The sequence below is a fragment of the Acinetobacter sp. 1566109 genome (assembly GCF_000582255.1).
Lineage (GTDB): Bacteria > Pseudomonadota > Gammaproteobacteria > Pseudomonadales > Moraxellaceae > Acinetobacter > Acinetobacter nosocomialis.
This window is the reverse complement of record NZ_JEYB01000002.1, coordinates 1-57,671: the sequence shown is the minus strand read 5'-3', so window position 1 is coordinate 57,671 and position 57,671 is coordinate 1. Positions and strand designations below refer to the sequence as shown.

The 57,671-nt window shown below is 37.9% G+C and carries 55 protein-coding genes and 1 pseudogene (1 of these 56 running past the window's edge); 40 read left to right on the top strand and 16 right to left on the bottom strand.

Annotation, left to right across the window (positions count from 1 at the left end; all coding sequences use genetic code 11):
* From J582_RS06550 to J582_RS06520, 7 genes are all read left to right on the top strand, one after another.
* Positions 1-1,178 carry the 3' portion of an O-succinylhomoserine sulfhydrylase gene (locus J582_RS06550; RefSeq protein ID WP_032047531.1) on the top strand. It extends 10 nt beyond the left edge of the window, so only the last 1,178 of its 1,188 coding nucleotides appear in the window; its start codon lies beyond the left edge, outside the window; the stop codon is at positions 1,176-1,178.
* A gap of 178 nt (positions 1,179-1,356) precedes the next feature.
* The gene (locus J582_RS06545; protein WP_032047530.1) at positions 1,357-1,593 is read left to right on the top strand and encodes a hypothetical protein; all 237 of its coding nucleotides are present in this window, start codon (positions 1,357-1,359) and stop codon (positions 1,591-1,593) included.
* A gap of 256 nt (positions 1,594-1,849) precedes the next feature.
* Positions 1,850-2,179 carry a YbaB/EbfC family nucleoid-associated protein gene (locus tag J582_RS06540; RefSeq protein WP_001024697.1) on the top strand — a complete coding sequence of 110 codons (330 nt, stop codon included), beginning with the start codon at positions 1,850-1,852 and terminating at the stop codon, positions 2,177-2,179.
* Between the two features lie 9 nt (positions 2,180-2,188).
* The gene (recR, locus tag J582_RS06535; protein WP_000490551.1) at positions 2,189-2,785 is read left to right on the top strand and encodes a recombination mediator RecR; all 597 of its coding nucleotides are present in this window, start codon (positions 2,189-2,191) and stop codon (positions 2,783-2,785) included.
* Between the two features lie 308 nt (positions 2,786-3,093).
* Complete coding sequence (locus J582_RS06530) at positions 3,094-4,218, top strand: ribonuclease D (RefSeq protein ID WP_032047529.1); 1,125 nt, start codon at positions 3,094-3,096, stop codon at positions 4,216-4,218.
* Positions 4,219-4,714: 496 nt separating this feature from the next.
* Positions 4,715-4,981: a hypothetical protein gene (locus J582_RS06525; protein ID WP_002050225.1), complete on the top strand. Its 267-nt coding sequence runs from the start codon at positions 4,715-4,717 to the stop codon at positions 4,979-4,981.
* A gap of 129 nt (positions 4,982-5,110) precedes the next feature.
* Positions 5,111-5,452, top strand: coding sequence for a hypothetical protein (locus tag J582_RS06520; RefSeq protein ID WP_017392806.1), 342 nt, complete (start codon positions 5,111-5,113; stop codon positions 5,450-5,452).
* Positions 5,453-5,525: 73 nt separating this feature from the next.
* On the opposite strand, the gene J582_RS25760 is transcribed toward J582_RS06520, so the two are convergent.
* Positions 5,526-5,690: a hypothetical protein gene (locus J582_RS25760; protein ID WP_000086293.1), complete on the bottom strand. Its 165-nt coding sequence runs from the start codon at positions 5,688-5,690 to the stop codon at positions 5,526-5,528.
* A gap of 441 nt (positions 5,691-6,131) precedes the next feature.
* On the opposite strand from J582_RS25760, the gene J582_RS06510 reads away from it, so the two are divergent.
* The 7 genes from J582_RS06510 to aroC all read left to right on the top strand — a co-directional run bounded on the left by J582_RS06510 (position 6,132) and on the right by aroC (position 12,486).
* Positions 6,132-6,437, top strand: coding sequence for a YcgL domain-containing protein (locus J582_RS06510; protein ID WP_002049830.1), 306 nt, complete (start codon positions 6,132-6,134; stop codon positions 6,435-6,437).
* Positions 6,430-6,816, top strand: coding sequence for a hypothetical protein (locus J582_RS06505; protein WP_002050047.1), 387 nt, complete (start codon positions 6,430-6,432; stop codon positions 6,814-6,816). The genes J582_RS06510 and J582_RS06505 overlap by 8 nt, the downstream gene beginning before the upstream one ends.
* Positions 6,817-6,845: 29 nt before the next feature.
* Positions 6,846-7,697, top strand: coding sequence for an AAA family ATPase (locus J582_RS06500; protein WP_001271636.1), 852 nt, complete (start codon positions 6,846-6,848; stop codon positions 7,695-7,697).
* 15 nt (positions 7,698-7,712) lie between these two features.
* Positions 7,713-8,900: a vWA domain-containing protein gene (locus J582_RS06495; protein ID WP_000498059.1), complete on the top strand. Its 1,188-nt coding sequence runs from the start codon at positions 7,713-7,715 to the stop codon at positions 8,898-8,900.
* Positions 8,901-8,936: 36 nt separating this feature from the next.
* On the top strand, positions 8,937-10,142 hold the full coding sequence (gene trpB / locus J582_RS06490; RefSeq protein ID WP_032047528.1) for a tryptophan synthase subunit beta: 1,206 nt from the start codon (positions 8,937-8,939) through the stop codon (positions 10,140-10,142).
* 235 nt (positions 10,143-10,377) lie between these two features.
* Positions 10,378-11,382, top strand: coding sequence for a 50S ribosomal protein L3 N(5)-glutamine methyltransferase (prmB, locus tag J582_RS06485; protein ID WP_002049811.1), 1,005 nt, complete (start codon positions 10,378-10,380; stop codon positions 11,380-11,382).
* Positions 11,383-11,394: 12 nt separating this feature from the next.
* Positions 11,395-12,486, top strand: a complete 1,092-nt coding sequence (gene aroC, locus J582_RS06480; protein ID WP_032047527.1) for a chorismate synthase — start codon at positions 11,395-11,397, stop codon at positions 12,484-12,486.
* Positions 12,487-12,586: 100 nt separating this feature from the next.
* Here the strand turns inward: aroC and J582_RS06475 are convergent, their stop codons facing one another.
* Positions 12,587-13,816: a GGDEF domain-containing protein gene (locus J582_RS06475; RefSeq protein WP_002050016.1), complete on the bottom strand. Its 1,230-nt coding sequence runs from the start codon at positions 13,814-13,816 to the stop codon at positions 12,587-12,589.
* Between the two features lie 320 nt (positions 13,817-14,136).
* Between J582_RS06475 and J582_RS06470 the strand changes: the two genes are divergently transcribed.
* On the top strand, positions 14,137-14,889 hold the full coding sequence (locus J582_RS06470; protein WP_032047526.1) for a TenA family transcriptional regulator: 753 nt from the start codon (positions 14,137-14,139) through the stop codon (positions 14,887-14,889).
* Between the two features lie 47 nt (positions 14,890-14,936).
* Here the strand turns inward: J582_RS06470 and J582_RS06465 are convergent, their stop codons facing one another.
* Together J582_RS06465 and lipA are read right to left on the bottom strand one after the other, a co-directional pair.
* The gene (locus tag J582_RS06465; protein WP_032047525.1) at positions 14,937-16,076 is read right to left on the bottom strand and encodes a helix-turn-helix domain-containing protein; all 1,140 of its coding nucleotides are present in this window, start codon (positions 16,074-16,076) and stop codon (positions 14,937-14,939) included.
* A 157-nt stretch (positions 16,077-16,233) separates the two neighbouring features.
* Complete coding sequence (lipA, locus tag J582_RS06460; protein ID WP_032047524.1) at positions 16,234-17,220, bottom strand: lipoyl synthase; 987 nt, start codon at positions 17,218-17,220, stop codon at positions 16,234-16,236.
* A gap of 364 nt (positions 17,221-17,584) precedes the next feature.
* Between lipA and J582_RS06455 the strand changes: the two genes are divergently transcribed.
* The 6 genes from J582_RS06455 to J582_RS06430 are packed head-to-tail and all read left to right on the top strand — an operon-like array spanning position 17,585 to position 24,422.
* A complete protein-coding gene (locus J582_RS06455; protein WP_001177517.1) occupies positions 17,585-18,547 on the top strand; it encodes a thiamine pyrophosphate-dependent dehydrogenase E1 component subunit alpha in 963 nt (320 codons plus the stop codon).
* Between the two features lie 13 nt (positions 18,548-18,560).
* Positions 18,561-19,580 (top strand): alpha-ketoacid dehydrogenase subunit beta, encoded by a 1,020-nt coding sequence (locus J582_RS06450; RefSeq protein WP_001133053.1) that lies wholly within the window; start codon positions 18,561-18,563, stop codon positions 19,578-19,580.
* Position 19,581: 1 nt separating this feature from the next.
* A complete protein-coding gene (locus tag J582_RS06445) occupies positions 19,582-21,108 on the top strand; it encodes a 2-oxo acid dehydrogenase subunit E2 (protein WP_044709174.1) in 1,527 nt (508 codons plus the stop codon).
* Positions 21,109-21,118: 10 nt separating this feature from the next.
* Positions 21,119-22,522 carry a dihydrolipoyl dehydrogenase gene (gene lpdA / locus J582_RS06440; RefSeq protein WP_032047522.1) on the top strand — a complete coding sequence of 468 codons (1,404 nt, stop codon included), beginning with the start codon at positions 21,119-21,121 and terminating at the stop codon, positions 22,520-22,522.
* A 26-nt stretch (positions 22,523-22,548) separates the two neighbouring features.
* Positions 22,549-23,334, top strand: a complete 786-nt coding sequence (locus tag J582_RS06435; RefSeq protein WP_032047521.1) for an acetoin reductase — start codon at positions 22,549-22,551, stop codon at positions 23,332-23,334.
* A gap of 29 nt (positions 23,335-23,363) precedes the next feature.
* The gene (locus J582_RS06430; protein ID WP_032047520.1) at positions 23,364-24,422 is read left to right on the top strand and encodes a 2,3-butanediol dehydrogenase; all 1,059 of its coding nucleotides are present in this window, start codon (positions 23,364-23,366) and stop codon (positions 24,420-24,422) included.
* A 47-nt stretch (positions 24,423-24,469) separates the two neighbouring features.
* Here the strand turns inward: J582_RS06430 and J582_RS06425 are convergent, their stop codons facing one another.
* Both J582_RS06425 and J582_RS06420 read right to left on the bottom strand, forming a co-directional pair.
* Positions 24,470-25,381 carry a bestrophin family protein gene (locus J582_RS06425; RefSeq protein WP_032047519.1) on the bottom strand — a complete coding sequence of 304 codons (912 nt, stop codon included), beginning with the start codon at positions 25,379-25,381 and terminating at the stop codon, positions 24,470-24,472.
* A 69-nt stretch (positions 25,382-25,450) separates the two neighbouring features.
* The gene (locus J582_RS06420; protein WP_032047518.1) at positions 25,451-26,722 is read right to left on the bottom strand and encodes a sigma-54 interaction domain-containing protein; all 1,272 of its coding nucleotides are present in this window, start codon (positions 26,720-26,722) and stop codon (positions 25,451-25,453) included.
* A gap of 191 nt (positions 26,723-26,913) precedes the next feature.
* On the opposite strand from J582_RS06420, the gene J582_RS06415 reads away from it, so the two are divergent.
* From J582_RS06415 to J582_RS06400, 4 genes are all read left to right on the top strand, one after another.
* Complete coding sequence (locus J582_RS06415) at positions 26,914-27,609, top strand: MBL fold metallo-hydrolase (RefSeq protein WP_032047517.1); 696 nt, start codon at positions 26,914-26,916, stop codon at positions 27,607-27,609.
* A 12-nt stretch (positions 27,610-27,621) separates the two neighbouring features.
* Positions 27,622-29,277, top strand: a complete 1,656-nt coding sequence (locus tag J582_RS06410; protein WP_032047516.1) for a bifunctional protein tyrosine phosphatase family protein/NAD(P)/FAD-dependent oxidoreductase — start codon at positions 27,622-27,624, stop codon at positions 29,275-29,277.
* Between the two features lie 271 nt (positions 29,278-29,548).
* A complete protein-coding gene (locus J582_RS06405) occupies positions 29,549-30,340 on the top strand; it encodes a sulfite exporter TauE/SafE family protein (protein WP_032047515.1) in 792 nt (263 codons plus the stop codon).
* Between the two features lie 109 nt (positions 30,341-30,449).
* Positions 30,450-31,454 (top strand): homoserine dehydrogenase, encoded by a 1,005-nt coding sequence (locus tag J582_RS06400; RefSeq protein ID WP_032047514.1) that lies wholly within the window; start codon positions 30,450-30,452, stop codon positions 31,452-31,454.
* 30 nt (positions 31,455-31,484) lie between these two features.
* Here J582_RS06400 and J582_RS06395 read toward each other — a convergent pair whose 3' ends face one another.
* The gene (locus tag J582_RS06395) at positions 31,485-32,402 is read right to left on the bottom strand and encodes a DMT family transporter (protein WP_002050038.1); all 918 of its coding nucleotides are present in this window, start codon (positions 32,400-32,402) and stop codon (positions 31,485-31,487) included.
* Between the two features lie 166 nt (positions 32,403-32,568).
* Between J582_RS06395 and J582_RS06390 the strand changes: the two genes are divergently transcribed.
* Positions 32,569-33,423 (top strand): helix-turn-helix domain-containing protein, encoded by an 855-nt coding sequence (locus J582_RS06390; protein ID WP_032047513.1) that lies wholly within the window; start codon positions 32,569-32,571, stop codon positions 33,421-33,423.
* Between the two features lie 18 nt (positions 33,424-33,441).
* Here the strand turns inward: J582_RS06390 and chrA are convergent, their stop codons facing one another.
* On the bottom strand, positions 33,442-34,791 hold the full coding sequence (gene chrA, locus J582_RS06385; RefSeq protein ID WP_032047512.1) for a chromate efflux transporter: 1,350 nt from the start codon (positions 34,789-34,791) through the stop codon (positions 33,442-33,444).
* A 240-nt stretch (positions 34,792-35,031) separates the two neighbouring features.
* On the opposite strand from chrA, the gene J582_RS06380 reads away from it, so the two are divergent.
* Genes J582_RS06380 through J582_RS06345 form a run of 8 tightly spaced genes read left to right on the top strand, consistent with a single transcriptional unit; the run spans position 35,032 to position 42,243 of the window.
* Positions 35,032-35,775: a GntR family transcriptional regulator gene (locus tag J582_RS06380; protein WP_032047511.1), complete on the top strand. Its 744-nt coding sequence runs from the start codon at positions 35,032-35,034 to the stop codon at positions 35,773-35,775.
* A gap of 28 nt (positions 35,776-35,803) precedes the next feature.
* On the top strand, positions 35,804-37,537 hold the full coding sequence (locus J582_RS06375; protein WP_032047510.1) for a fumarate reductase/succinate dehydrogenase flavoprotein subunit: 1,734 nt from the start codon (positions 35,804-35,806) through the stop codon (positions 37,535-37,537).
* 20 nt (positions 37,538-37,557) lie between these two features.
* The gene (locus J582_RS06370; RefSeq protein WP_002054695.1) at positions 37,558-37,803 is read left to right on the top strand and encodes a 4Fe-4S dicluster domain-containing protein; all 246 of its coding nucleotides are present in this window, start codon (positions 37,558-37,560) and stop codon (positions 37,801-37,803) included.
* A 19-nt stretch (positions 37,804-37,822) separates the two neighbouring features.
* Positions 37,823-39,253 carry an ABC transporter substrate-binding protein gene (locus J582_RS06365; protein ID WP_032047509.1) on the top strand — a complete coding sequence of 477 codons (1,431 nt, stop codon included), beginning with the start codon at positions 37,823-37,825 and terminating at the stop codon, positions 39,251-39,253.
* 34 nt (positions 39,254-39,287) lie between these two features.
* Positions 39,288-40,142: an ABC transporter permease gene (locus tag J582_RS06360; RefSeq protein ID WP_032047508.1), complete on the top strand. Its 855-nt coding sequence runs from the start codon at positions 39,288-39,290 to the stop codon at positions 40,140-40,142.
* A 1-nt stretch (position 40,143) separates the two neighbouring features.
* A complete protein-coding gene (locus J582_RS06355) occupies positions 40,144-40,983 on the top strand; it encodes an ABC transporter ATP-binding protein (RefSeq protein WP_032047507.1) in 840 nt (279 codons plus the stop codon).
* Positions 40,980-41,978 (top strand): HEAT repeat domain-containing protein, encoded by a 999-nt coding sequence (locus J582_RS06350; RefSeq protein WP_032047506.1) that lies wholly within the window; start codon positions 40,980-40,982, stop codon positions 41,976-41,978. Before J582_RS06355 ends, J582_RS06350 begins: the two co-directional genes overlap by 4 nt.
* Positions 41,962-42,243: a gamma-butyrobetaine hydroxylase-like domain-containing protein gene (locus J582_RS06345; RefSeq protein WP_001167099.1), complete on the top strand. Its 282-nt coding sequence runs from the start codon at positions 41,962-41,964 to the stop codon at positions 42,241-42,243. The genes J582_RS06350 and J582_RS06345 overlap by 17 nt, the downstream gene beginning before the upstream one ends.
* 39 nt (positions 42,244-42,282) lie before the next feature.
* Here the strand turns inward: J582_RS06345 and J582_RS06340 are convergent, their stop codons facing one another.
* Complete coding sequence (locus J582_RS06340; RefSeq protein WP_000222732.1) at positions 42,283-43,569, bottom strand: MFS transporter; 1,287 nt, start codon at positions 43,567-43,569, stop codon at positions 42,283-42,285.
* Between the two features lie 519 nt (positions 43,570-44,088).
* Here J582_RS06340 and J582_RS06335 point away from each other — a divergent pair.
* Positions 44,089-46,293 (top strand): TonB-dependent siderophore receptor, encoded by a 2,205-nt coding sequence (locus J582_RS06335; protein WP_032047505.1) that lies wholly within the window; start codon positions 44,089-44,091, stop codon positions 46,291-46,293.
* A gap of 55 nt (positions 46,294-46,348) precedes the next feature.
* Here the strand turns inward: J582_RS06335 and J582_RS06330 are convergent, their stop codons facing one another.
* Positions 46,349-47,767 (bottom strand): aspartate ammonia-lyase, encoded by a 1,419-nt coding sequence (locus J582_RS06330; protein ID WP_032047504.1) that lies wholly within the window; start codon positions 47,765-47,767, stop codon positions 46,349-46,351.
* Between the two features lie 413 nt (positions 47,768-48,180).
* On the opposite strand from J582_RS06330, the gene J582_RS06325 reads away from it, so the two are divergent.
* The 4 genes from J582_RS06325 to J582_RS06310 all read left to right on the top strand — a co-directional run bounded on the left by J582_RS06325 (position 48,181) and on the right by J582_RS06310 (position 51,483).
* A complete protein-coding gene (locus tag J582_RS06325; protein ID WP_004708863.1) occupies positions 48,181-48,366 on the top strand; it encodes a hypothetical protein in 186 nt (61 codons plus the stop codon).
* Positions 48,367-48,456: 90 nt separating this feature from the next.
* Positions 48,457-48,678, top strand: coding sequence for a hypothetical protein (locus tag J582_RS06320; protein ID WP_000668585.1), 222 nt, complete (start codon positions 48,457-48,459; stop codon positions 48,676-48,678).
* Between the two features lie 774 nt (positions 48,679-49,452).
* A complete protein-coding gene (locus tag J582_RS06315) occupies positions 49,453-50,349 on the top strand; it encodes a LysR substrate-binding domain-containing protein (protein WP_002050172.1) in 897 nt (298 codons plus the stop codon).
* A 237-nt stretch (positions 50,350-50,586) separates the two neighbouring features.
* A complete protein-coding gene (locus tag J582_RS06310; protein ID WP_004887299.1) occupies positions 50,587-51,483 on the top strand; it encodes a LysR family transcriptional regulator in 897 nt (298 codons plus the stop codon).
* 61 nt (positions 51,484-51,544) lie between these two features.
* Here the strand turns inward: J582_RS06310 and J582_RS06305 are convergent, their stop codons facing one another.
* From J582_RS06305 to J582_RS27215, 6 genes are all read right to left on the bottom strand, one after another.
* Positions 51,545-52,717, bottom strand: coding sequence for a thiolase family protein (locus J582_RS06305; RefSeq protein ID WP_000095311.1), 1,173 nt, complete (start codon positions 52,715-52,717; stop codon positions 51,545-51,547).
* 65 nt (positions 52,718-52,782) lie between these two features.
* Complete coding sequence (locus J582_RS06300; protein WP_032047503.1) at positions 52,783-54,192, bottom strand: short-chain fatty acid transporter; 1,410 nt, start codon at positions 54,190-54,192, stop codon at positions 52,783-52,785.
* A gap of 115 nt (positions 54,193-54,307) precedes the next feature.
* The gene (locus J582_RS06295; RefSeq protein ID WP_004887295.1) at positions 54,308-54,949 is read right to left on the bottom strand and encodes a 3-oxoacid CoA-transferase subunit B; all 642 of its coding nucleotides are present in this window, start codon (positions 54,947-54,949) and stop codon (positions 54,308-54,310) included.
* A 1-nt stretch (position 54,950) separates the two neighbouring features.
* Positions 54,951-55,655: a CoA transferase subunit A gene (locus J582_RS06290; protein WP_032047502.1), complete on the bottom strand. Its 705-nt coding sequence runs from the start codon at positions 55,653-55,655 to the stop codon at positions 54,951-54,953.
* Positions 55,656-55,899: 244 nt separating this feature from the next.
* Positions 55,900-56,781 (bottom strand): LysR family transcriptional regulator, encoded by an 882-nt coding sequence (locus tag J582_RS06285; RefSeq protein WP_032047501.1) that lies wholly within the window; start codon positions 56,779-56,781, stop codon positions 55,900-55,902.
* 148 nt (positions 56,782-56,929) lie between these two features.
* Positions 56,930-57,319: a hypothetical protein gene (locus J582_RS27215; RefSeq protein ID WP_016804884.1), complete on the bottom strand. Its 390-nt coding sequence runs from the start codon at positions 57,317-57,319 to the stop codon at positions 56,930-56,932.
* A gap of 182 nt (positions 57,320-57,501) precedes the next feature.
* Between J582_RS27215 and J582_RS27510 the strand changes: the two are divergent.
* Positions 57,502-57,671: pseudogene (locus tag J582_RS27510) on the top strand (DUF3298 domain-containing protein); the annotation flags it as partial.

The window sequence follows — 57,671 nt, the reverse complement described above, 5'->3', positions numbered from 1 at the left end:
CTGATGATTTAGAATACCAACTTGATACTTTAGCCATTCGTACCGGACATACTCGTAGTTTTGAAGGTGAGCATGGCGAACCAATTTTTTTGACTTCATCTTTTGTATATGAAAACGCTGCTGAAGCGGCTGCAAAATTTTCTGGTCAAGTTCAAGGAAATATCTATTCACGTTTTACCAATCCGACTGTATCAATGTTCGAAAAACGCTTAGCAGCTTTAGATGGTGCTGAACGTGCTGTTGCGACAAGTTCTGGAATGGGCGCGATTTTGTCAGTTGCTATGGCATATTTAAAAGCGGGTGATCATGTTATTTGCTCAAGAGCAGTTTTTGGTTCAGTTGTCGCTTTGTTTGAGAAATATATTGCCAAGTTTGGTGTAAATATTACATTTGTCGATTTATGTGATTTGGACGATTGGAAAAACGCGGTACGTCCAGAAACTAAACTTTTATTTGTTGAGTCACCATCGAATCCTTTAGCTGAGATTGCAGATATTCAAGCACTTGCAGATATTGCACATGCGAATGGTGCATTACTTGCGGTTGATAATAGTTTCTGTACGCCTGTTTTGCAGCAACCATTAAAATTTGGTGCAGACCTTGTGATTTACTCGGCAACTAAATATTTAGATGGACAAGGGCGAGCATTAGGCGGTGCTGTTGTCGGTAATCATCAGTTGTTAGAAGAGGTTTTTGGTGTCGTCCGTACACTTGGGCCATCAATGAGTCCGTTTAATGCATGGGTTTTCTTAAAAGGTCTAGAAACTTTACGCTTACGTATGAAAGCACACTGTGAGAGTGCTCAAATTCTTGCCGAATGGTTATCTACCCATGACAAAGTAGAAAAAGTTTACTACGCAGGCCTTCCAACTCACGAAGGACACGAACTTGCTGCAAAACAGCAAAATGGTTTTGGTGGGATTGTTTCTTTCGTTGTTAAAGGCGAACGTGAAGGTGCTTGGAAGGTGATTGATAACACCAAATTTATTTCAATTACTGGTAATTTAGGTGATGTGAAGTCAACAATTACCCATCCTGCGACAACAACACACGGCAAACTTTCTGCTGAAGCCAAACAAGCAGCTGGAATTCAAGAAGGTTTAATCCGTGTTTCAGTTGGTTTAGAAGATATTAACGATATTATTGGTGATATCTCACGTGGATTAGATTTAATCTAATTAATTTATATATTTAAGAGTAAACCACACTTATTTTAGTGTGGTTTTTTATTAATGATGTTGTTACTCACAAACAACGAAAGCAATAAAAAGACTACATTTTGTTATAAATGACTCTAAAATCACAACGTATAAAAGTTCTAAATTTAATAAAAATAACAAAGTGAGTTTTTGAACCATGCTTAAACCTATAATTATATTAGTCGCTATAGGGGCAATTGGTTTGGTTGGATACAGAGTATTTGCCCAAAAAGACGAACCGACTAAGATTAGCGAAACTGTATTGTTAATTAATGATGCGAACAAATCAGTTGAAGATGCAGACCATTCCATAGAAAAGGCAAATGCCTCTTTTCAGAAAATGCCTTTAAATGAATACAAACCGGATAATAAAAACCTTCAAGCCTCACAATAGTTGCACTTAAATTTTAGAACTGGTTCTAAGAGTGAAAAGTTTTACACAGAAAGCTTTAAACTCATGAGTTAGCGAAAATAGTTTCATAGATACCAATAGGAAACATTAATTTATTGTGTCAGAATTACAGATTAATTTTGATTTAAACGTAATGACCTCAATGCTCTTTATGATGGGTTGAGGGACTAAAAGAGTTTAAGTTCTGAAGTGTTATGTGACTATCAATTATATTTGGTAGAGATACGGAGTTAGGTTTATGAATATCAATATGCTCATGCAGCAAGCGCAGCGCATGCAAAAAGATATGGAATCAAATATAAAAAAGGCCAAAGAAGAGCTTGCTCAAACTGAAGTACACGCTGAAGCGGGTGGTGGTTTAGTTAAAGTAACCATGACTGGTCGTTATATCGTAAAACGTATCGAAATTAATCCAGAATTACTTCAAGATGAACCAGATATGATTGAAGACTTAATCGCAGCTGCTGTTAATGATGCTGTGCGTCAAGCAGAAGTAGTTTCTGAAGAAAAAATGCAAAAAGCTAACTCTGGCATGGGTTTACCTCCTGGCTTAGCGGGCATGTTCTAAGGAAATTCAGTGTTTAGTGATAGATTTGAACAACTCGTTCAAGCTTTACGTATTTTGCCTAGCGTTGGGCCGAAGTCGGCTCAACGTATGGCTTTACATCTGTTGATGAAGAATCGTGAAGGTGCATTTGCTTTAGCGCATGCTCTACATGAAGCATCAAGTTATATCCACGAATGTAGTGTTTGCCACTCTTTAACTGAGCACGAAATTTGTGATATTTGCGCTTCAACAGAAAGAGATGATCAACTGCTCTGTGTGGTTGAATCTCCGGCAGATGTGATGGCAATTGAGCAAAGTGGTAGTTTCCGTGGCAAATACCATGTGTTGGGTGGGCATCTCTCTCCATTAGATGGGATTGGGCCAGAAGAAATAGGTATTCCTTACCTAATCCAGCGTTTAAGCCAAGGCACTATCGAAGAAGTCATTTTGGCAACTAACGCCACTGTAGAAGGTCAGGCGACAGCGCATTATTTGGTTGAAGCGACGAAGCATTTACCTATTCACATGACACGTATTGCTCAAGGTGTACCACAAGGTGGTGAGCTTGAATATGTTGATAGTCATACATTAAGTCAGGCGGTACATAACCGTATGCGTATGAAATAAGTACCTCGGTGCTTATTTCAAAGATTTTTTTAAAATATAAGTTTTATTATTAAAAAAATCTTTTTAAAAGACAAAAACATATTTTTAAAAATGACTTAATGAATATATAAATTAAAAAAGCTGTTTGTAAAAAATAAATTTTTATAAGGATCTTAAATTGAAAAATTTAAAATAATGATCAAAAAATTATCTCTTTTTTGGAAAATTGTTCAAAAATAGATTATTCATCGTGGATTCAGTAGCATTTTTCTATTGCTATGTTATATATACCAGAGTTTAAAGCACTCTTTGCATTTACTTGAGAAAGCATGTTTCAGTTTATCCAACAGCAAACCGAATTGGTTGATGTTCTTCAACAAATGGATCAATGTTCAACATATGGACTTGATACAGAATTTATTAAGGTTGATACCCTTTGGCCTAAACTTGGAGTATGTCAAGTCAATGTCAACGGAAACGTATATTTGCTGGATGGCGTGTCGCTAGACTTAAGTGAGTTTTGGAAAAAAATCTTTGTTGCTCAACAAAATATTTTTCACGCGTGTGGTGAAGATATCGATTTAATCTATCACTATGCTGATGAACAAAACCTATTAAATGTTTTTGATACCCAAGTTGGACTTTCCTTTTTAGGACATGGTTTACAAGTAAGCTATCAAGGTGCTTTAAAGCTTTGTTTAGAGATTGACATTGAAAAAGACCAAACTCGATCTGACTGGTTAGCAAGACCTTTGTCTCCTCAACAGTTATGCTACGCAGCAAATGATGTTTTATACCTTATGCAGTTGGCTAACCATATTAAGGATCAGCTTAAGCAAAAAGGGCTTTATGAATATGTTCTTGAAGACTGTAGTAGTCTAACCAAAGAAATTATTAGTGAAACACCAACGTCATTACTCTATACAGATGTAGGCAACTATCGACATTCACGCCGTCAATTAATGCAATTGCAGAATTTAAGTGAATGGCGCGAACATATAGTTAAAGCAACCAATCAGCCACGTAGTTTTATCCTTAGAAACTCGACAATGATTGATTTGGTCGAAAAAAATCCACGTAATAATTTTCAATTATCTCAAGTAAGAGATATCCGTCCAAATGTTGTTCGTGAATATGGCAAGATTATTCTGGATCTTTTAAAGGATTTACCAGTAGAAGGGCAATGGCCAGCTAAAATTGCTAAACCTTTTAAAATTACGTCAAAAGAAACATTAGATAAAATGGATGCATTAATTGCAAACGCAATAGAGCAGACTTCCATTCCGAAAGAAGTTTTACTTCGTAAGAAATGGTTAAATGCAATTCATCAACATGTACTTTCTAAAGGTGATGAACAAGACTTACCTGACTATTTGTTGGGTTGGCGCTATGAATTACTCACTAAACCTCTTATTGAGCTATTTACAGAAGAGAAAGCAAGTCTCTTATTTTAAATTTAAATAGGTATTTTTAGTTTAAATGCGCTTTGTATTTAGAAAATATTTTATTTGATTAATATTTATTCAACTTCTTGTATTTAATCTTGCTTTAAAAATAATCCTTTTTATAAGTTTATCTTTATAAACTTAAATTTTTGTTTAGTTATACTTTATATCTTTAGGTTGTTTTGAAGTTTAAATACTATAAATATGAGTTTATCTTAATTTTATATGATTATGCTGAATTAAATTAACTTTATGCGTGAGAAAAATTCAATTGCGTATATATACAGGTCTGTATATTCTTAGCAACAAGAAAAACAATTTCAAAATAAACAATATATAACTATAAGTTTGTTTCGGTGCAGAAATATAGAGGCCTTCTCGGGGAGAGGAGGCCTCTAATTTTATATATAAAGTCTTAAAAAGTTTTTAAAATCAATAATAAGTTAATATTGAGATTAATTTTTTATGCTATAAATGAAAGTTACTAATAACTAGAGAGATAAACATGACTAATAATTTTAATGCTGAACAGGCAAGAAAAAATGCTAAAGATGTCAAAATAGATCAAGCAATATTGTTGGAAAAAATCTTATCTGGAACTGAGCAAGTCTCGAAAGAAGGTAAACGTCGAGCAGTGTTTCAATTTCCAATAGATGCTTTGCATCCTGAACATATTACGCAAGTAGAGGAAGAGCTAAAGACACGAGGTTTCAACGTTTCAACCAATATTGATCAGTCTGGTACAACCGTCAATATTGAAGTCAGTTTCTAAGCTTTAAACTATTCAAACGCCCATAGATTAGGGCGTTTCTTATAATTTTTTACAATCTAAATTTATAAAAATCAATATATTGTTTGACAGGTTTATGCTTCTTCTGTAGCTTTACTTTTTGAGTGGAATATGGATATGAACTTCCAAACAATACTTTCATCTTTCAAAAATCAATCGACTGGTACAGATGCATTTAAAAACTTAAAAAATGCGTGTGAGCAGTATCTTAAGCAATCCTCAAATTTAAATGAAAAAGCCGCAGCTTATCTTATTTATGGGTTTGCTCGTAGTTATGTCATTTTATATGAAGATGAAGCGGTAACTACCGAGTTTGCACAAGCTTCTAAAGAAACATTAATGAATTACATGAATCATTTAAATGAAGCCTTACTTACTGAAAACCACAGCACAATTTTGAGTGCCTTAAATCAGGTGAGTAATGACTATATGCAGGGCTCAAGAGTCTTTTAAAACTTTTGATTAACTTATTGATAAGATACTTCTTTAGTCCTTAACTTAACTAAAGAAGTATCCGGTAATAATTTTAATGTGATTTTTTCTTGCCGCCACCATCTTGTTTATTGACAGTAGACCATGCGATACGTTCAGCTTCTTCTTGAGAATGACCTCTATCTACTTCACTCTCAACAATATGTTTAGCCTGACGCTTTTGTTTTGCTGTGTAAGATGATTTGTCGCCACGAGACATAGTAAAGACCTCCATATTTTCTTTTAAGATCTTTTATTATTGAAACACATCCGAATTTAAAATCGGTTAAATAATGTCTTATCCTGTATACATAAGTTGAATCTTCTTTAAATCTTATTTTAACTTTTATTTAAATTAAATTTATTATTTTCAATGTGTTAAGATAAATTTAATTTAATTAAGACGAAGTTTATTGTTTTCAAAATGTAATTTTTTCATTTTATAAAAGTTGATAAAAAGATTTTTTATGTAAAATTAATATGTTAATAAAGGTTGGAAAATTTAAAACTTTAGAAAATTAAAAGTTATTTATCGACCTTAATGATTGTTGTGGGTTAATATTTCGCGAGAAAAGAAAAAACGACTGATGCGTAAACAAACCTGCGTGTGTCTGTTGTTTTTTTTCATGTATGCTGTCCTTAGTTCAAGAGTTGATTTGAAATGCACTGTGATATTTATAGATCGAGCAAAAAAGATGAAATGTACATTTATATTGCTCGTCCAAACTATCCTGATGATGCGGAGCAAGCTGATCCGTTTGAAAAAGTTCCAGAAGCTGTTTTACAAGCATTTGGTCGTGCAACGTTTGTCATGCATTTAGAATTGGCTCCAACACGTAAATTAGCGCGTGTAAATGTTTTACATGTTCTAGACTCATTACAAACAAAAGGTTTCTTTATTCAGATGCCGCCAGAAGGGTTAATTAACCCAAATGCAGTTGAACCAGAGGGCTTACGTGGTGCGTGAAGATCAAGCTGGAGTTCTAAATCAATTACTTTCTTCTCTCGATGCAGTTCCTGAGGAGATCATTGCTTTAACAGCTTATGGCGTTGGCGCTATTATTGCTTTGTGGTGTTGGTGGCGTTTAATGCGCCGCCTACCTGCTACTTTTGGCGCAATAAGCTGGTTAGTTGTTTTTGCCATTTTGGTGACACCAACCGTTTCGGAAGGTCCTAATGCATCTGTAGCTCCAGCTATTTTTGGGCTATTGTTTGGTGTGTTAACTAAAGACAGTCCTTTAATCTGGTCAAATTTATCCTTAATTCTGTTTGTAATCGGTCTAGGTTTGCTTATTGGCTATTGTTGGTCAAAATATACAACAAACAAAAGCATGCGTTCCATCTAACCATTGAAATAGAAAAATAAGGTCTCTACATGTCTGCTGATACCCAACATTTTACCGGTACAGATCAATATATCGCGACTGATAGTCTTAAACTTGCTGTAAAAGCAGCCCGCGCTTTGCAAAAGCCTTTATTGGTTAAAGGTGAGCCGGGTACAGGTAAAACTTTACTTGCTGAGCAAGTGGCAGAAAGCCTCGGTTTAAAACTCATTACTTGGCATATCAAGTCAACAACTAAGGCACAGCAAGGCTTATACGAATACGATGCTGTGTCTCGTTTGCGTGATAGTCAACTGGGTGATGATCGTGTTTACGATATTAAGAACTATATTAAGCCCGGTAAATTGTGGGAAGCTTTCACCAGTGAAGAGCGCTGTGTGCTTTTAATTGATGAAATTGATAAGGCAGATATTGAGTTTCCAAATGACTTGTTACATGAACTTGATAAGATGTCTTTTTATGTTTATGAAACAGGCGAAACAATTACTGCTACTCAACGTCCAATCGTAATTATTACTTCAAATAACGAAAAAGAATTACCAGATGCGTTCTTGCGTCGCTGCTTCTTCCACTATATTGAGTTTCCAGATGAAGCAACGATGCGTGAAATTATCTCGGTACATTTCCCAAATATCTCTGCGACTTTGGTAAATGAAGCTCTGCAAGTTTTCTTCAAACTCCGCGAAATTCCTAACTTGAAGAAACCCCCATCTACATCTGAACTGATCGATTGGTTGAGTCTGCTTATGGCAGATGATATGCCAGAAGATGTACTACGTAATCGAGATACATCAAAAGCTATTCCACCTTTGTATGGCGCACTCATTAAAAACGAACAAGATGTGCAACTGCTTGAACGTTTGGCTTTCATGTCGCGACGTTAAAGGAGGGAATAACCCATGTTTGTGCGGTTATTTTACACCTTACGAAAATATGGTGTTCCAGTCACGACTCGTGAACTGATTGACTTAAATCGTGCGGTAAGTGAAGGGCTGGTTTTTGCCGATCAAGAAGAGTTCTACCAACTTGCTAAAACTATTTTAGTTAAAGATGAGCGTTTTTTTGATAAGTTCGATCGTGCCATGAAAGATTACTTTGATGGCATAGAAACCTTCGATATCGATGAATTACTCAAGCAAGTCCATAAACTACCAAAAGACTGGTTCGATTTAGAGCTTTTAGAAAAGCATTTAACACCAGAGCAAAGAGCTGAGCTTCAAAAAGCAGGTTCTTTAGAAGAACTGATGAAAATGCTAGAAGAGCGTTTACGTGAACAGCATAAAAAACACCAAGGTGGTAACCGTATGGTTGGCACAGGTGGAACTTCACCTTTTGGTGCTTTTGGTGACCATCCGGAAGGCGTCAGAATTGGTGGGCCAGGTCGTAAACGTTCGGCGGTTAAAGTTTGGGAACAGCGTAAATACCAAAATCTAGATGATGACCAAGTTCTTGGTACCCGCCAAATGCAAATTGCTTTACGGCGTTTACGCAAATTTGCCCGGCAAGGCGCTGCCGAAGAGCTAGACGTTGACGGAACTATTCGAGAAACAGCCAAGCAAGGTATTCTTGATGTTCAAATGGTGCCAGAGCGTCGTAATCGAATTAAAGTACTCATGTTATTTGATGTGGGCGGTTCAATGGATGCTCATATAGCTCAATGTGAAAAGTTGTTTAGCGCGGCTAAAACTGAATTTAAAACACTTGAATACTTTTATTTCCATAACTGTCTTTATGACTATGTTTGGAAAGATAACTACCGAAGAACAGCGACTCGCATGAACACATGGGACTTGTTTCATACCTATGGACGTGACTATCGTGTAATTGTAGTAGGTGATGCCAGTATGGCACCGTATGAGCTGAAATCGGTAGGTGGCTCGGTTGAGTATATGAATGATGAAGCAGGTGAAGTTTGGTTACGTCGTCTGCGTCAGCATTTTGATAAAACAGCATGGTTAAACCCTGAAACAGAAGGGTATTGGCATTACACCCAAACAATTGGTTGGATTAAAGAGATTTTTGAAAACCACATGTACCCAATGACTCTAAAAGGCATTGAAGATTTAACGCGTTACCTTTCTCGATAAACTTGATAACTTTAATAATTTAAAAAGAGGGATGATATGCAACATCAAATTAATGGTATTGCTTTACCAAATGAGCAAGGATTTTTTGGTGAGTATGGAGGGCAATTTATTCCTCCACATTTAAAAGAAGCAATGGATGAAATTAATGTTGCTTATGAAGAAATCCGCCATACACTAGAGTTTCAAAATGAATTATCAGATCTCTTTGCAAATTATGTAGGTCGTCCAAGTCCTTTATTTTATGCAAAACGTCTTTCAGAACAGTTAGGTGGTGCACAAATTTATTTAAAGCGTGAAGACTTAAACCATACGGGTGCTCATAAAATTAATCACTGTTTAGGTGAGGCTCTTCTTGCTAAGTATATGGGCAAAAAGAAAGTGATTGCCGAGACGGGTGCGGGTCAGCATGGGGTTGCTTTGGCAACAGCATGTGCTTTAGTGGGTATTCCATGTGAAATCCACATGGGTCAAGTCGATATTGAAAAAGAACACCCAAATGTGGTCAAAATGAAAATTTTGGGTGCTCATTTGGTATCGGTAACTCGTGGTACAGCAACCTTAAAAGATGCTGTAGATAGCGCATTTGAAGAATATTTAAAAGACCCTAAAAACTTTATTTATGCCATTGGTTCTGTGGTTGGGCCACATCCATTTCCAAAAATGGTTCGTGATTTTCAATCAATTATCGGTAATGAAATTAAAGAACAGACGCATCAACGCTTTGGTAAAAATCCAGATTATGTGGTGGCATGTGTGGGTGGTGGTTCAAATGCAATCGGTGCTTTCACAGCATTTTTAAATGATCCAGATGTAAAACTTGTTGGAGTTGAACCCGCTGGACATGGGCTAGACACAAATATGCATTCGGCAACCCTAACCTTAGGTAAACCAAGCCAAATTCATGGTATGGCTTGTTATGTCCTCGAAAATGAGGCTGGTGAACCTTTGCCGGTGCATTCTATCGCTTCTGGATTGGACTATCCTGGTGTTGGGCCACAACATAGTTTCTTAAAAGATTTAGGACGTGTGGAATATAGCACTGCAACAGATCAAGAATGTTTAGATGCGTTTATGACCCTATCACGAGTTGAAGGTATTGTTCCTGCACTCGAAAGCTCACATGCGGTGGCTTGGGCAATTCGTGAAGCGCCAAAGCTGCCGAAAGAAACCATGATTGTGGTAAATCTGTCGGGGCGCGGAGACAAAGATTCAGACTATGTTGCAGAAAAGCTTAAGCTTTAAGTCAACTAAACAAGAAAAGCGGTCAATCATAAGGGCCGCTTTTTTGTTTTAGAGACTATAATACTGCTACTTATAAACTTCATTATTTCTTAACTAAAACAAAGTATTCTAATTTTAAGCTGAGATTATTACAGATTGAGATGTAAAACACTGGTTCACAAGGCAAAGCGTTGCGTTGCTTTGTCTCACTCAGTAGAATAGTCACTTTGCAAAATTTGCCTTTGGAGACGCCTAAGTGGAGCGACCGACGATTAGCCCTGAACATTTACAGGAAGCTGCTGAAAATTTATCAACAATTCGAGATTTTATTCGTTTTGGGGTATCAGCATTACGTCAACATGATGCACATTTAGGACAAGGCACTGAAGATTATTTTGCAGAAAGCTCTGCATTAGTTTTACAAACCTTATCTCTTGAATGGTCAGCAGACTCAGAGATTTTAGATGCTAAACTTTTACCAAGTGAAAAAGCAGAATTCTTAAGCTTGTTGGAGCGTCGTATTAATGAGCGTATTCCAACTTCTTATTTGTTAAATTTAGCTTACTTCTTCAATAAGCCATTTTATGTCGATGAGCGTGTGCTTATTCCTCGTTCACCAATTGCAGAATTAATTGAGCAACGTTTTGCACCATATTGCTTAGATGAAAATGGTCAAATGCGTGAAGCACTTAACAACTTACCAGAAAATAGCAAGCCTAAGACACCGCAACGTATTTTAGACATGTGTACGGGTTCTGGTTGTATTGCAGTAGCTTTAGCTTATGCTTATCCAGATGCAGAAGTCGATGCGACTGACATTTCTAAAGAAGCTTTAGAAGTAGCATCGATTAACGTTGAACATCACAATAAACAATATCAAGTTGCGTTACTTGAATCTGACTTGTTTGCCAAAATTCCAGCTGAAAATCAGTATGATTTAATTGTAAGTAACCCGCCGTACGTTGATGCCGAAGATATGGCTGACTTACCGGAAGAGTTTTTACATGAGCCTGAACTTGCATTAGCAGCAGGTCAAGATGGTTTAGACTTGGTTCGTAAAATGTTAGCTCAAGCGGCAGATTACTTAACGGAAGATGGTTTAATTGTAATTGAAGTCGGCAACTCTGAATGGGCTATGCGTCAGAACTTCAATACAGTTGAGTTTAACTGGCTTACTTTCCAAAAAGGTGGTTCAGGCATTTTTGCGTTGACTGCTGAACAATGTCGTCGTTATAGAAAACTATTTGCAGAACAAGCTTAAGGAGTTGTACGTATGGCAGGGAACACTATTGGACAACTCTTTCGTGTGACTACATGCGGTGAATCGCATGGGGTTGGTTTAATGGCAATTGTTGATGGCGTGCCGCCAGGTCTTGTATTAACCGAAGAAGATTTGCAAATAGATTTGGACCGTCGTAAGCCGGGTACATCAAAATTTGCGACTCAGCGTAAAGAGCCTGATCAGGTTGAAATCATTTCAGGTGTATTTGAAGGTAAGACGACTGGTACGCCAATTGGTTTACTCATTCGCAATACAGACCAAAAATCGAAAGATTATGGAAATATTGCGCAAACCTTTAGACCGGGTCATGCAGATTACACTTATACGCAAAAGTATGGTTTCCGTGATTATCGTGGTGGTGGTCGTTCAAGTGCTCGTGAAACTGCTATGCGTGTTGCAGCGGGCGCTATTGCGAAAAAATATTTAGCAGAAAAATTTGGTGTCCTGATTCGCGGTCATGTGACTCAAATTGGTAATGAAGTTGCTGAAAAGTTAGATTGGAATGAAGTTCCAAATAATCCTTTTTTCTGTGGCGATGTAGATGCTGTTCCTCGTTTTGAAGCATTGGTTACGTCTTTACGTGAACAAGGTACAAGTTGTGGTGCTAAGTTGGAAATCTTAGCTGAGAAAGTTCCTGTAGGTTGGGGCGAGCCTGTTTTTGACCGTTTAGACGCTGATATTGCACATGCAATGATGAGTATTAATGCAGTTAAAGGCGTTGAAATCGGCGATGGTTTTGCTGTAGCGGGACAGTTCGGACATGAAACACGTGACGAATTGACTAGTCATGGCTTTCTGGCGAATCATGCTGGTGGTATTTTAGGTGGTATTTCAAGTGGTCAAACCATTCGTGTAGCAATTGCACTAAAACCGACTGCAAGTATCACAACTCCAGGTAAAACCATTAATTTAAACCGTGAAGATACCGATGTGTTGACTAAGGGCCGTCATGATCCGTGCGTGGGTGTTCGAGCAACTCCAATTGCGGAAGCAATGTTAGCAATTGTGCTAATGGATCATTTTTTACGTCATCGTGCTCAAAACGCGGATGTTGTTCCTCCATTTGCACCAATTGAACCATAGTTCTAGCTTTCGTTAAGTAAAAAAAGCCACATAATTTAAAGTATGTGGCTTTTTTATTGAGAGCAATTTTTTAATTAAATATATATCTTTTAACTAATTATTAGGTTAAATCTACGATTTGTTCTTGATTTACAGCAATTTGATACTGATTACGGCCATTTGTTTTTGCTTGATAGAGCGCATGATCAGCACGACTAACAAAAGCAGAAATTGAATCATTTAAACGTGGAATTGTTGTTGCCACACCCGCACTAATGGTTACGTATGGTGAAACACTGCTACATGGATGAACAATGGCGATTTTTTTAATTGCATTCATTAATCTTTCGACTTGAATTTGAGCTTGTTGTGCATTCGTCATAGGGAAAAGCAGTAAGAACTCTTCGCCGCCATAGCGAGCAACTAAATCTCCACTACGAGCAGCAATTGAAGAAATAGCAGTCGCAATATCTTTTAAACACTGATCGCCTTTAAGATGTCCTAATGTATCGTTATAGGGTTTAAAGAAATCAATATCAACCATCATAATAGTAAGTGGTGTTTCATGGCGTAGTGCACGGCGCCATTCATTATCTAGTGTTTCATCAAGATAACGTCGGTTAGCAAGTCCAGTTAAAGCATCTTGCTGTGAAAGCAAAGACAACTGCTGCGCTTGTTGCATGAGTTCAATACGGTTGAGCTCAATCATACAGTTTTGTAAATAGTTTTCACGGTGCTGACGGTCTGTAGCGTAGGCAAGAGTCATGCCTAAGAAACTACTAAACGTATATGTGCGGTTCAAAAACGTCCAATCTATATCGCCTTTTACATAGGTACTGACTAAAATACCAACAAGGCCACCGACCCATCCTGCAATGATTGCAGTATAAAAGCGCATACCTACCGCACCGTAGATAATCACAATTGCATACATCATTGCTGCATGAAAAAGAACATTATCTTGGCCATTTTCTAAAACGTTAATTAAAATAAATGTTATGGCAACTGCAGCAGCAGATCCAATTCCGACATAATAATCAAACCACTGATTTAATTTTTTAATAAATGATAAAATCCATGCGATTAAAACAATTATGCCTACCCAAGAATAATAGCTTAACCAGGATAAAACTTGGTCGGTTGGTAAAACTTGGTATATACCAAAGCTTAAAAATAAATATAATATTAAAATAATAGGTGCTCTATAGCGAAACTCATAGGCCGCACCATTTTGATATTGAAAACGATAGATCGTTTCAAGTTGCTTTGGAAACCATACGAAATTCAATCCGCGTGTGGTTAATAAATCTATTTGTTCCTGTCCCAATATATTGGAACCTTGCAACTTCATAATTAATGCTCTCTATATTGGAAGTTGGCATAAAATGCGACTTGTTTTATTAAAGTTCCATCTAAAAGTATTGGTTATATAATGTGTGGTTTATTCAAAATAATAATACAGATTTTTTAAAAAAGTAATGATTTTTATAGGCCCTTATTGTGATAAAAATCACGACATTTCAATGATTAGCGTCACAATTATCTAAAGATTCAAAACCTTTGAGAAAAAATTACAAATGGTCGATTAAAGATTGTATCTTTATCATTTTCGGATAGACTTATAGCCGTGAAGTACAGATGATTGCTGTCATATAAATAGGAAAATTAGCAATGACTGCTCTAAATCAATATGGAATGAGTTTAGAAATTACGCCGCATAATGGATGGTCTCAGCGGTTTTGGGAGGATCTTTTACCAGTGAAGGAGCGGGTGAGTAAACATCCGTTTTTTACTGAAATGGCCAATGGGGGATTGAGCCTAGAAAGTTTCCGTTATGCTTTACTTAATTTCTATCCATTGGTAGCGCATTTCCCGTCATATATGGCTGGTGCGTTAGCTAAAGCAACTGCTTTTGCAGAACCAGGTGTAACAGAAACACGAGACTGGTTAATTCAAAATATTAAGGTCGAAGAGCGCCATTTACAGTGGTATCGTGATTGGGCTAAAGGTTTTGGATTAACTGTAGAACAGCTTGATAGCGTGCGCCCCCCAGCTGCAATGAATGCTGTGAATCACTTTTTATGGAATATGAGTCATCGCGGTAACTTGGCTGAATGTTTGGCTGCGACCAATTTGGCAATTGAATGGGCGACAGGTGATTGGTCTATTCAAGTTTATAAAGGTATTCACGCTTATACAGATCATCCTGAGGTCACTATTGATAAACGCTCTTTAGCATGGTTACGTGCTCATGCTCATTATGATGATTTACATCCTTATGAAGCCATGGAGTTGATTAAGCGGTTGTCAAATGACCGACCTGATTGGCAGCAAAAAGCATTTCATGCGGCGGAAGAAGGGCTGCGATATTATGAATTAGCTTTAGATGATTGCTATAGGGTACAGCTGCAAGCCTCTGATTGATCTCATTTAAAAGAGGGAGAATATTGTTAGATATTCTCCCTTTTATTTTATTCAAGCAATTTTAAGAGCTTTGCCCGATAAGGCGTTTCTTCAGGCAGAAGTTCAAGTAAGCGCTCAACTGCATCGACACGGTCAGGAACGCGGCTAACCACACGTAATAGTTGGTCTACATCATCAATTTGATAGATAACATGACTCAAGCGAGCATCAAAGCAATCTCTCCAAGCACACAAAAATGGACTTTCTGATTTGGCTAAAAAACTACCTCTATACAGTGTTAAAGTGGTTGCAGTAAAACCTAAGTTTAGTGCTTGTTCAGCCATGAGAAAGTCACATTGAATTTCACAGTTAAGTCTATATGGTCGTGACTCGATCACATCGGGAATCAGGTTTCGAAGCTGTGAAAGTTCAGCTTTTAGTGTAGTGGTACTCACTGGCCGATCGCCATATAAGGCATAGTGAAGCTCTTCTAGGTTTATGCCTTCCGGACATAAAGCAAGAATACATAAAATTTCGATTTGGCGCTGCGTGAGTGTTAAACCATGTTGATTGTATTGAATTTTAGGTGTGCCTAGCGCCTTAATATATAAAATGTTCTTTTGATAAAGTTGAATGGCTTGTTTTACAATATCTGCACAGCGCTCAACCGCTAAAATTCCAAGTGAGTTATGCTTTTGGTATTTAGTTGATAAGTTCATAATGCCATAAAACTGGCCTGTGTTTGCATCGGTGATCGGAGCTGCATAACATACCCAGTCTCTAACACTGTTCATCTGATTTTCATGTGAATAAACACAGCTTGCTGAATGTGTATTCAGGGCAAGACCAATTGCATTTTGACCAACTGCTTGAGTTGACCATTGTCCACCTTCAACAAAATGAACTTGTTCAGCAGATGAACGCATAGGTGTACTACTCCATGTCCAGAGTAAAGTACCATGGGGGTCAGTTACCCCAATTGCCATATCTGCATCTTCAGCAATATGCATCAAATTTCTATGGCACTCTTGGATTGAACGACCAAATAAGGAATGTTGCCATTCCTGATCCAGATCAAATATAGGAGCCGCATCTAGATCGAGTGACGGCTTTTTTCCTAAACAAGGTGTTTCCGAGATTGTTTCCGGTCTAAAGAAAGACGGAAGGTTGTCTGTAGAAGGCAATAATAATTGTTTTGACATATCCATATCGAAGTTCCTTTATCGTTGAAATGGCGTATCCGTGGCCGCTCAACAGGTTTAGCTTTCTTATTGTGACTATTTCCTCGTTATTTCATTTACCTTAAATAATTTTAAACAGTTTGACTATTATCCTATTGGGTAAGTTTTGTTATTTCGCCTCGTCCTATGACAAAACGTCCTCTCTTGAAAATGGCTTTGGTGTAGATTCACCGAAATATTGTCGATCGGCAAAATAGCTAGAACGGACCATTGGTGCACTCCAGATATTTTTAAAGCCTAAACGCTTGCCATGCTGTGTGTATCTTTCAAATTCTTGTAAATTCACAAACCGGTGAATAGGGGCATGTGATTTAGAGGGCTGTAAATATTGTCCAATAGTCACTAAATCTACATCATGATCTTTTAAATCATTGAGTAGAGCAATAACCTCAGCTTCAATTTCTCCTAACCCTACCATTAGGCCGCATTTAGTTTTGATATCTGGACAGTATTTTTTAAAACGTTTTAATAAATTTAGTGAATGCTGATAGTCCGAACCGGGACGCATCGCTTTATATAAACGTGGCACTGTCTCAATATTATGATTAAACACATCGGGTGGTGATAAGCTTAATGTAGAGAGTGCTGTTTCTAAACGGCCACGAAAGTCTGGAACTAAAATTTCAATTAGCGTGTCTGGACAACGGTTTCTGATTTCTTCAATACACTTCACAAAATGTGCAGCACCACCATCGTGTAGATCATCACGATCTACAGAGGTAATGACTACATATTTTAAGTTTAGATTAGCGACCGTCTCAGCTAGATGTTTAGGTTCATTTTCATCTAAAGGCATTGGACGACCATGTGCTACATCGCAGAAAGGACAACGTCTTGTACAAATATCTCCCATAATCATAAATGTTGCCGTACCACCACCAAAACATTCAGGTAGATTTGGACATGCGGCTTCTTCGCAAACACTATGTAGTTTTTGTTGGCGTAATAAATTTTTGATACGTTGAATTTCTTCGAAATCAGTTATTTTTGCTCGAATCCATTCAGGTTTTTTAGGTAATTCTTCGGTAGGTAACATTTTAATAGGAATACGAGAAACTTTATCTATTCCTCTTAACTTAATACCTGTTTCTATTTGCCTTTTTAAGTCCATATATAAAATTCCATTTTATATTAAATTAATTTGCAACTAGACTGTTTATAATAAAAACCTTATTTATATAAACAAAAAAATAAAGAATTTATTAATGCGTATAGTGCACAGCAAACATTATAAATTAATAAAGGTTGGTTAAAGGTTTGTTTTATAAACATATGAAATGAATTAAAATTTTTTAATTTTATTTTCGCTAGTTAAGTTTGTGAAAAATAAAAAATAATAGCTACAAAAATCATTTAAAACTTTTTAGTCTAATAGCATATTAAATTAAATTGAGCTTTATTGTTTATAGCGAAATATATAACTCTCGCTGAAACTTGGTTGATTTTAAATAATCAAGATAATAAAGGAAAAGGATATGCAATTAACGGAAGAGCAATTACTCGCAGCATATAAGCGCATGCGTGATATTCGTGAATTTGAAGATCGACTTCATGAAGAAAATACCAATGGTGATATTCCAGGCTTTATTCACTTATATAGCGGAGAAGAAGCTGTAGCAGTCGGGATTTGCGAAAACTTAACCGACAAAGACTATATCACTTCAACACACCGTGGACATGGACACTGTATTGCAAAAGGATGCGACATTCACGCCATGATGCTGGAAATTTTCGGTAAAGATGACGGGCTGTGCCGTGGAAAAGGCGGTTCTATGCATATTGCCGATTTAGATAAAGGTATGCTCGGTGCCAACGGGATTGTGGGTGGTGGACCTCCTTTAGCTATTGGTGCGGCGTTGACAGCGAAAACCTTAAAGACTGGTGGTGTCGGACTGTCTTTTACAGGTGACGGTGGCTCAAACCAAGGCCTTACTTTTGAAGCGATGAACATGGCGGTTGTTCTTAAACTTCCAGTAATTTTCGTTTTTGAAAATAACGGTTTTGGTGAAGGGACTGGTCATGATTACGCAGTAGGAAGCAAAGACATTGCTGGTCGTGCCGCAGGTTTCGGTTTACCAGCGGTTAAAGTTGATGGTACAGACTTCTTTGCCGTTTATGAAGCCGCTCAAACTGCCATTGAACGTGCACGCCGTGGTGAAGGTCCGAGCGTGATTGAAACCATTACAAACCGTTTTTATGGCCACTTCGAAGGTGACCCTGGCTTGATTCGTTCTAAGGAAGAAGTCGAGTTCATTAAAGAAAATAAAGATCCTTTGAAAATTTTCCGCGAAAAAGTTAAAGGCAAAATTGATGAAGCCAAACTAGACGAGATTGATGCAGCTTCAAAGGCAAATGTTGATGATGCCGTTGCTAAAGCTCGTGCTGCGGCATACCCAAAACCAGAACAACTCCTTACTGACGTCTATGTCTCTTACTAAAGGAATAGTAAAGATGCCAAATAAAAGTTTTCGTAATGCAATTAAAGAAGCCATTGAATCAGAAATGCGCCGTGATCCAACCGTATTTGTTGTTGGTGAAGATGTTCGCGGTGGACACGGCGGTAAGAACACTGAAGAAAACCAGTTAGAAGGTTTCGGTGGTGTATTGGGCGTAACCAAAGGCTTATGGACAGAATTTGGTTCGGAACGTGTTATTGATACGCCAATTACCGAGTCTGCAATTATCGGTATGGCTGCTGGTGCTGCAGCAACAGGTTTACGTCCTGTTGCCGATTTAATGTTTATGGATTTCTATGGCGTGTGTCATGACATGCTCTATAACCAAGCCGCTAAATTCCGTTATATGTTCGGTGGAAAAGCAAAAGCACCCATGGTTGTACGTGGCATGATCGGCGCAGGTTTTTCTGCAGCAGCTCAGCATTCTCAGTCACCGTATAACGTATTTGCTGCGGTTCCGGGCTTAAAAGTTGTAGTTCCATCTAGCCCATATGATGTGAAAGGGCTGTTAATTCAGGCTATTCGTGATGACGACCCTGTAGTGTTCTGTGAACATAAAATGCTCTATGACATTAAAGGCGAAGTTCCAGATGATGCCTATACCATTCCTTTTGGTGTGGCAAATTACACCCGTGAAGGGACAGACGTGACCATTATTGCTTTAGGCCTGATGGTACACCGTGCCAATGAAGTAGCAGACAAACTGGCAAAAGATGGCATTTCGGTTGAAGTAGTCGACCCTCGAACAATTTCACCTCTAGATGAAGAAGGAATTTTAGAGTCTGTTGCATCGACTGGGCGTGTGGTTATTGTGGATGAATCAGCAGCACGCTGTGGCTTTGGTCATGATGTTGCTGCCCTGATCGCCCAAAAAGGTTTCCACTATTTGAAAGCACCTGTTGAACTCGTAACGCCACCACATACGCCTGTTCCATTCTCTCCAGTTTTAGAAAAAGAATGGATTCCAAGTGTAGAGCGTATTGAGCAAGCTGTGCGAAAAACATTGGAGGCTTAGGATGAGCGAAATTAAAACGCTGGAGATCCCAAAATGGGGATTATCCATGGAAGAAGGCACGATCGCCCAATGGTTGATTAAAGAGGGTGATAGCTTTAATAAAGGCGATGAAATTTGTGAAATTGAAACCACAAAAATCGTCAATGTATTAGAAGCGCCTTTTGCTGGAACGCTCCGTAAAATTTTAGCGAAAGATGGTGATACTTTACCTGTTGGTGGTCTTATTGCCGTATGTGCTGAAAGCCAAGTTTCTGATGCAGAAATTGAAAAGTTTATCGCATCACTAGGTGGTTCAGCAGCTCAAGCACCTTCGGAGCAAAATAAAGCGGAAACATCTGCACCTGTTGCTGAAAAAGCAGAACAACCACAGACTGTAGCAGCTAGTGCTTCAGCTCCTGCAAAGGTAGCGAAAGATGACTACGCTGTACCAGAGTCATTACAAGGTTATCAAACATCTAATGAGTTGTTTGCAACGCCGCATGCCTTGAAGCTTGCAGAAAAACACAATGTAAACTTGGCAAAAGTCACAGGTTCTGGTCGTGAAGGACGTATTAGTATTCAAGACATCCAGAAGGCTGTACAGGCTGCTGGTGGTCAATGGCCTGATGTTAAGCAGCAAACTCAAGCTAAAGTGGTTAAATCTACGGCCGATGATAGCCAAGTTTTAGCGACACCTGTAGCACGCCGTTTAGCAAAACAATGGGGCATTAACCTAAATGATTGCCGTGTTTCAGGTACTCGTGGTCGTGTCTGTAAAGAAGATGTTGAGGCAGTTTACTATCGTAATAACCCAACATCGGTAAATGAACAACCTGTGCAATGTACAACTCAACCACAATCGACCATTACTACTGTGGCGATGAATGGGATGCGGAAAGCAATTGCTTCACGGTTACAGGCTGCAAAACGTAACGCACCGCATTTCCGCTTAGTGGTCGATCTTAACGTAGAGGCTTTGCAAAAACTACGTAAGCAGATTAATGAGACTGTTCCACAAGTGAAACTTTCGATTAATGACATGCTAATTAAGGCAGCGGCGGCGGCACTGATTAAAGTACCTGAGGTGAATGTTCAATTTGATGAGGCGACTCAATCAATTTTACAGTTCTCTCAAGCGGATATTTCGGTGGCTGTAGCGATTCCAAACGGTTTAATTACACCCATTGTAAAAGCAGCAAATCAGAAGTCTTTAGCACAGATTTCCGATGACATGCGTGATTTGGCAACGCGTGCTAAGACTGGCAAGTTACAACCTGATGAGTTTCAGGGGGGTAGCTTTAGCATTTCAAATTTAGGAATGTTAGGCATTAAACAGTTCGATGCCATTATCAACCCACCGCAAGGTGCAATTATGGCATTAGGTGCTTCTGAATCACGTGCTGTTGTTGAAAATGGCAATGTAGTGGTTCGTGAGATTGTCACAGCGACATTGTCATGCGATCACCGAGTCATTGATGGCGCAGTTGGGGCGAAATTCTTGGCCAGCTTTAAGCAGTTTGTTGAAAACCCTGCTTTAATTTTGGTGTAGGAGAACCCCCATGTCAGAAGCTCAATTTGATTTAATTGTGATTGGCGCGGGACCGGGTGGGTATGTGGCTGCAATACGTGCAGCCCAGCTCGGGTTAAAAACCGCAATTGTAGAAGAGCAACATTTAGGCGGAATTTGTCTAAATTGGGGCTGTATTCCAACCAAAGCTTTGCTTGCAGGGGCAGAGCTCGCAACCCAGTTTAAACATGCCGGACAGTTTGGTTTTCAGGTATCCCAACTCGATTTTGATATTCAAAAGCTTGTGCAACATAGCCGACAAGTGTCAGCTCAATTGGTACAAGGCATCGATTACTTGCTTAAAAAGAATCAGGTGACGGTTTTTAATGGTCGTGCTCAGCTTATGGCAAAAGAAAAACTTGAAGTGACAGATGCTCAAGGTAGCAGTCAGGCTTTGAGTGCACCGCATATTATTTTGGCAACTGGAGCTAAAGCTCGACATGTTCCTCAACTTCCTGTCGATGGAACGTATGTCTGGAGCTATAAAGAAGCGCTTGTTCCAGAACAGTTACCAAAAAGCTTATTGGTTGTTGGCTCAGGTGCGATTGGTAGTGAGTTTGCTAGCCTTTATCAAGATTTGGGATGTCAGGTGACATTAATTGATTTGGCTAAACAAATTTTACCGACCGAAGATGCAGAAATTGCCCAATTTGTCAGAAAACAATTTGAACAAAAAGGAATGAAAGTCTTAACCGATGCTGTCGTTCAAAGTATTCAAATTGAAAATGGTCAAGTTCACTGTGTGGTTGAAACGGCAAATGATGTTCAAACGCTTGTTTTTGACCGTGTACTTTCGGCAATTGGTGTACAGCCGAATACCACGGGGCTAGGACTAGAACGTTTAGGTGTAGAACTCAATCCACAAGGTTTTGTGGCAATTGATGACTATTGTAAAACCAACGTAGCAGGACTTTATGCGATTGGTGATGTGGCTGGTGCACCGTGTCTCGCTCATAAAGCAAGCCATGAAGCCATGATATGTGTCGAGAAAATTGCTGGTGTAGCAAACGTCCATTCACTCAATCGTAGCCAGATTCCGGGTTGTATTTTTACTCATCCACAAGTAGCGAGTATTGGTTTAACAGAAAATGCAGCAAAAGCTCAGAATTTACCTATACGAATTGGTAAGTTTTCTTTAACTGCAAATGGCAAAGCTTTGGCAATTGGAGATGCGTCAGGTTTCGTTAAAACGGTGATACATGCAGAGACGGGTGAATTACTTGGTGCACATATGGTCGGTCATGAAGTAACTGAACATATCCAAGGCTTTGCGATTGCCAAATACCTAGAAGCAACTGATGAAAGTTTAGCTCAAGTGATTTTCCCGCATCCAACATTATCAGAAGCCATGCATGAATCCATTTTGGCTTCAATGCAACGAGCGATTCATATGTAGAAATTCTACATTTACAGGAGTTGAACATGGTTAAGGGATTAAAAAATAAAGTCGTTTTAGTGACTGGGGCAGCTCAAGGTATTGGCCGTGGGATTGCCCTGCGCTTGGCGCAAGAAGGCGTACATATTGCATTAGTGGATATGAAACAAGATCGACTAAACGATGTGCAGCAGGAAATTCAGGCCTTAGGTGTAAATGTGAGCACATTTATTGCTGATGTAAGTGACCGCGAGCAAGTGTATGCAGCTATAAATCATGCTGAGCAGACCCTTGGTGGGTTTGATGTCATGATTAATAACGCTGGAATTGCCCAAGTTCAAGCGATTGCCGATATCACACCCGACGAATTTCAAAAAATTGTTGATATTAATGTTGGCGGCGTGCTGTGGGGCATACAGGCTGCTGCTGCAAAATTTAAGCAGCGGCAACATAAAGGTAAAATCATTAATGCTTGCTCAATTGCAGGCCACGACGGGTTTGCTTTACTCGGTATTTACTCGGCAACTAAATTTGCGGTACGAGCACTTACCCAAGCCGCGGCAAAAGAATATGCCAGTCACGGTATTACGGTAAATGGATATTGCCCTGGAATTGTCGGAACGGACATGTGGGTTGAAATTGATAAGCGTTTTGCTGAAATTACCGGTGCCGCAATTGGTGAAACTTATAAAAAATATGTGGAAGGCATTGCTTTATGTAGAGCCCAAACACCAGACGATGTAGCTGCATTAGTTGCTTTTCTGGCAAGTGAAGATTCGGACTATATTACGGGTCAATCCATTTTAACGGACGGCGGAATTGTCTATCGCTAAAACAACATCCTGATTTGAGGGAGATAATAATGAAAGCAGCGCGTTTTTATGACAGAGGCGATATTCGCATTGAAGATATCCCTGAACCAGACGTCACTCCCGGCACTGTAGGTATCAAGGTGGCTTGGTGTGGAATCTGTGGTACAGATTTGCATGAGTTTATGGAAGGGCCAATATTTATTCCACCTTGTGGACATCCGCATCCTATTTCAGGTGAATCTGCGCCGATTACCATGGGACATGAGTTTTCTGGGGTAGTCTATGCCGTAGGTGAAGGTGTTGATGATATTGAAATTGGTCAACATGTGGTGGTAGAGCCTTATATTGTGGCTGATGATGTACCAACTGGACCAGGCGATAATTATCATCTTTCTAAAAATATGAATTTTATTGGTTTAGGTGGGCGTGGTGGTGGTTTGTCGGAAAAAATTGCAGTTAAACGCCGTTGGGTACACCCAATTTCCAATAAAATTCCACTGGATCAGGCAGCCTTAATTGAACCGTTATCGGTTGGTCATCATGCTTTCGTACGTAGTGGTGCAAAGGCTGGTGATATTGCACTGGTTGGCGGAGCTGGCCCAATTGGTTTATTACTTTCGGCAATTTTAAAAGCGAAAGGGCTTAAGGTTATCATTACTGAGCTAAGTGCAAAACGTAAAGAAAAAGCCAAAGAGTCGGGAGTCGCAGATTATATTTTAGACCCATCAGAAGTTGATGTTGTTTCTGAAGTCATGAAAATCACTAATGGCGATGGTGTCGATGTCGCGTTTGAATGTAGTAGCGTTAACAAGGTATTAGATACTTTGGTTGCGGCAATGAAACCAACAGGCGTTATTGTTATTGTTTCGATTTGGAGCCATCCAGCATCAATTAATGTGCATAGTGTGGTAATGAAAGAGCTTGATGTAAGAGGCACGATTGCCTATGTAAATGACCATCAGGAGACTATTAAACTGGTTGAAGAAGGTAAAATAAATCTGGAACCTTTTATTACTCAGCGTATTCAACTTGATGATTTGATTTCACAAGGTTTTGAAACCTTAATTCATAACAATGAATCAGCCGTTAAGATTATCGTACATCCATAAATAAGTACTTAAGCCTATAAAAAAGAGCGAATCATCGCTCTTTTTTATTAAAGTAAATTATTGTTTTTGGCTTCAATAATAGGAGGTAATGGCTGTCCTAAAGAGCTTAAAGACTCTCGCTCAATTAAGCGAACAATTGAATCGAGCGGTAAATCATTTTCTTGTAAACCAAAAGGTTCTTCAATTTGAGCACTTAAAGCATCTAGCCCTAAAAACATATAAGCAATTAAACCCACAATAAGCGGTGTCCAAATACCTAAAGCTGCTTCAAGGCTAAAAGGTAATATGAAACAAAAACAGTAAACAGCACGATGTAAAAGTACTGAATATGAGTAGGGTAAAGGTGTACCGGCAATACGGTCACAACCCGCTTGAATATTGCCTAACTCAACAATATGACGCGTCAGAGTGCCGTAGATAATGTCACTAATTTCGCCGTCTTTTAGAGCCTTGACTAAATCTTTTTGAATATTTTCGAGTACAAATTGTGGTGCATTAATATGCTCATTTAAATAATCAAGTGAGGAGTTGTTTAAATAGGCATGTTCAAGAAATTTGGTTGGTTCAGCGGTTTGTTGGCGTAAGCGATCACGCAATAAATTGCTAAAAATTAAGACCTGATGAATTAAATGTTCACGTTGTTCATTGGATAAAACATGGCTGTCTCTAACAATATGCCTGGCATTGGCAATTAAAGCACCCCAAAGTTTGCGACCTTCCCACCATCGATCATAACAGGCATTATTTCGAAAACCCGTACAAATGGAAAGAATCACGCCAAAGATAGTAAATCCAATCGCGGGTACAGTAGGAATTTGAATCCAATGATAATAAGAGAGCCAGACCACACATGCTGAAATAAGTACAACAAAACTTAGTGCTGGTAAAACCTTGGGTAGAACAGTTCCTTTCCATGCAAATAAGAGTTTAAAAACGCTGCTTTTATCGCGAACAATCATAGAAAGCCTTTGAACTAACGGACCTAACCAACTGCAATATGATACGCCTTAGATGAGCTAAATACCTAGCTAAAGCTTGTGCTTTTGTCTGTATCGCCAAAGAGTAGTGCGGCTAATTCCAAAAATATTCGCGACCATATTCAGGTTATGGTTATATTTTTCTAAAGCTGCTTGCACATTTTCCGGACTAAGCTCTGTATTTGTCTCGGGTAATTTAACGTAATCGTCAGCATTTAAGAGCTCATTTGGTAAGTCCTCAACTTCAATCTCATCCTTACCATTTGCCATGGTTAACGCATAAAGTAGGGTGTTTTTAAGCTCACGAACATTTCCGGGCCAGTCATAATTTAAAAGAACTTGCATGGCCTTTTGATTAACATGGCGAGGCATCGTGTCGAGTTGAGTGGAGCTTTCTTTTAAAATTTGATCGACAATCAGTGGAATATCGACTTTTCGTTCTCTGAGTGGTGGTATAAAAATTGGAATCACACGCAAGCGATAGAGTAGATCATGGCGGAAACGCCCAGCCTTAGCTTCTTCTCGTAAAGCTTTGTGTGTTGCGGTAATAATTCGGACATTGGCCTGAATCGGTTTTTCACCACCGACAGGAGTAAATTCCCCTGTTTCTAAAACCCGTAATAATTTAGCCTGAAGCTCTAAAGGAATCTCGGCAATTTCATCTAGAAACAACGTTCCGCCAGCAGCACGTTCAAACACGCCTTTATGGTCACGAATTGCTCCCGTAAAAGCACCTTTTACATGCCCAAATAGTTCACTTTCTAAAATATTGGCATTGAGAGCAGCACAATTAATCGCTACAAAAATCTTATTTTTACGTTGGCTATAATCATGAATTGCTTTTGCCACAAGCTCTTTACCACTGCCAGATTCACCGCGAACAAGCACTGGAAATTCAGTAATTGCCACTCTTTGAATAATTGAAAACATACGGGTCATTTCTGGTGAGCAGCTATTAAAAACCTTGGCCAAGTCTTGCAACTGTTCTGTTAGCTCTACTTGATTAGCAATATCATTTTCTATGCTAATAGGCTGTAAAATATGTAGCTTCCCGATAATGCGATGCTCGGCAATATAAATATCATGTTCTTGATAGATAAATCGCTGTCTCATTTTAGGAGTATTGATCTCAAGATATTGATTGTGATGGTCTTGAGTAAGCGCTGCCATACTCTCTACAGAAATATCGTCTGTATTAAATTTATAGTGAATTGCTTGAGTCGTTGTGTCAGCTAGAAACAGGCTCGCATTTGGGAAGAGGGCCTTAAGCTGCTCAAATAAAATATAAAAATCCTGTTCTGACTCAAAATTTAGCTTTGCCATTTTATTTGTTTCACAATCGTTTCATTGAAACATACTTGAGTTTCATAGGAACATCAAGTTGATTCCTTTTTTTATCTTTAATTTTATTAAATGTTATAAGTATTTAATTTTTATATTTATTATTTAATTTTAAATAATTGGCATCTTATTTGCAAAATATAGGAAAGAAATAAATTATTAGGGTATAAATCATGTTCTTTAAGCAGTTTTTTGAGCAGGAAAGTTCGACTTATACATATATGCTTGGATGTGAAGAAACACGAGAGGCTGTTTTAATTGACCCAGTTGCATCAGATATAGAGATTTACACAAAAGAATTAGAACAGCATCAATTTACGCTCATTTACACCTTAGATACTCATGTTCATGCAGATCATATTACGGCCGCAAATTTACTTCGTGAACGCTTTCATTGCAAATCGGTTTTACACCGAAACTCAGATGTAAATTGCGGAGATATTTTAATTACAGATGGCTGCATGCTTAAAGTCGGCAACCTCAGTATTGAAGCGCGTTATACACCAGGTCATACCAATGCTTGTACGAGTTACCTAGTTGGAAATATGGTTTTCACTGGTGATGCATTATTAATTGATGGCTGTGGTCGCACTGACTTCCAGCAAGGTAATGCAGGCACACTTTATGACAGTATTCATAAACAACTTTTCAGCTTGCCTGACGAGACTATTGTATATCCAGGACACGATTACAAAGGTCGTCTATCTTCAACGATTGGTTATGAACACTTAAATAACTCACGTCTAGGTCAAAATCGCTCGCGTGAAGATTTTATTAAATTAATGAATAATTTAAATCTTCCATATCCAAAACAAATCGATAAAGCACTTCCTGCCAATCAGGCTTGCGGCTCAATTTCACAATCATAAGAAGGTGGCAATATGGAACTTAAACGAGTTAATCAAGATTTTTATGTTGCTGGCCAGATTACAGTCGACGATATTGCAAAAATTGCAGACCAAGGAATAAAAACTCTGATATGTAACCGTCCAGATGGAGAAGGTGCAGATCAACCCAATGTAATTGAAATTGAAGAAGCAGCTCAGCGACATAGTCTAAAGGTAATTTATCAACCTGTTACCAGTGGCAAAATTACCGATCAACAAGTTACCGAGTTTAAGCAGCTTTATCAGAATGCCCAAAAGCCCGTTTTAGCATATTGTCGCTCTGGTATGCGTGCAATCAGTTTGTGGGCTTTGGCTGAAGTTGCTCCACAAGATGTAGCACTGCTAGTTGAAACGGGTAACAAACTTGGTTTTAACTTAAAAGGCTTAGTGCCACGTATTTTAAAACGTGATCATGAACCAGCGACAATTCCTTGCTATAGCGTTGTGATTGTGGGCGCTGGAGCAGCAGGAATTTCTGTAGCATCGAGCTTACTGTCTCGCGAACCTCATTTAGATATTGTCATTATTGATCCGGCAGACACCCATTATTATCAACCGGGTTGGACCATGGTCGGTGGCGGTATTTTTAAGCCACAAGTAACTGCACGCTCAATGGCAAGTGTGATTCCTTCAAAAGTGAAATGGATGAAAGCTGCCGTTGCTGGATTTGACCCTGAACATAATCAAGTCATTTTGGAAGGATGCCAACCCATTCAATATAAAGCTTTGGTGGTTTGTCCCGGTTTAAAACTCAATTGGCATGGCATTGAAGGTTTAGTCGAAACCTTAGGTAAAAATGGGGTGACGTCTAACTATCGTTATGATTTAGCACCGTATACATGGGAACTTGTGCAACAGCTAAACGGTGGAAAGGCAATTTTCACTCAACCACCTATGCCGATTAAGTGTGCGGGTGCTCCTCAAAAAGCGATGTACCTTTCAGCCGACTACTGGTTAAAGCAAGGTAAACTTAAAGATATATCTATCCATTTTTATAACTCAGGCGGTGTTTTATTTGGTGTGAAGGAATATGTACCTGCACTCATGCAATACGTCGAAAAATATGGCTCTGAACTTCACTTTAACCATCAACTTGTCAAAGTAGACGGGCCTGCAAAAAAAGCATGGTTTAAGGTAGTGAATGATGAAAATGCAGCATTAGTCGAGACTGATTTCGATATGTTGCATGTTGTTCCACCACAACAAGCACCTGATTTTATTCGTGCAAGTACTCTTACTGATGAAGCAGGCTGGGTGAGTGTGAATCCTCAAACTTTACAACACACACAGCATGCCAATATTTTTGCTTTAGGTGATGTGATGAATGCACCTAATGCCAAAACTGCTGCTGCGGCGCGAGCACAAGCCCCAATCGTTGCTGTAAATGTGATAGCGCAGCTCAAGGGGGAACAGAACTTCTGTGAATACAACGGCTATGGCTCATGTCCACTCACCGTGGAGCGTGGAAAAATCGTTCTGGCTGAGTTTGGTTATGGCGGCAAATTGCTTCCTAGTTTCCCAAAATGGTTGATTGATGGGCAAAAACCATCTCGTTTGGCATGGCTGCTTAAAGAGCAGATTTTACCGCCGATTTACTGGCAAGGCATGCTCAAGGGCCGCGAGTGGATGGTCAAACCTGAGCGAGGATAAGTAAAGCAACGCTTTATCCTGAGAAGCGGTTGAAGCTTCGCAAGAAGATGATAGCTGTGCTCGAGTGGAAGAGGATAAACAAAGCAACGCTTTATCCTGAGAAGCGACTAAAGCTTCGCAAGAAGACGAAAGCTGTGCTCGAGTTAAGAGGATAAGTAAAGCAACGCTTTACCCTGAGAAGCGGTTAAAGCTTCGGAAGAAGACGAGATCTACTCACTCATTAACCAGCAGTCTACTGCAAACAATGTATATGCAATTTTAGGCTTTTAATATGTTATTACTTGTCGTTGAAGGCATTGTGATTGGCTTTTTACTTGGTCTTACTGGTGCGGGTGGTGGCATTCTCGCCGTACCCGCACTTATGACCAGTCAAGGCTGGAGCGTGGCTCAAGCCGCACCGATAGGGTTATTGGCTGTTGCGCTATCTACTCTCATAGGAACCATTGAAGGTTTATTTAAAAAAATAGTTCGTTATCGTGCTGCAATCTGGATTGCCTTAATTGGTGCCCCTATGGCACATATCGGCATTTTAATAGCCAACGCGATTTCACCTGTTTGGCTCATGTTAATGTTTAGCTTGGTCATGTTTATAGTGGGCTATCGTCTCATTAGTAACCGAGTTTCGGATTTTCATAACCCGCCGTGTCAGGTCAACCCAAGTACAGGGCGTTTTATCTGGAATTTTAAAACTGGTGGCGTGCTTGCGAGCATCGGGATTATTGCTGGGCTTTTAACTGGTATGTTAGGGGTGGGTGGCGGCTTTGTAATTGTGCCAGCGCTTAGAAAAGTCACTAATTTGGATATGCATAGCATTGTTGCAACCTCACTTATGATTATTTTTCTCATCAGTGGCATAAGTATTATGATGCATATTGCAGAGGGTTTTCACTATCCAGTAGCAATCACTAGTGCGTTCGCACTCGCATGTGCATTTGGTATGTTATTAGGACGCCGAGCTATTCGTTTTATTCCTGCTGCCATTGTACAAAAAGTCTTTGCTTTAATGGTTTTCGCTGTCGCAATTTATATGGTTATTAAGATTGTTAATCTAACAAATATCTAAGATATATAGTATTTTAACTATCCTTATGAATACTAAATTTCCAGAGATAAGATGTTTAAATTATCTTTGGAAATTTCATTTAAAGCATTTAAATTTTTGAGAAAGCGATATGAAGCGAGTTAACGTGGCAATTTGTGGTTTTGGACGGATTGGACAACAAATTGCAGAGCTCCTTTTAAATCGATCGACGTACTATAAACAAAAATATCAAATTGATACCCGTTTAGTGGGTGTCTGCAACTCATCATCAGGTTTAATTGATCAAGAGGGTTTTCAGACTCCAAAGTGGCTAGATAAAACACAATTTCAGGAAGGCCTGACAGAGCAAAAGTTTTTAGAACAGGTTCAAGCAGATGTCATTATTGAAACTGGACCAAGTGATTATGTGACAGGTGGGAAAGGCCTATTTTATTTAAATTATGCTTTAGCACATAACATGCATGCGATTGCGGTATCTAAAGGTGCTTTAGTCGTAGAAGGTAAAAAACTAATTAACTTGGCACATCAGCACAATAAAAAACTATTTTTTAGCGGTGCGACAGCAGCAGCTTTACCGACGGTTGATTTGTTTGAATATAACTTAGCAGGCTGTCAAATTTTAAAAATAGAAGGTGTGTTTACAGGCACCACGAATTTTATTTTAAATGATATGTTGCAACATGAATGCGCATTTGCAGAATCTCTTGAAAAAGCTCAAGTAAAAGGTATTGCGGAACCTGACAGTTCATTCGATGTAGATGGATGGGATACCGCGGCTAAAATTACCATATTAGGCAACACTGTTTTGGGGGCTGATATAAAAATTCAAGATATTCCAAGACAAGGAATCAGTCACGTGACTACCGATCATATTCGTGACTGGAAAAAAGAAAATGTAATTCCTCGTCTGGTCGGTTTTATTCATGTTAAAAATCAGCAAATTGAAACAGGTGTTGAATTAAGGTTAGTCCCAGCAAATCATGCGTTTGCTTATCTGCAAGGTTCTCAAAAATGCATTCGGGTGTTAACACAAGAAATGGGTGAATTTGTGGTCAGTGGAGGGGCATCTGCGCCTTTAGCCACAGCAGCCGCAGCTTTAAAAGATTTTGAGCTGATGTTAAAAACGGGCTACTAAAATTAATTATGATTTATAAAAAAGCAGGCTTTAAGCCTGCTTCTCACAATTTTTTTGAGTGTTAAATAACTTCTTTCCAATTTCAAACTTACTAAACATTAAGTAATTACCAAGTAAGATTAGCAAAATTCCAAATACAGCATTTAAAGTCCACTCATATCCTTCAAAGAAAGTAGAAACTGTTAAAGCAACTAAAGGAAAGAGCAACGTGCTATAGGCTGCTTTGGCTGCGCCAATTCGTCCAACTAAAGAAAAATAAGCAGAGAACCCAATAACTGTGCCAAATACAGCTAAGTATAGTACCGAGCTTAAAAATGGGAAATTCATCGGCGGCATTAAATCTTGTCCAGTAAATAAAGCTAGACTTAGCATCACCAATGCCCCATAAGTCATGGCATAACAATTTGTTGAAAAAATATTTAGGCCACGTTTTTGGTGTCTAACACTAATCATATTCCCTAAAGAAAAACCGTAAGTGCCTATTGCACATAGCCCAATACCCATTAATAACTGTGCATTAAACTGACTATTAATCAGGTCATGCCAAAACAGTAAAACAATACCACTTAGGCCCAAAAGTGCAGCCGGCGCAAAGTTTGGAGAAGGTTTCTGCTTAAAAAAGATAAGTGCATTAATGGCATTAAAGAAAACGGCCATTGAAAAAATGACGGACTCTAAACCGCTATTTACATATTTAACAGCGGTATAAAAACAAATAAAGTTTAGGCCAAAAACACAAAGACCCTGCAGCATACAGAACAAATGATCTTTTAAAGCAATTCGCTGTAATTTTCCTGAAAATAGTAAAACAACCCAAAGTAATAAGGCTGAAATGGCAAAACGCCATAAAATTGCGACAACGGGTGTTGCATAATGGCTCTGAACGGCAATTCCAATCCATGTTGTTCCCCAAATCAACACCACCGCAACATAGAGTAAAATATTCATAACTTCATCCTCGATTACCAAGCTTAAGTATCTAGGAATGCTTCATTTTTCACGTATATATTCTTGTGTAGTACATGCAAGATCTTGCGTTTTTTATATGTCTGAACTAGCTGAATTTTACTGAATATGGTTAACTTAAGCTCAATGATATTTGTTTTAATTTTGCATGGCCTATCAAACTTTAGAACAGCTACAGCAATCTAAAGCCAAGCTTCACGAAACTGTGGTGCTTGATGAAAATATGCAACTTGCATTTTGGTCTAATCAGCAAGATCGTGTAAGTGTCTGTAGCGACCACCATACTTTGAGTCTCTATATCCAAGATGGTTATGAAAGTTATCAAAAAACACCTGCAGGCTGGAAAAATGGTGGCGGGCCAGGGCGTTTTTGTTTGTTACCTGAGCATCAAGAGTCGACTTGGGATATACGAGGTGGGCTTAAATTTGTTCACTTGTATTATACAGACCAACATTTACGTGATGTTGCCGAAAAAATATGGGACAAAGAACCTAATCAAATTGAGTTAAACGAAGTTGTCTTTAATGACGATGAACGGATTCGAGCACTTTATCAGTTCTTCTTGCTAGATTGCGATTGGCAAGATTCTTCAAATCATTTGCAAATGAGTACAACAGCAAGTTTATTGCTAAATCATTTAATTAGAAGATACAGCAGTGTTAAATGGCAACAGCCTATTATTAAAGGTGGGTTGGCACCACATAAGCTCAAATATATTCAGGAATGGATTGAAGATCATCTAGATCAGGCTCTCACTTTGTCTGATTTGGCAAATGTTGTGAATTTAAGCGAATACCATTTTGCTCATATGTTTAAACAGTCCATGAATATGGCGCCTCACCAATATGTCATGCAAAGACGTTTAACTAAGGCAAAAGGACTCATTCAGTCATCTCAGCTTTCTTTACAAGACATTGCCCTAGTATGTGGTTTTAGTTCAGCAAGTCATTTAAGTTATCGCTTTAAACAGTTTTATGGCATGAGTCCTTCGCAATTACGTTAAAGAACTCATGACTAATTTCTATAAAAGATAAACCCCTAAACCAATCAGTGCCGAAGCAAAAATGACATACAGCACATTAATGTTAAATCGGAATAAAGCAATAAATGCAGCAAGAGTAATGAGGGCTGCAACAATATCAAAATGCCCTGAAAAGCCTTTTGGCCATAACACGTGATAACTAAAAAATAGTGCGAGATTTAAAATTACACCGACCACAGCCGCGGTAATTGCAGTGAGTGGCGCAGTAAATTTAATTTCATTATGTGTAGATTCAATAATGGGCGCACCCGCAAAAATAAATACAAAAGAAAAGAGAAAGGTAAACCAAGTCACAATGACTGCACCAAGTGCTCCAGCAAAAAATAGATGCTCAGAGCCAAGTAATGAATGATTGACTCCTCCTAAAAAACCCACAAAGGCAACGACCATAATCAGTGGACCGGGGGTAGTTTCACCCAAAGCTAAACCATCAATCATTTGTGTAGGTGAAAGCCATGCAAAATGATTGACAGCTCCTTGATAGACATAAGGTAAAACTGCGTAAGCGCCCCCAAACGTAAGCAGCGCAGCTTTAGTGAAGAACCATGCCATTTGGGTATAAGAGTGATGCCATCCGAAATATACGCCTAAAGCTAAAATGGGTAATAACCATAATGCAATGGCCACAAAAATAAGTCTGGCTAACCGTGACCAGTGAAATTTAGCGTGTTCTGGTGTTGGAGTCTCATCATCAATAAATGCTGGACCATAATCTTTTTGACTGGCTTTATGACCAGCTGCTGAGGAAAGTAGCTCAGGGTACTTTTTACTAACTAAATAACCTGCAATGCCTGCTGATAAAACAATAAGCGGGAAAGGAAGTTTTAAGACAAAGATTGCAAAAAAAGCAGCAATTGCGACGAACCATAAAAATCTATTTTTAAGCGAACGGCTACCTATACGGTAAGTTGCATGGAAAACAATTGCGGTGACGGCAGGTTTTATCCCGTAGAAAATACCTGCAATAACCGGAACGTCTCCAAATTTTATATAAATCCAAGACAACCCAATTAAAATAAATAAAGAAGGCAATACAAATAAAATACCGGCAACTAATCCTCCCGCAGTTCTGTGCATAAGCCAACCAATGTAGGTTGCTAACTGTTGCGCTTCAGGTCCTGGTAGCAACATGCAGTAGTTCAGTGCATGTAAAAATCTTTTTTCAGATATCCAGCGCTTTTGTTCAACCAATTCCTGATGCATCACAGCGATTTGTCCAGCAGGCCCACCAAAGCTAATAAAACCAAGCTTGAGCCAAAATAAGAAAGCTTGCCAGAAGGTGACTTGTTCCACTGAATCATCAGGGGTATTTAATTGTTTTTGTTGCATATTATCCCCTAAAAATAATAGTAATTTTTACGTTTATGGCACAACGGAGTATGTTTTATAGCATAACAAACACAAATGTATTTTTTATGATAACCATTTAACTTTTATAGATACCTATTAATTAATTTATTGATATTCATTGAAATTATTTTTTTAACTAAAGTTATCGCTTTAAATTATTTCCAAAGCTGAAACATTTTAAACATTATTTGCTCAAGTTGTTATAACAGGTTGTGAGCCGTGAGCCAGCTACCCCAAGATCCTAAAAATCATAAGCCTCTTTACGATCAGTTAAGGGAACTCATCCTTAACAAAATTGTAAATGGTGAATATGCCGTGTTGAGTCAAATTCCATCTGAAAACGAGTTTGCTGAACAGTTCAGTGTAAGCCGAATTACAGTTCGCCAAGCACTCAACCAATTACAGTTGGAAGGCTATATTTTTAAGGTGCCAGGTAAAGGGACCTTTGTAAGCAAGCCAAAAACGTTCCAGAACATTTCAAGTTTGCAAGGTTTTGCAGAAGCAATGTCATCTGCCGGTCACGAAATTTTAAACCGTGTCATCTCGGCCGAGCTTAGGCAGGTCCCGATGCATGTAGTACCGAAATTAAAGTTACCTGTTAAAGCCAATGTGTATGAAATTCAACGTGTTCGTTTGCTCAACCGTCAACCAGTATCTTATGAGTTGACTTATTTGCCAGAACATATTGGTTTGAAGCTTAAAGAAAAAGCGATTGATTTACGTACAACCGATATTTTCAAGGCATTAGAACAAGAGTGTGACACCCCTTTGGGACATGCGGATTTAAGTATTGATGCCACGGTAGCGGATGAAGAATTAGCTGCTTTGCTGCAAGTTGAAATCGGAACTCCTGTATTACGGGTCGAACGCTTGACTCATGACGCAAATGGCCAACCGATTGACTATGAATATCTCTATTTCTCGGGCGATACCTTCCAGTACCGGTTACGTATTCATCGTTAATAACTCAAATAAAAATAAGGATTTTACAATGGAAACTAAATATCTTGAGTTCGATATTGTGGTGATTGGTGGTGGAACTGCTGGACCAATGGCTGCGATTAAAGCAAAACAAGAAAATCCCAATTTAAAAGTTTTGCTCATTGAAAAAGCGAATGTAAAACGTAGTGGGGCAATTTCAATGGGAATGGATGGGCTGAATAATGCTGTCATTCCGGGATATGCAACACCTGAGCAGTACACCAAAGAAATTACCATTGCCAATGATGGGGTCGTTAACCAAACCACTGTATATGCATATGCAAAGCATAGTTTCAAAACCATTCAACAGCTCGATCAATGGGGTATTAAGTTTGAAAAAGATGAGACAGGCGAGTTTGCTGTAAAAAAAGTACATCATATGGGGGCATATGTTTTACCAATGCCCGAAGGCCATGACGTTAAAAAAGTTTTATATCGTCAGTTAAAGCGTGCTCAAGTCAAAATTAATAATCGGATTGTCACCACGAAGCTTTTAAAAAATGAAGAAGGTGCAATCAATGGTGTACTTGGTTTTGACTGTCGTAGTGGCGATTTTTATGTCATTAAAACCAAAGCTGCCATTTTATGTTGTGGCGCCGCAGGGCGTTTAGGTTTGCCAGCTTCTGGCTACTTAATGGGTACTTATGAAAACCCAACCAATGCAGGTGATGGTTATGCAATGGCCTATCATGCAGGTGCTGAACTTGCCAACTTAGAATGCTTCCAGATTAATCCATTGATTAAAGACTATAACGGTCCTGCTTGTGCCTATGTGACCGGACCTTTAGGAGGTTATACCGCCAACAGTAAAGGTGAACGTTTCATTGAATGTGACTACTGGAGTGGTCAAATGATGTGGGAGTTTTACCAAGAACTGGAAAGTGGTAATGGTCCTGTTTATTTAAAAGTAGATCATTTGGCTGAAGAAACCATTCAAACCATTGAAGAGATTCTACATACCAATGAGCGCCCAAGCCGTGGACGTTTTCATGAGGGCCGAGGAACCAACTATCGTCAAGATATGGTGGAAATGCATATTTCAGAAATTGGTTTCTGTAGTGGACACAGCGCTTCTGGTGTATGGGTCAATGAAAAAGCTGAGACTTCAGTTAAGGGATTATACAGTGCTGGTGATATGGCGGCTGTACCTCATAACTATATGCTTGGTGCATTTACCTACGGATGGTTTGCAGGTGTAAATGCCGCACAATATGTGAGTGCAGTTCAAGATAGCGAATTAAACCAAAGCGAAATAGAAGCAGAAAAAGCTCGAATATTTGCGCCACTAGATTGCTCAGAAGGTTTACCTCCAGAACAAGTGGAATATAAGCTGCGCCGTTTTGTAAATGACTATTTGCAGCCCCCTAAAACTCGCCAAAAAATGGAAATTGGGCTCAAGCGTTTTGAAGAAATTAAACAAGATATTAAGCAAATTTCTGCAAGAAATCCCCATGAGCTGATGCGTGCTGCTGAAGTTTCTTTTATTCGAGATTGCGCGGAAATGGCAGCAAGAGCTTCACTGTTTAGAGAAGAAAGCCGTTGGGGACTGTACCACTATAGAGCAGATTTCCCTCAAAAGAATAACTCGGATTGGTTCTGTCACGCGCATTTGAAAAAAGATGAACACGGCAACATGGTTAGTTTCAAAAAGCCAATCGAGCCTTATGTGGTTCCGATTAATCAAGATGAAGCTGTGTCGTATGACCGTTTACGCATTCAAAAAGATGTTGCTCTAGCAGACTAAATAAATCAGGAACTCAAATCATGGCTTTTATTTTTAAAGAAGTACAGCATCGTACAGTCGCACCCGTCATTATCGATGAAGATAAATGTATTGCTGATAAAGGATGCACTGTCTGTGTAGATGTTTGTCCAATGGACTTATTAGCAATCGACTCAACAACCCAAAAAGCTTATATGCAATTTGATGAATGTTGGTATTGCATGCCTTGTGAAAAGGACTGCCCAACAGACGCAGTCAAAGTAAATATCCCATACCTACTCAAATAATTAATTTGGAATACGTAACATGAGACAAAATAAATTGCTCAATAAAAAACTATTACTCAGTAGCTTAATTGGTGCCATGGTACTCGGCACTTTGGGGTGCGGCAGTAAAACAGAAACTGTTCGTGTCGCCATTGGTACACAAGACACGACCATTAACTGTGCAACAGGTGGGTTGCTGATTCGTGAATTGAATTTATTACCAAAATATTTACCCAAAGATGGTGAATACAAGAATATTAAATATGACATTCAATGGAAAAACTTTACCTCTGGTGCACCACTTACCAGTGAAATGGTAGCGGGGCGTCTAGATTTGGGAGCAATGGCTGACTTTCCTGCTGTGAATAATTTAGCGGCATTTAAAAAAGCTGGCAAAGAAAGCATATTTTTAGCGCCTTTGTCAGGCAGTATTAATGGCAGTGGTAATGCGATTGTTGTTCCAATTGATTCAAAAGTCACTTCACTTAAAGAGCTAAAGGGGCAAACAATTTCTGTACCTTTTGCCTCAACTGCTCACGGACTGTTGCTACGAGCCATTCAGGCAGAAGGCTGGCAACTTGATAAAGATATTAAAGTGATTGCTCAGGCTCCGGAATTGGCGGGGCCTGCATTAAAAAGTCATAAGATTGCTGCGCATGCTGACTTCGTACCATTTGGAGAGTTATTTGCTTACCAAGGCTTTGCCAAAAAAATCTATGATGGTTCTCAAGCAAAATCACCTACATTTCATGGTTCACTTGCCAGCAAGGATTATGCACAGCAGCATCCAGAAGTCATAAAAGCTTATTTACAGGCAACTATTGAAGCGAATCGACTGATTCGAGAACAACCTGAAAAATATAGTGAATTTATTGCTGAAAAAACCGGTATTCCTGCCGAAGTTGTTTATCTATTTCATGGTCCATTAGGGCTGCAAACTCGTGACTTAACGTGGAAACCTGAATATCGAAAAGCGACTCAAATTGCGATAGACACCTTAAAAGTTCTAGGCAAAAATGACGGTACGCTTGATGTAAATAAATTTATTGATGATCAATACATTAAGGATGCATTTCAGGCATCTGGACTTAATTACAGCCAGCAACTGGCCGACTATGCAAAATCACCTTTGGTTGCCAATGACGCATTAACGGGCCAACCCATCAAGACATTTGATCGGGTGACTCAAATTTGGGTAAAGGGTGAAGAAAAAGTTCGTAGCTATGAAACGCCTGAGCATGCTTTTTCTGATTTAAAGAAAATACAAGCCAATGGAAAAACGGTACGTGTGGTTTATAGCCAAGATCATCAGTCCGACATTAAGTTACTTGCCAATTTGGCATGGTATGCCACAGACAAAGCAGGACAAATTCAAGCCTTTTTATTAAAAGATGATGCTGAAAAATGGGCTAAACAACAGGGTGGAAAAGTATATGACTTTAAAGCTATTCAGCTTGTAACACAGAGCTGATGTGTTGTCTTACCTAATGAGCAGGAGGTAACAAATGAGTAGTTTAGCCCAGACAAAACCTAATAACCAAATTACATTTTTGACTAAATTTTTTCGGCAGTTGAGATCATATCCGGCGCATTTAAAAAGCTATGTCATTGCTTTCACATCTATAGCTTTTTGGATAGCAATTTGGCAAGGACTTGCTCAGTTTAAAATAAATTTAGGCTTCGTGAACTTTAGCAATGTCCCGACACCTTTAGATGTCATTCATGCGCTATGGGCTTTTTTTCAACTCAGCGCTGCATTTGAACATGTTGAATCTAGTGTGTTTCGTGTAGTGATTGGTTTTGTGCTTGCGGCTCTAATTGGTGTAGGTATTGGTTTGTTGGCAGGACGTTACCAAAAACTGGCTGCCTTTATAATGCCACCATTAGAAGTATTACGTCCAATACCAGCAGTTGCATGGATTCCTTTAGCAATTCTGATTTTTCCCTCATCAGAAGCTTCCATGATTTTTATTACGTTTATTGGGGCTTTATTTCCAATTTTATTAAACACCGTACATGGTGTTGGTGCAGTTGACCCAAGACTCGTTGCATCTGCAAAAAGTCTAGGCGCTTCTGATCTTGCCATCATTCATGAAGTCATTATTCCAGGTGCATTACCGAACATTATTACGGGTTTATCTATTGGAATGGGTACTTGTTGGTTCTGTTTAGTGACTGCCGAAATGATTTCTGGGCAACATGGAATTGGATATTTCACATGGGAATCTTTCACCTTGCAAAACTATAGCAATATCGTGGTTGGCATGGTGCTGATCGGAGCGTTAGGTATGTTTAGCAGTACATTGGTGCGTGTGATTGGAAACCGATTTACTCCATGGTATCAACTGAGGAAGTCTTAAAATGTCAATTACACAAGGCCATGTGCGTATTCAAAATCTATCGCTACATTTAGGGCAAGCTAAAAATCGTTTTCAGGCATTAGATCGGGTTAATTTCGAAATACAACCGGCCGAATTTATTTGTCTACTTGGCCCGTCGGGTTGCGGTAAATCAACATTATTAGGTGCTTTGGCAGGGCACTTACCAATTAGTTCTGGGTCTTTAACGGTCGATGATGAATCGATATTTGAACCACATCCAGATAGAGGTTTGGTGTTCCAGCAACATACTTTATTTCCGTGGAAAAGCGTGCTTGAAAATATTGCCTTTGGTTTGAAAATGAAAGGCATCGCTAAACAAAAGCGTATTGAACAAGCTCAGAAAATGATTGATCTGGTCGGACTTAAAGGCTTTGAACATAAATTTCCAGCCGAACTTTCTGGTGGCATGCAGCAACGAGTTGAAATTGCGAGAGTACTGATTAATCAACCTCGCATTTTATTAATGGATGAGCCTTTTGGTGCCTTAGATGCTCAAACTCGTTTAAAAATGCAAATGCTATTACTCGAAATTTGGCAAGAAATTCAAACTTCAGTTTTATTTATTACCCACGATATTGATGAGGCACTTTTTTTAGCCGATCGAGTGTTGATTATGAGCCATCGGCCAGGACGAATTATTGAAGAAATTCCACTTAAGTTTGAACGTCCACGGAATGTTGAGCTTGTAACGAGTAGTGAATTTACAGCCATTAAGAAGCATTGCATCCAGACTTTAAAAGAAGCCACTCAACAAGAAGAGTTAAGCCGTTTAAATCCATTAGGGCTTGGAAAGAAATCACAAATTAAGGAATACGAATGAGTTTTTATTATCAAGCTTTAGATGACCTCGATGAATATAATCAGGAATTTCTTGCGCAGCTCAATCATGCAGATGAAAAGATTCGCTTTGTCGCTTTAATGAATATTGGCGATGAAGAAAATCCAGATTTACTCCCTTGGTTGCATACAGCATTGCAACACGATTCTTCAGCTTTAGTTCGTCAAGAGGCAGCAAAAAAGTTAGAAAGTTGGGAAGATCCAACCAGTTTACAAGTATTGGCTCAAGCTTTATTTGATACAGATGTGAATGTGAAACAAACTGCCAGTCAAAGTTTAAGTGAAGTGAAAAATGCGGCATCAGCCCCAATCCTTGCGCCTTATTTAAAGCATACGGATACTTTTGCCCTTAGTGCAATTTTACGTGCTTTAAAACCTTTACGACCCCAGCAATTATTTGAAGAGATATCTGCTTTAGTACACCATGAAGATGCATTTGTACGCCGTGAGGCAGTCAGTGCATTAAGTTGGTTGCAACAAGACCAAGCGATTACAATATTGGCAAAAACTGCTGAAACAGATGTCGATGATGAGGTCCGCCGTATTGCAACAGGTGGTTTGGCTTATAGTCAGAACATATCGGTTGAAGTTATCCAAGCACTTCAACATTCTTTAACTTCGGAAAGTTGGCAACTAAGAGTGGAAGCTGCTCTTACGATTGGAAAATTACGTATTGTTCAGCTCGAAGCTCCTTTAATTCATGCTGTATCAGACTTATATTGGCAAGTACGTATTGCCGCAGTTCGAAGTTTAGGGTTACTCAAGTCGCGTCTGGCAGTAGCTCATTTGACTGATAACTTTAATCATGAAATTAGCAATTTACGTAAAGAAGTCGCTTTAGCACTCGGTGAAATTGGTACAGCAGAAGCTCAGAACCTATTAGAACAACATCAAAATGACTCCGACCCTGAAGTACGAAAAGCGATTCGTATTGGATTAAATCAAATTGGTGAGGTGAAGTATGCAAATCAGACCTGATATCCGTGTCGACACTATAAATAAGCAGGTTCACTTTATATGGACCGATGGCTCAAGCGTATGTCTGAGTCATCAAAGTTTAAGGGAAATTTGCCCATGTGGCTTTTGCCGAGCGAAGCGGATTAAACAAATTAAAATAGAGCATCAAAATGTTGAAGTGACAGCTATGTTTGATCAAGGTTATGGTGCCCAAATTTGCTTTAATGATGGGCATGATAAAGGGATTTTCCCGTGGGCTTTTTTAAAAGAATTTGCTAAGAGTTAAAAGATGTCTTCTGCTTGGGACAGAAGGCATCTTATTTAATTAATGATCATGTTCTAAATAATCTGGTTTTTTCGGAAGCGCAAGGCTACATAAGAAACAGATAATCAGCATGACAATGACATATATAAAGAAGGTATTTTCGATTCCGGCAGCTTTAAACTGTAAGGCAACCGAAGGCGCAGAACCACCAAACAGCGCATTACCTACTGCATAAGAGAAACCTACACCTAAAGCCCGCACATGAGGTGGGAACATTTCAGCTTTTACCAAACCACTAATGGAAGTATAGAAGCTGAGTAACATCATCATAAAGATGAGTAGCAATGTAATGATGATCGGAGAATCTATATAGGCACGCATCCCGATTACCATGACAGGATAGATAAAAATGGCGGACAATAAGCTAAATGCCAACATTGAAGAGCGTCGCCCAATACGGTCCGAAATTGCTCCAAATACAGGTTGAGCACACATATAGACAAATAGCGCGAAGGTCATGATATAACCAACGGTTTTTCCATCCATCCCTAAGTTGGTTAAATAGGTTTTTGAATAAACGGTCTCTACATAAAACGTTAATGAACCGGCAGAAGTGTATCCAACCACCAATAAAAAGGTTTTCCAGTGCTTTTTAAAGAGTTCTCTTAAGCTGCCAGACTCTTTTCGTTCGCTGTCTTGATGAGAAAGCGTTTCTTCTAAACGACTACGTGCAAGCAAAGATAAAATTGCTGCGATACCACCAATAACAAACGGAATACGCCAGCCGCCATCATGTAATTGTTGTTCACTTAAGAACGTCAACAAAATAACGCCCAGTAAGCTTGCAAGCAATTGACCACCAGAGAGGGTAACATATTGGAAAGACGAGTAAAAACCACGCTGACCTTTTAAGCCTAATTCACTCATATAAGTGGCAACGGCGCCATATTCACCACCCACTGATAAGCCTTGAAGTAAACGAACAAGCAGTAACAGAAAAGGGGCAAATAAACCGACTTGATCATAAGTAGGCAAAGCTGCAAATAAAAAGGAGCTTAAAGCCATAAGACAAATTGATATGATCATCGACTTCTTTCGGCCATGTCGATCTGCAATACGACCAAATAGCCAGCTTCCAATCGGACGCATAAAGAAGCTTGCTGCAAATACCCCCCAAACATAAATAGACTTGGTCGTACTATCCATATCAGGTGCGGTTAAAGCTTGAGTAAAGTAAGCAGCAAATACTGCATAAATATAAAAATCAAACCATTCGACTAAATTACCAGAGGCTGCGCCTACAATCCCACGTATTCGACTACGTTTTTCTTCCTGAGTATATGTCATATTACATCCATCGTTTTGTAGACAAAAACTAGGAATTTTTTAGGTATGCTAAACAGAAAAGAGAATGAAACAGTAAAAGTTACTCAACCCTGAGCACGTCCTTAAAATTCCTAACCATTCATTTTTTCTAATTTTAAAATTCGTTTCTAGTGAGATAACGTCCTTTTGTTCGATTTAAAGATATTTTAACCAATGATCGAACATTTCCTTGCGCTCAATTTGATAATGAATTATATTTAAAATCATTGAGCTAATTTAATACCAGTATTTTTTCTATTCTCTTTCTCCTTTTTAGATTCCATTTTGAGCTTAAGTGTAATTTGAATATTTGATAATACTTAAAAAGTTATAGTCTCAATTCTCAAGAAAATAAATAAAATTTATATAATGATAAGTTCAAAAATTTGGACAAAATTCACTTAATCGAAAAAATACAGAATGTGTTGTTTCTCAATATGTGTGCCTGTATTCTTGCGTGGCTGAAAACAGGGTAGATAACCATTTTTAGCCTTATAAATTATGCTCGCAATAGCAGGTAACTATTCAATGGAAAGACGTTCGTTAAATCTTCACTTCATGACATGCTCTAAAACAGCATTGGCTTCATCTATTGCACTCATAACATCTGTCGTTTATGCAAATGAAGTGGAGGTTTCGCAGCTCCCAACCATTACTGTGAACGCTACACAAAATAATGATGCATTATACTCATCAAAAAAAGTGACTTTATCTGGTTTTCAAACAGATGATGTGAAGAAAGTTCCTGCATCTATTACAACCATTACTTCTGAACGTATAGCAGATCAACACGCAAAAACTTTAACTGATGTTATTAAAAATGATTCATCCTTAGGCGATGGCTACGCTGCTATTGGCTACTATCCAAACTTTGTAGCACGGGGTTTTGCACTCGATTTAGGTTCAAGTTATCTCATTAATGGCCATACCATACGTGGCGAGCAAAATGTAGCTTTAGAAAATAAAGAACAAGTTGAAATCTTAAAAGGCATTTCTGCAATTCAAAGTGGTATGTCGACGCCAGGTGGTGTTGTTAACTATGTAACCAAAAGGCCTGCCGATGTTAAAAATATTACGGTCGATGCAAATTCAGAAGGCGGCTATACACTGGCAACGGATGTTGGCGGCTTTGTTAATGATAATTTCGGTTATCGAATCAATCTAGCACATGAAAGTATTCATCCAAATGTTGATCACGCAAATGGTAAGCGTGAGTTTGGTTCAGTAGCTTTAGACTGGAAAATTAATGATCGCTCTAAACTACTGTTTGACATTGAAGCTCAGCATCAAAGCCAACGCTCTGTACCGGGTTATCAACTGCTTGATGGGCAAGAAGTACCAACAAATGTAGATCAAGACCGGTTATTGGGTTATCAGTCTTGGAGTAAACCTGTTGTAAATAACAGTCTAAATGCAAGTTTGAAATATCAATATGCATTTAACGATCAATGGAATGGTAGCTTAAGTGCATCACAAAGCCGTGTTGTGATTGATGATTATGTTGTATTTCCTTATGGAAGTTATTACTCATCAGGTAATGAATTTGCGGTATTCGATAAAGATGGTAACTATGATCTTTATGACTATCGTAGTCCAGATGACACACGTATTACCAACCAGTTTGCTGCTAGGTTAAATGGTCAATTCAATACTGGCAACCTTCAGCATCATGTAACGTTTGAATTGCAAAATACACGTAAAAACCTGAAGCGTTATGATCCGAGCAATCAACTTATTGAGAATGAAATTGGCAATATTTATGTTGATAAACCAGACTTTCAAATGCCAACTGAAAAATTAGGTAATCGTTTTAAAGCTCTGGAAAGCAATCAGACTGCATTTACAATCTCTGACCGAGTTCAATTTAACGATCAATGGTCAACTCTACTCGGTGGAAAACTTATCCACCTTGATGAGCAAGCTTATAATTCAGATGGGCAGCAAAGCCGTGATACGGATTTAAACAAGTTTTTGCCACAATTAGCACTCATGTATAGCCCAACTTCCGCGACTAATCTTTATGCTTCATATGCCAAAGGGTTATCAGATGGTGGTGAAGCTCCATGGTATGCAGAAGCGAATGCTTATCAAGTTCTATCACCTAGAAATTCTGAACAGTATGAACTTGGTGTTAAGCAACAAATACGCAACTTCTTAGTAACAGCAGCTATTTTTGATTTAAAACAAGATAATCAATATACGATTACAAATTCTGAAGGAAAATTAGAATTTGTTGAGCAAGGCAAACAACACAATCAAGGTATTGAGTTAGGTTTAACAGGCGCCTTAACCGATACACTTGATGTAAGCTCTGGTATTACCTTTACCAAATCTCGTCTTGTTGATATTGATACTGACAGCTACAAAGGTCATCAAACTCAAAATGTACCAAAGGTACGCGCAACTGCACAGTTATCTTATAAAGTACCGTCAGTTGAAGGATTAAGATTACTCAGTGGTATGCAATATAGTAGCAGTAAATATGCAAACAAAGAGGGAACTGCAAAAGTAGGCGGATATATTATCTTTAATATTGGTGCTGCCTATAAAACAAATTTTGCTGGGCATGACACAACTTTTAGATTCAATATTGATAACTTATTTAACAAGAAATATTGGCGTGATGTAGGGGCATTTATGGGGGATGACTATCTATTCTTAGGTAATCCTCGCACAGCTCAATTTTCTACAACTTTTAGCTTTTAAAAGTTACAGGACAAATAAAAAAGGAGCTTTAAAAGCTCCTTTTTTATTTCAGGAATTAAGCCGACATTTTTGGTTTAACCATATTATTAATCGACAAGATATCATCAAGCACTTGTGCTGATAATAAACCTTCATTCTGAACTAGAGCCAATACACTTTGCCCAGTTTCATTTGCTGTTTTAGCAATACGAGTTGTAGTTTCATAACCTAGGTATGGGTTAAGCGCAGTCACAATACCAATTGAGTTTTCAACTAAAGCTTTACAGTGCTCAGGGTTCGCTGTAATCGTATCAATACATTTACTTTGGAACATTGCCATTGCTTTACCAAGTAAATCCATCGATTCAAATAGTTTGAATGCAATAAGTGGTTCCATTGCATTTAACTGTAATTGACCAGCTTCAGCAGCTAAAGTTACAGCCAAATCATTTGCAATAATCTGGAAGCAAGCAAGGTTCATTGCTTCTGGAATAACTGGGTTTACTTTACCTGGCATGATCGAGCTACCCGGTTGACGTGCTTCTAAGTTAATTTCATTAATGCCAGTACGTGGACCACTTGAAAGTAAACGCAAGTCATTGGCAATTTTTGAAAGTTTAGTTGCAGTACGTTTTAATAAACCAGATAAAAGAACAAAGTCACCCATATCTGAAGTTGCTTCGATTAGATCTGGAGCTGACTTAATTTTCTTACCAGAAATTTTTCCAAGTGCTTGGATCGCGAGTTCACGGTAACTATATTCAGTGGTAATTCCTGTACCAATCGCTGTACCGCCAAGGTTCATATAAGCTAAAACATTTGGAATAAGCGTATTAATTTGCTCAAGGTCTTTTTGTAGAGTTACCGCAAAAGCACCAAACTCTTGACCTAATGTCATAGGCACAGCATCTTGTAACTGAGTACGTCCCATTTTTAAAATGTGTGCAAACTCTTGAGACTTATTTAGGAAGCTAAGAATGAAATTGTTAAATGGAAGATTTAACTCATCTAGGCTAAGTAACAAACCTAAACGGATTGCAGTAGGGTATACGTCATTTGTTGACTGTGACATGTTAATGTCGTTATTTGGATGTAAGTACTGATATTGACCTTTAGAATGTCCCATATATTCTAAAGCAACGTTTGCCAATACTTCATTTGCATTCATATTGGTTGAAGTACCAGCACCGCCTTGCATCATGTCGATTGGGAACTGGTCATGGAAGTTTCCACGAATAAGCTGATTACAGCTATATTCGATCGCTTCAAATTTAGTTTGATCTAAGTTTTTAAGATTATAGTTTGCTTCAGCACAGGCAAGTTTAACCATAGCTAATGCTTTAATTAAGTTAGGGAAATTTCCAACTTTGCTATTTGTTAAGTTGAAATTTTCTAAAGCACGTAATGTTTGAACTCCGTAATAATGATCATTGTTGATTTCTCTATGACCAATAAGATCCTTCTCAATACGGGTAGTAATATCTGCGTTCATCATTAAACTTCGATTCATTAAAGATGATTCATCTTAGAATTCGAAATGCTTCACTTCTAATGCATTTATTAAAGTAATTATGCATTTTTTGCATATCAAAAAATGAATTACACTAAAATGAATATGTAATAGTTGATGAGTCTTGGAAGCTATATATCTTACAAAATTTAATATATTCAATTGTTTGTATAATTTCTTTAGAGTGAGTTGCTCAACAAGAATTAAGTAAATTAAAAAATTTGAAGCGAACTAAATAATGATTTTTATTCAGGAATGTTATTAAATTATTTGAATTTTCATGTGAAAATTAATTTATATAAAGAAATAATGAGTTTTGTTTAATAAATTTTAATAAAATTGTGATGCATTTCACATAAAAATACTTATAATACAGAAAATTTTGATTTATTAAGTTTATGTTAAAAGTAATTGGTGCCTTACTAATATTGGGAAGTTTTACTTGCTATCTCCTTATAGGAAATGAAGAAAAAACTGAAACCAAAAGTTCACACATGCTTAAAGAAGCTGAGCAATCGATTAAGAATGCTGAGTTATCTATTCAAAAAGCAAAACAAAATATCCCTACTGCATCGTATAAGTAATTGAGGTAATGAAGATTATTGTCTATTAAATAATCTTCTGACTGAAATTTTATTAAGATGTCAGCGCTGTAAAGAGACAAATGCATGAGAATGAAGTTTATTGCATATGACCCTAACTCTGGTGAAAAACTAAGCTTGAAAGAGCATATTCATCACATGGATAAATACACAACTTATGTTTTTTTTAGTGATGAAAAAGACAATATGGTATTTAACCCACAGAAAAAACAGATATTTGAAATCAGCCAATATACTTCAAACATGATGGTTGAAATTTCAAGAAAGTTATACTACTTAATTGGTGAATATTAGTTCATTTTCTATAGATCATTATGTGGATGAATTATCGCTCTTACTGATGAATTAATGCACTCCCTGTCAGTCTATAGATACTTTAGTATAATAGTCGGGATTATCTTATTAATTTATACTTACCTTAAATATTGTATGAAATACAATTAATTATTAATACTGCTTAAATCCTGAAATGAGGTAAGGTAATCATTTACTTATCAATTATTACCTTACCAAATCATTGTAAGAGTAAATAATAATTCTCTTTTTTGATGATTAGATGAAGTGAGAAAGAGTCTAAAACTAGATTTTTTAGATACTTTTTATAGTGGAATAGTGTATTAATTTAAGATTCTTAAAATTCAATCAATAACCTAGAGATTGGTTATTGAAACAGTTTACAGTCCGCATTCTTCCCCAAGGTGCGGACTTTTTTTATCATTAAAATGTACGAATAGAATTTCGTGCTTATTTCTAAAAGTTATCTTGTTAAGATCACTTATTTAATTTTATGATGGGTTTTTATTGATTGATTTAAATAATTTTTTTAGCTGAACTGTACTTATGTTCATCTCTTGTCTCGTGAAAACAAAACCTATTATTTTCTTATCTTCTTTTCTATGTCAGAATTATTAAATACTTAATTTTATAGATTGGCTTTGTCCTTTCACTTCTCGCATTTTTGCAGGTACTCCCTATGTTTTATCATTCTTTCTCATCCCTAAATTTATTTATGCTTCTTCCCAAAAATATCAATTAATAAAATTACAAATCTAAAAGGGAATAGATAAGATGAATTTAGAAGTCCGTTGGGTAGAGGATCTTCTCACGTTAGAACGTGAACGTTCGATTTCAAAAGCAGCCGAGAAAAGATTTATTAGCCAGTCTGCATTTACTCGAAGAATTCAACAAATTGAAGAAATGATTGGTGCTGAAGTCATTATTAGGAACAACAAAAACAACATCGAATTTACAGACATTGGTCGAATTTTATTAGTAATGTCTAAGAATATTGAAAAACAGGTAGAGGAGACCGCAAAACTTATTAAAAATATTAAGAATGAGACTGAATCTACCATTCGTTTCTGTGTGGTTCACTCATTAGCTTCAGGTTTTTTAACAACATTTTTAAAGAAATTTCCTACTCTTATTCGTGATTTAAAAATTGAAATTGTCGCAACGAATAGTGGAGAAGGCCTATCTTTGTTAAAAGAAGGCGCCTGTGATTTCATGATTTGCTATGCAGATAAAAGCAATATTAGAAAAGTTGGAGATGATATTTTAAGTGGTATTAAAATTGCTGAAACGGTCATTGTACCGGTTTCCGCAACTGAACCCGACCATAGCCCAAAACATACAATACAAAGTAACTTTGCTCTACTAGCGTATAGTAAACACGCATACTTAAGAAAATTAGTGGACCAACTTATTGAAGGTAAGCTCGTATATAAAACGTTATATGAAACTGATAATGCCACCAATTTAAAAGAGCTGGTTTTACAAGGTCTAGGGGTTGCTTGGATTCCGAAAATTAATGTTGAAGAAGACCTTGCAGCTGGGAAATTGGTTATTTTAGATCAGCAAGAATATTGCCTTGCTCAAGATATTTATATTTTCAAAAATAATTTGAGTGATAATAAATCGGTACAACAAATATGGAATGGTTTTAAAGCCCAGCAAGAACTATAACGCATACTCATTCAAAGGGTGAAGTACACGATATTTATATATAAATTAAGCAAATAAGTAGATTATGCTTGGGTCTTTATGATGAAAGGCATGATAAAGCATTGCCCCTCGTCTGAATTCTTTGCTAATTTAGAGTAAAATTCAATAAGTCAAAAGTAGGGTAGAAGAATTTTTCTATCATTTATAACTGCTTTTGAACTTATTTCAATGGATTATTAAGTCCAAGCGGAGACAATTTTGTTTGATCTAGACAGTAGATTATTAAATATTTTTTATCATATTTATCGGTTCAAAAGTGTTTCAATGGCCGCAGATGCTATTGGTTTAACACAGCCGAGTGTAAGTAACGGTCTAAACAAAATTCGTCAACATTTTAATGATCCTTTGTTTATTCGAGTCGGCAATGAAATGATTCCGACCGAACTGGCGAAGCAGATTTTTCCTCTGATTAGTGAAGTTATCGATAAAGTTGAAAGTATTAATAACTTTAATGTGAACTTTGATCCATTGACATCAGACCAGCTGTTTACGATTGCAATGACTGATGTGTCACATTTGGTTTTACTGCCTCAGTTAACCAACTATTTAAAAGAAAAAGCACCTCTCATCCGTTTAAATATTAGGCCTATTACGCCAGAAACCAGCTATCAAATGGCAAATGGTGAAATTGATTTGGCGATAGGTTTCTTGCCACAATTAGAAGAAGGTTTTTATCAGCAGAAGTTTTTTCGTCAACACTATGTTGTGATTAGCTCAAAAAGCCATCCGCGTTTAGATCCAAATAATTTTACTTTAGAAGATTACATGCGCGAATATCATATCGATATTGATGCAGGTATTGGGCATTATCACATTAAAAATGAACTACAAAATAAAGGGTTGGATCGAAATATTTTAATTCGTTTACCAAGTTACTTAGGTGTAGGTCTAGTCGTTCAGGAAACAGATGCGATTGCCACTGTTCCATATTATTTAAGCCAAGTTTTATTGGTTAGAGAGAACTTACAAATTTTACCTGCACCGCTTGATTTTCCAACTTATGACGTTAAGCAACATTGGCATATGTCTTGTCACCATAAGAGTAGCCATAAATGGTTCCGTCAAACCTGTTATGAGCTATTTAAAACCGCTTAGGAATTTTACTTATAAAAAAGAAGATGTAAGAAAAATCCTTACATCTTCTTTTAATTTTGAATTAAATTTCAATCGCAACGGCTGTTGCTTCACCACCACCAATACATAGAGCCGCAACGCCTTTCTTTTTACCTAAGCGTTTTAATGCATAAATAAGAGAAAGGATAATTCTTGAACCTGTAGCGCCAATTGGATGGCCTAATGCACATGCACCACCATGGACGTTTACTTTAGCTTCATCAATACCTAGCTCATGAATTGGTGCCATTGCCACCATTGCAAAAGCTTCATTAATTTCCCAAGCATCTACTTCATCAACAGACCAACCAGCACGCTCAAGTACTTTTTGAATTGCACTAATTGGAGCAATGGTAAATTCGCTTGGATGCTGTGAGTGAGTAGAAGTTGCAACAATTTTTGCTAAAGTATTTAACCCATGGCTTTGAGCATATTCTTCAGTGGTTAGTACTAATGCAGCAGCACCATCAGAAATCGAGCTTGAGTTAGCGGCTGTAATTGTACCGTCCTTGCTAAAAGCAGGGCGTAAAGTTGGAATTTTCTCAAGATTTGCTTTTAATGGTTGCTCATCTTGATCAACAACTTCAACACCTTTGCGGGTTTTTACTTCAACAGGAACAATCTCTTCTTTGAAATAACCTTCCGTAATCGCAGTTTGCGCTTTTTTAAGTGAAGAAATTGCAAAGTCATCCATTTGCTCACGGGTAAAGCCTTTGGTGTTTGCCATGTCTTGCGCAAAAGAACCCATTAAACGACCTGTTTCTGCATCTTCAAGACCATCTAAAAACATATGGTCCTTAATTTCACCGTGTCCCATACGATAACCACCGCGAGCTTTAGGCAAAATATAAGGTGCATTTGTCATAGATTCCATGCCGCCAGCCACAATAATATTGGCACTGCCTGCTTTTAAGGTATCTGATGCCATTAACACCGCTTTCATTGCAGAGCCGCAAAGTTTATTAATGGTCACAGCTCCGACATGATCAGGCACACCAGCTTTACGCATGGCTTGACGAGCAGGACCTTGACCAATACCTGCACTGAGTACGCAACCGAAAATCACTTCATCTACTTGTTCAGGTTTAACACCTGCACGTTGGATCGATTCACGGATGACAGCAGCGCCAAGTTCTGGAGCAGTTAGAGAAGATAAACTACCCTGAAAACCACCCATTGCAGTACGGCTACCTGAAACTATAACAATTGAACTCATCTTAATATCTCTTATTGGTGTATTTGCTAAATTTGCCTTTAGCCTAAACTAAAGGCGCCACTAAATTAAAAAGTTGGAGGGGTATAGCTGAGCGTTCTACCAAAGAACCACAGCAAGAATAAAACTAAAGGAAAATGCACAACGAGCTGAGTCACTGTAAAACCAATCACATCTTTTGCTTTTAGTTTTAAAATGCCTAACATTGGAAGCATAAAAAATGGATTGATTAAGTTTGGTAAAGCTTCGGCTGCATTATAAATTTGTACAGACCAGCCCAAATGAACCTTTAAATCATTTGCTGCTTGCATAACATATGGGGCTTCAATAATCCATTTTCCACCACCTGACGGTACAAAGAATCCAAGTACCGCAGAGTAAACTCCCATTACAATCGCAAAGGTTTCTTTTGATGCGATTGAAACGAAAAACTCGGCAACATAATGTGATAGTGATAAATCCTGACTGTTTAAAGCTTGCGTCATAATAAATGCAATACTTCCGTAAAGTGGAAACTGAATTAAAATTCCTGATACGGCTGGAACTGCCTTTGCAACAGCATTTAAAAAGTTTCGTGGTGTGCCATGCAACGCTAGACCAAGCATTAAAAATACAAAGTTGTATGTATTTAAGCTTGAAATCGCAATAATTGGATTACTTTTTGAAAACTCAAAAAACATCCATATTAAGCCTAAAGCCACCACAATAATCGTTAAAATAGGCGAGTTTTCTAACCAATCGCCCGGACGCGTTGATTTCTCCTCATGAGGTTTGTCTTCTTCAAACTGCACATCAAAACTATCAATCGTTTTAACATTATTGCCTTTTGGAGCTGAAAAATATGCAATTGCGATTGAAACAATGACCAAAATAATGGTCATCGCAATTGATTGCCAAAGAAAAATCGTTTCGGTAAATGGAATAACACCAGTTAGGTTGTAAATTGACTCAGGTAAGCTACTTTTATTAGCTTGAAGCTGTGCTGCCGAAGAGCTGATTCCAAGAGCCCAAGTTGCACCCATACCAATGATTGCTGCCGCAGCCGCTGCGCGGTAATCCATATTCAGCTCTTTACGTTTTGCTAATGCAATCACTAAAAGCGCTGTAAGGATTGTGCTAACAGCCCAATTGACCAGTGAAATTAACAAACTAACAGTTGCAACCAAAACAATAGCACCACGTCCAGAATTTGGAATACGCGCCATTTTTTGAATCAGAAATTTTACGGGCTTAGATACAGAAACGACATAACCTACAATAATGAGCATCGTCATTTGCAGGGTAAAGGGAATAAGACTCCAGAAGCCATTACCAAATGAAGTGGCCACATCGTGGATTGGGGCGCCAATAGCTAAAGCAGTGACAGAGACAATAATGACGCCAAGCAGAGCAAAAATATATGAATCAGGAAACCATTTTTCAGACCAGTCACTAATCCGAAGCGCAAATCTTTCAAAAATTCCTTGCTGTTTTTCCATAACTGAAAAATCCTTCTCGTTCTTATTTATAAACAGCACATCCGGTGCTTAAAAGGGTTAAGACCCAAGCTCACTTACTAACTTGAGTCTTGTACAGCTAACTAAATCTTAGAATTTACGCAACTAAGGTTTTATAAAACTCAACACCTGTAGCAGCTTGAATTTGTTCGAGCGTAACATCTTTAGCTAGTTCAATGAGCTCTACACCTTGTGGCGTAATATCCATTACACCTAAGTCTGTAATCACGCGATGAACAACACCTTTACCTGTTAAAGGCAAACTACAGCTTTTCACGATTTTTGGTGTACCGTCTTTTGCACAGTGTTCCATTAGAACCACAACTTTTTGGACACCAACAACCAAGTCCATTGCACCGCCCATACCTTTGACTTTCTTACCCGGAATCATCCAGTTCGCTAAGTCACCTTTTTCAGAAACTTCCATTGCACCTAAAATTGCAATGTTGACATGGCCACCACGAATCATGGCAAAAGATTCTGAGCTTGAGAAAAATGCTGCACCTGGGCGAGCAGTAACCGTTTGTTTCCCAGCGTTAATTAAATCGGCATCAACAGTTTCTTCGGTTGGAAATTCACCAATACCTAATAAGCCATTTTCAGATTGAAGCCAAACATTAATATTTTCAGGAATATAATTGGCAACAAGGGTAGGCAAGCCAATACCTAAATTGACATAAAAACCATCTTCAAGTTCTTTTGCAGCACGTTGTGCCATTTCATTACGTGACCAAGCCATTTTATACTGCCTCCGTGCTTAAAGTTTTATGCTCAATGCGTTTTTCAGGTGATGCATTTAATACAATGCGGTTCACATATATACCTGGTAAATGAATTTCATCCGGATCCAATTCACCAATTTCAACCACTTGTTCCACTTCTGCGATTGTAATTTTTCCAGCCATCGCACATTCAGGGTTAAAATTTTGAGCAGTTTTACGAAAAACTAAATTACCTGCCTTGTCTGCCTTATACGCTTTAACAAGAGCCACATCTGCTGTTAAAGATTCTTCTAAAATGTAATTTTTGCCATGAAAAGTACGTTCTTCTTTACCTTCGGCAACGAGTGTACCTACGCCAGTTTGTGTGTAAAACGCAGGAATTCCAGCGCCTCCTGCACGTAACTTTTCAGCTAAGGTACCTTGTGGAGTTAGTTCAACTTCTAGTTCACCATTTAAATACTGGCGCTCGAATTCTTTATTTTCACCCACATAAGAAGAGATCATTTTTTTGATCTGTTTGGTTTGAAGCAAAATACCCAAACCAAAATCATCTACACCTGCATTATTAGAAATACATGTGAGACCAGTCACGCCACTTTGCTTAACTGCAATAATCAGTTTTTCAGGAATTCCGCATAAACCAAAACCGCCTACAGCAAGTGTTTGATTATCTGCAATAACATCTTTCAGTGCTGCCTCTGCATTGGCATAAACTTTATTCATTCTGTTGTTTTCCTATATCCCTTAGTAATTTAGTTTTAGCATCACATTTTGCGTTATAGAAGTTAATTTTTTTAAAGGATTAATAAGTATAATCAATGAATGGTATCAAACTCTCAACAAAAAAACAGTTTTACACTGAGCAAAAAATGTTAAAAACTGATTGCAATATACTGAAAAATATAATGATTAATAAATTTATTTTAAACGTGTGCTTAATTCATCTTAAAAGACAGTCTTTAATTTTTTAAAATTTATATTGAACCAGTGCTTCAATAAATTGAGCAGAAATATTTGAAATTTCAAAGTTCTTTTTATAAACAATTCCTACTGTTTTATGAATGGCTTCATCTTTTAAATCAATCAGTACGTTATGTTCCTTATCAATGTGTTTGGCAAAATGTCTTGGAATTGCACTTACTCCAATACCGTAAGCCACAAAACTTGAGAGTGATGAAATTTGATGACATTCAACTTTTAAATCGAGCGTTATATTATTTCGCAAACAATTTTGCTCCACTAAATATCGAACAATTGAAGGTTTTTGTAAGGTCACAAATGGGTTTGAACAAAGCTCATGCCATGTAATAGAAGATGTTTGAGCGAGTGGATGAGTCTTTGGCAATAGAGCCAAGAAATCTTCTTCAAATAGGGGTTTAAACTCTAAACCTTCGGTGAGATCTGGTTCAAAACAAATACCAAGCTCGAAAATACCATCCTGAACTTTTTCTATAATAGTCTCATTTGGAATATCGTGAATTGAAAAATTAAGATTGGGGTGAAGTGCTAAAAACTGGTGAATTACTTCAGGTAAAATTGCGTGAGTCACAAAGGGCATAGATGCAATACTTAAAGTTCCCCGATTAAGCTTAAAGCGTTGTTTGACATCATTTTCCATTTCATCCCAATTGGCGAGTAATTTTTTTGCATACGGAATGAGGGATTTGCCTTCTTGGGTAAGCTCAACACGGCGTGTATTACGGTTAAACAGTTTACCGCCTAACTCTTCTTCTAAACTTTTGATGGTGAGACTTAAAGCTGATTGGCTTAAATGTAACTCTAAAGAAGCATTGGCATAGTTGAGTGTACGTGCAAGGGCTAAAAAAGCTTTTAGTTGTTTAAGCGTCATTTCTTTCCTTTAAATTACTCAACTTACCTAGAAGAGTAATTTATACGAAAATTTGCCTAATATGATGTTTTTTTGACAAAAAATTATGAAAAAGAATGATCATTACCTTACTTAATAGAGTACAGGCAATAAGTGTGAAAATATTGAACTACTTTAGTAAGTCGTCCCAACAAAAGTCATCTCTATTATTTGCAAAATACATGAACATGCCAATTACATGAAAAAATAGGCAGCCCATCCATATTTTTTGGGGAGCAACCTTAAAACCTTCTAATAGTATAGTTATAGAATAGATGGTGATCATGAATGTAAGAAAGAGAATATATGTAGTACTCGCTATAAATTTATGTTTTGGGGCTAATTGAGGAATTTTATATCCAATCAAAATTTGCATTCCCCAATTTATAATGAGTGTAATTATAGTCATAAGTAATTTTGGTGCATTTAAGCTTTCTAAGGAAACTTGTTCAATTAGGAAAATAGTTTGCCACAGTACAAACATCCCCAAAGGATACAATATAAATTTAATCCACATCATATTTTTTTTCTTATCAATATCTTACTTCACTATTGTATTAAATAAATATTATTTTTTCAAAATTTATTTTCAAAAAATATCAACATATAAAGTCATTCTAATTTCAATTAATATATCTATGAATTTTTAAATTCTTTAAAATTTAATTTAAAAGATAAATAAATTATGTAAGGGTATAATTGATGAATAAAACTATTCTTGGCTTAATGGTAGTACCACTTGTATTGAGTGGATGTATAAAAAAAGCAGAGGAAAAACCAACAGAAAAAATGGAAAAAACCTCTACTATAAAAGCAACTGAACAGCCCCCAAAAGAAGAAAATATAATTCCTGCTATGCTAGTACGTAATTT

Coding starts and splice junctions, on each gene's coding strand:
- J582_RS06545 (WP_032047530.1), top strand. CDS start 1,357: ATGCTTAAACCTATAATTATATTAGTCGCTATAGGGGCAATTGGTTTG.
- J582_RS06540 (WP_001024697.1), top strand. CDS start 1,850: ATGAATATCAATATGCTCATGCAGCAAGCGCAGCGCATGCAAAAAGAT.
- J582_RS06530 (WP_032047529.1), top strand. CDS start 3,094: ATGTTTCAGTTTATCCAACAGCAAACCGAATTGGTTGATGTTCTTCAA.
- J582_RS06525 (WP_002050225.1), top strand. CDS start 4,715: ATGACTAATAATTTTAATGCTGAACAGGCAAGAAAAAATGCTAAAGAT.
- J582_RS06520 (WP_017392806.1), top strand. CDS start 5,111: ATGGATATGAACTTCCAAACAATACTTTCATCTTTCAAAAATCAATCG.
- J582_RS25760 (WP_000086293.1), bottom strand. CDS start 5,690: ATGTCTCGTGGCGACAAATCATCTTACACAGCAAAACAAAAGCGTCAG.
- J582_RS06510 (WP_002049830.1), top strand. CDS start 6,132: ATGCACTGTGATATTTATAGATCGAGCAAAAAAGATGAAATGTACATT.
- J582_RS06500 (WP_001271636.1), top strand. CDS start 6,846: ATGTCTGCTGATACCCAACATTTTACCGGTACAGATCAATATATCGCG.
- J582_RS06495 (WP_000498059.1), top strand. CDS start 7,713: ATGTTTGTGCGGTTATTTTACACCTTACGAAAATATGGTGTTCCAGTC.
- trpB (WP_032047528.1), top strand. CDS start 8,937: ATGCAACATCAAATTAATGGTATTGCTTTACCAAATGAGCAAGGATTT.
- aroC (WP_032047527.1), top strand. CDS start 11,395: ATGGCAGGGAACACTATTGGACAACTCTTTCGTGTGACTACATGCGGT.
- J582_RS06475 (WP_002050016.1), bottom strand. CDS start 13,816: ATGAAGTTGCAAGGTTCCAATATATTGGGACAGGAACAAATAGATTTA.
- J582_RS06470 (WP_032047526.1), top strand. CDS start 14,137: ATGACTGCTCTAAATCAATATGGAATGAGTTTAGAAATTACGCCGCAT.
- J582_RS06465 (WP_032047525.1), bottom strand. CDS start 16,076: ATGGATATGTCAAAACAATTATTATTGCCTTCTACAGACAACCTTCCG.
- lipA (WP_032047524.1), bottom strand. CDS start 17,220: ATGGACTTAAAAAGGCAAATAGAAACAGGTATTAAGTTAAGAGGAATA.
- J582_RS06455 (WP_001177517.1), top strand. CDS start 17,585: ATGCAATTAACGGAAGAGCAATTACTCGCAGCATATAAGCGCATGCGT.
- J582_RS06450 (WP_001133053.1), top strand. CDS start 18,561: ATGCCAAATAAAAGTTTTCGTAATGCAATTAAAGAAGCCATTGAATCA.
- J582_RS06445 (WP_044709174.1), top strand. CDS start 19,582: ATGAGCGAAATTAAAACGCTGGAGATCCCAAAATGGGGATTATCCATG.
- lpdA (WP_032047522.1), top strand. CDS start 21,119: ATGTCAGAAGCTCAATTTGATTTAATTGTGATTGGCGCGGGACCGGGT.
- J582_RS06435 (WP_032047521.1), top strand. CDS start 22,549: ATGGTTAAGGGATTAAAAAATAAAGTCGTTTTAGTGACTGGGGCAGCT.
- J582_RS06430 (WP_032047520.1), top strand. CDS start 23,364: ATGAAAGCAGCGCGTTTTTATGACAGAGGCGATATTCGCATTGAAGAT.
- J582_RS06425 (WP_032047519.1), bottom strand. CDS start 25,381: ATGATTGTTCGCGATAAAAGCAGCGTTTTTAAACTCTTATTTGCATGG.
- J582_RS06420 (WP_032047518.1), bottom strand. CDS start 26,722: ATGGCAAAGCTAAATTTTGAGTCAGAACAGGATTTTTATATTTTATTT.
- J582_RS06415 (WP_032047517.1), top strand. CDS start 26,914: ATGTTCTTTAAGCAGTTTTTTGAGCAGGAAAGTTCGACTTATACATAT.
- J582_RS06410 (WP_032047516.1), top strand. CDS start 27,622: ATGGAACTTAAACGAGTTAATCAAGATTTTTATGTTGCTGGCCAGATT.
- J582_RS06405 (WP_032047515.1), top strand. CDS start 29,549: ATGTTATTACTTGTCGTTGAAGGCATTGTGATTGGCTTTTTACTTGGT.
- J582_RS06400 (WP_032047514.1), top strand. CDS start 30,450: ATGAAGCGAGTTAACGTGGCAATTTGTGGTTTTGGACGGATTGGACAA.
- J582_RS06395 (WP_002050038.1), bottom strand. CDS start 32,402: ATGAATATTTTACTCTATGTTGCGGTGGTGTTGATTTGGGGAACAACA.
- J582_RS06390 (WP_032047513.1), top strand. CDS start 32,569: ATGGCCTATCAAACTTTAGAACAGCTACAGCAATCTAAAGCCAAGCTT.
- chrA (WP_032047512.1), bottom strand. CDS start 34,791: ATGCAACAAAAACAATTAAATACCCCTGATGATTCAGTGGAACAAGTC.
- J582_RS06375 (WP_032047510.1), top strand. CDS start 35,804: ATGGAAACTAAATATCTTGAGTTCGATATTGTGGTGATTGGTGGTGGA.
- J582_RS06370 (WP_002054695.1), top strand. CDS start 37,558: ATGGCTTTTATTTTTAAAGAAGTACAGCATCGTACAGTCGCACCCGTC.
- J582_RS06365 (WP_032047509.1), top strand. CDS start 37,823: ATGAGACAAAATAAATTGCTCAATAAAAAACTATTACTCAGTAGCTTA.
- J582_RS06360 (WP_032047508.1), top strand. CDS start 39,288: ATGAGTAGTTTAGCCCAGACAAAACCTAATAACCAAATTACATTTTTG.
- J582_RS06355 (WP_032047507.1), top strand. CDS start 40,144: ATGTCAATTACACAAGGCCATGTGCGTATTCAAAATCTATCGCTACAT.
- J582_RS06350 (WP_032047506.1), top strand. CDS start 40,980: ATGAGTTTTTATTATCAAGCTTTAGATGACCTCGATGAATATAATCAG.
- J582_RS06345 (WP_001167099.1), top strand. CDS start 41,962: ATGCAAATCAGACCTGATATCCGTGTCGACACTATAAATAAGCAGGTT.
- J582_RS06340 (WP_000222732.1), bottom strand. CDS start 43,569: ATGACATATACTCAGGAAGAAAAACGTAGTCGAATACGTGGGATTGTA.
- J582_RS06335 (WP_032047505.1), top strand. CDS start 44,089: ATGCTCGCAATAGCAGGTAACTATTCAATGGAAAGACGTTCGTTAAAT.
- J582_RS06330 (WP_032047504.1), bottom strand. CDS start 47,767: ATGATGAACGCAGATATTACTACCCGTATTGAGAAGGATCTTATTGGT.
- J582_RS06325 (WP_004708863.1), top strand. CDS start 48,181: ATGTTAAAAGTAATTGGTGCCTTACTAATATTGGGAAGTTTTACTTGC.
- J582_RS06320 (WP_000668585.1), top strand. CDS start 48,457: ATGAAGTTTATTGCATATGACCCTAACTCTGGTGAAAAACTAAGCTTG.
- J582_RS06315 (WP_002050172.1), top strand. CDS start 49,453: ATGAATTTAGAAGTCCGTTGGGTAGAGGATCTTCTCACGTTAGAACGT.
- J582_RS06305 (WP_000095311.1), bottom strand. CDS start 52,717: ATGAGTTCAATTGTTATAGTTTCAGGTAGCCGTACTGCAATGGGTGGT.
- J582_RS06300 (WP_032047503.1), bottom strand. CDS start 54,192: ATGGAAAAACAGCAAGGAATTTTTGAAAGATTTGCGCTTCGGATTAGT.
- J582_RS06295 (WP_004887295.1), bottom strand. CDS start 54,949: ATGGCTTGGTCACGTAATGAAATGGCACAACGTGCTGCAAAAGAACTT.
- J582_RS06290 (WP_032047502.1), bottom strand. CDS start 55,655: ATGAATAAAGTTTATGCCAATGCAGAGGCAGCACTGAAAGATGTTATT.
- J582_RS06285 (WP_032047501.1), bottom strand. CDS start 56,781: ATGACGCTTAAACAACTAAAAGCTTTTTTAGCCCTTGCACGTACACTC.
- J582_RS27215 (WP_016804884.1), bottom strand. CDS start 57,319: ATGATGTGGATTAAATTTATATTGTATCCTTTGGGGATGTTTGTACTG.